General features: G+C 67.6%; 62 protein-coding genes, 1 tRNA gene and 1 other RNA gene (2 of these 64 running past the window's edge). 40 read left to right on the forward strand and 24 right to left on the reverse strand.

Features of this window, described 5'->3' with window-relative positions:
• The 10 genes from AC6CH0_RS11455 to AC6CH0_RS11500 form a co-directional block, all read left to right on the forward strand.
• A protein-coding gene (locus tag AC6CH0_RS11455; protein ID WP_498100796.1) for a TadA family conjugal transfer-associated ATPase crosses the window boundary here: on the forward strand, positions 1–1201 show its 3' portion. Its footprint begins 32 nt before the window's first position; 1201 of the gene's 1233 nt are visible here — the last part of the coding sequence; its start codon lies off the left edge, out of view; it ends in the stop codon at positions 1199–1201.
• Positions 1198–2055, forward strand: coding sequence for a type II secretion system F family protein (locus AC6CH0_RS11460; protein ID WP_498100798.1), 858 nt, complete (start codon positions 1198–1200; stop codon positions 2053–2055). The genes AC6CH0_RS11455 and AC6CH0_RS11460 overlap by 4 nt, the downstream gene beginning before the upstream one ends.
• A 23-nt stretch (positions 2056–2078) precedes the next feature.
• Positions 2079–3206 carry a type II secretion system F family protein gene (locus AC6CH0_RS11465; protein WP_498100800.1) on the forward strand — a complete coding sequence of 376 codons (1128 nt, stop codon included), beginning with the start codon at positions 2079–2081 and terminating at the stop codon, positions 3204–3206.
• A 617-nt stretch (positions 3207–3823) separates the two neighbouring features.
• Positions 3824–4207, forward strand: coding sequence for a hypothetical protein (locus tag AC6CH0_RS11470; protein ID WP_498100802.1), 384 nt, complete (start codon positions 3824–3826; stop codon positions 4205–4207).
• A complete protein-coding gene (locus tag AC6CH0_RS11475) occupies positions 4204–4932 on the forward strand; it encodes a bifunctional DNA primase/polymerase (protein ID WP_498100804.1) in 729 nt (242 codons plus the stop codon). Before AC6CH0_RS11470 ends, AC6CH0_RS11475 begins: the two co-directional genes overlap by 4 nt.
• A complete protein-coding gene (locus AC6CH0_RS11480; RefSeq protein WP_498100805.1) occupies positions 4929–6029 on the forward strand; it encodes an AAA family ATPase in 1101 nt (366 codons plus the stop codon). Before AC6CH0_RS11475 ends, AC6CH0_RS11480 begins: the two co-directional genes overlap by 4 nt.
• A gap of 271 nt (positions 6030–6300) precedes the next feature.
• Positions 6301–6537 (forward strand): WhiB family transcriptional regulator, encoded by a 237-nt coding sequence (locus tag AC6CH0_RS11485; protein WP_498100807.1) that lies wholly within the window; start codon positions 6301–6303, stop codon positions 6535–6537.
• 64 nt (positions 6538–6601) lie between these two features.
• Positions 6602–7174, forward strand: coding sequence for a hypothetical protein (locus AC6CH0_RS11490; RefSeq protein WP_498100809.1), 573 nt, complete (start codon positions 6602–6604; stop codon positions 7172–7174).
• Between the two features lie 277 nt (positions 7175–7451).
• Positions 7452–7724, forward strand: a complete 273-nt coding sequence (locus AC6CH0_RS11495; protein WP_498100811.1) for a hypothetical protein — start codon at positions 7452–7454, stop codon at positions 7722–7724.
• Positions 7725–7797: 73 nt separating this feature from the next.
• Positions 7798–8451 (forward strand): recombinase family protein, encoded by a 654-nt coding sequence (locus tag AC6CH0_RS11500; RefSeq protein WP_498100812.1) that lies wholly within the window; start codon positions 7798–7800, stop codon positions 8449–8451.
• Here AC6CH0_RS11500 and AC6CH0_RS11505 read toward each other — a convergent pair.
• A complete protein-coding gene (locus tag AC6CH0_RS11505) occupies positions 8448–9182 on the reverse strand; it encodes a hypothetical protein (protein WP_498100814.1) in 735 nt (244 codons plus the stop codon). The genes AC6CH0_RS11500 and AC6CH0_RS11505 overlap by 4 nt on opposite strands.
• Positions 9182–10432 carry a DNA cytosine methyltransferase gene (locus AC6CH0_RS11510; protein WP_498100816.1) on the reverse strand — a complete coding sequence of 417 codons (1251 nt, stop codon included), beginning with the start codon at positions 10430–10432 and terminating at the stop codon, positions 9182–9184. The genes AC6CH0_RS11505 and AC6CH0_RS11510 overlap by 1 nt, the downstream gene beginning before the upstream one ends.
• A gap of 89 nt (positions 10433–10521) precedes the next feature.
• On the opposite strand from AC6CH0_RS11510, the gene AC6CH0_RS11515 reads away from it, so the two are divergent.
• From AC6CH0_RS11515 to AC6CH0_RS11525, 3 genes are all read left to right on the forward strand, one after another.
• A complete protein-coding gene (locus AC6CH0_RS11515) occupies positions 10522–10998 on the forward strand; it encodes a very short patch repair endonuclease (RefSeq protein ID WP_498100818.1) in 477 nt (158 codons plus the stop codon).
• Positions 10999–11067: 69 nt separating this feature from the next.
• Entirely contained in the window at positions 11068–11808 is a 741-nt protein-coding gene (locus AC6CH0_RS11520; RefSeq protein ID WP_498100820.1) for an HNH endonuclease, read from the forward strand.
• Positions 11809–11851: 43 nt separating this feature from the next.
• Complete coding sequence (locus AC6CH0_RS11525; protein ID WP_498100822.1) at positions 11852–12991, forward strand: YaaC family protein; 1140 nt, start codon at positions 11852–11854, stop codon at positions 12989–12991.
• Positions 12992–13111: 120 nt separating this feature from the next.
• On the opposite strand, the gene AC6CH0_RS11530 is transcribed toward AC6CH0_RS11525, so the two are convergent.
• Both AC6CH0_RS11530 and AC6CH0_RS11535 read right to left on the reverse strand, forming a co-directional pair.
• Positions 13112–14377, reverse strand: a complete 1266-nt coding sequence (locus tag AC6CH0_RS11530; RefSeq protein WP_498100824.1) for an AlbA family DNA-binding domain-containing protein — start codon at positions 14375–14377, stop codon at positions 13112–13114.
• 50 nt (positions 14378–14427) lie between these two features.
• Positions 14428–15801, reverse strand: coding sequence for a recombinase family protein (locus tag AC6CH0_RS11535; protein ID WP_498100826.1), 1374 nt, complete (start codon positions 15799–15801; stop codon positions 14428–14430).
• A gap of 158 nt (positions 15802–15959) precedes the next feature.
• Between AC6CH0_RS11535 and AC6CH0_RS11540 the strand changes: the two genes are divergently transcribed.
• Genes AC6CH0_RS11540 through AC6CH0_RS11565 form a run of 6 tightly spaced genes read left to right on the forward strand, consistent with a single transcriptional unit; the run spans position 15960 to position 18162 of the window.
• A complete protein-coding gene (locus tag AC6CH0_RS11540; RefSeq protein ID WP_498100828.1) occupies positions 15960–16130 on the forward strand; it encodes a hypothetical protein in 171 nt (56 codons plus the stop codon).
• 35 nt (positions 16131–16165) lie between these two features.
• Positions 16166–16543 carry a TadE/TadG family type IV pilus assembly protein gene (locus AC6CH0_RS11545; protein ID WP_498100830.1) on the forward strand — a complete coding sequence of 126 codons (378 nt, stop codon included), beginning with the start codon at positions 16166–16168 and terminating at the stop codon, positions 16541–16543.
• Complete coding sequence (locus tag AC6CH0_RS11550; RefSeq protein ID WP_498100832.1) at positions 16518–16970, forward strand: hypothetical protein; 453 nt, start codon at positions 16518–16520, stop codon at positions 16968–16970. Before AC6CH0_RS11545 ends, AC6CH0_RS11550 begins: the two co-directional genes overlap by 26 nt.
• 47 nt (positions 16971–17017) lie before the next feature.
• A complete protein-coding gene (locus AC6CH0_RS11555) occupies positions 17018–17416 on the forward strand; it encodes a pilus assembly protein TadG-related protein (RefSeq protein WP_498100834.1) in 399 nt (132 codons plus the stop codon).
• Between the two features lie 53 nt (positions 17417–17469).
• On the forward strand, positions 17470–17868 hold the full coding sequence (locus AC6CH0_RS11560) for a PPOX class F420-dependent oxidoreductase (protein WP_498100836.1): 399 nt from the start codon (positions 17470–17472) through the stop codon (positions 17866–17868).
• 3 nt (positions 17869–17871) lie between these two features.
• On the forward strand, positions 17872–18162 hold the full coding sequence (locus AC6CH0_RS11565; RefSeq protein ID WP_498100838.1) for a hypothetical protein: 291 nt from the start codon (positions 17872–17874) through the stop codon (positions 18160–18162).
• A 51-nt stretch (positions 18163–18213) separates the two neighbouring features.
• Here AC6CH0_RS11565 and AC6CH0_RS11570 read toward each other — a convergent pair whose 3' ends face one another.
• The gene (locus AC6CH0_RS11570) at positions 18214–19518 is read right to left on the reverse strand and encodes an MFS transporter (protein WP_498100840.1); all 1305 of its coding nucleotides are present in this window, start codon (positions 19516–19518) and stop codon (positions 18214–18216) included.
• A gap of 108 nt (positions 19519–19626) precedes the next feature.
• Between AC6CH0_RS11570 and prfB the strand changes: the two genes are divergently transcribed.
• Complete coding sequence (gene prfB, locus AC6CH0_RS11575; protein WP_498100842.1) at positions 19627–20733, forward strand: peptide chain release factor 2; 1107 nt, start codon at positions 19627–19629, stop codon at positions 20731–20733.
• A gap of 21 nt (positions 20734–20754) precedes the next feature.
• Here the strand turns inward: prfB and AC6CH0_RS11580 are convergent, their stop codons facing one another.
• Complete coding sequence (locus tag AC6CH0_RS11580; RefSeq protein WP_498100844.1) at positions 20755–21447, reverse strand: TetR/AcrR family transcriptional regulator; 693 nt, start codon at positions 21445–21447, stop codon at positions 20755–20757.
• Between the two features lie 240 nt (positions 21448–21687).
• Between AC6CH0_RS11580 and ftsE the strand changes: the two genes are divergently transcribed.
• From ftsE to AC6CH0_RS11600, 4 genes are all read left to right on the forward strand, one after another.
• Positions 21688–22722, forward strand: coding sequence for a cell division ATP-binding protein FtsE (gene ftsE / locus AC6CH0_RS11585; RefSeq protein ID WP_498100846.1), 1035 nt, complete (start codon positions 21688–21690; stop codon positions 22720–22722).
• Positions 22719–23630, forward strand: coding sequence for a permease-like cell division protein FtsX (ftsX, locus tag AC6CH0_RS11590; RefSeq protein ID WP_498100848.1), 912 nt, complete (start codon positions 22719–22721; stop codon positions 23628–23630). The genes ftsE and ftsX overlap by 4 nt, the downstream gene beginning before the upstream one ends.
• Before the next feature lie 118 nt (positions 23631–23748).
• Positions 23749–24225: an SsrA-binding protein SmpB gene (gene smpB / locus AC6CH0_RS11595; RefSeq protein WP_498100850.1), complete on the forward strand. Its 477-nt coding sequence runs from the start codon at positions 23749–23751 to the stop codon at positions 24223–24225.
• Positions 24226–24267: 42 nt separating this feature from the next.
• Complete coding sequence (locus tag AC6CH0_RS11600; RefSeq protein WP_498100852.1) at positions 24268–25005, forward strand: tyrosine-protein phosphatase; 738 nt, start codon at positions 24268–24270, stop codon at positions 25003–25005.
• A 33-nt stretch (positions 25006–25038) separates the two neighbouring features.
• Here AC6CH0_RS11600 and AC6CH0_RS11605 read toward each other — a convergent pair whose 3' ends face one another.
• Positions 25039–25710, reverse strand: coding sequence for an SIMPL domain-containing protein (locus AC6CH0_RS11605; RefSeq protein ID WP_498100854.1), 672 nt, complete (start codon positions 25708–25710; stop codon positions 25039–25041).
• 182 nt (positions 25711–25892) lie between these two features.
• Between AC6CH0_RS11605 and ssrA the strand changes: the two genes are divergently transcribed.
• Positions 25893–26264: a transfer-messenger RNA gene (gene ssrA, locus AC6CH0_RS11610) on the forward strand.
• A 72-nt stretch (positions 26265–26336) separates the two neighbouring features.
• On the opposite strand, the gene AC6CH0_RS11615 is transcribed toward ssrA, so the two are convergent.
• Both AC6CH0_RS11615 and AC6CH0_RS11620 read right to left on the reverse strand, forming a co-directional pair.
• Positions 26337–27527 (reverse strand): site-specific integrase, encoded by a 1191-nt coding sequence (locus tag AC6CH0_RS11615; protein ID WP_498100856.1) that lies wholly within the window; start codon positions 27525–27527, stop codon positions 26337–26339.
• The gene (locus AC6CH0_RS11620; protein WP_498100858.1) at positions 27527–28141 is read right to left on the reverse strand and encodes a hypothetical protein; all 615 of its coding nucleotides are present in this window, start codon (positions 28139–28141) and stop codon (positions 27527–27529) included. Before AC6CH0_RS11620 ends, AC6CH0_RS11615 begins: the two co-directional genes overlap by 1 nt.
• A 52-nt stretch (positions 28142–28193) precedes the next feature.
• On the opposite strand from AC6CH0_RS11620, the gene AC6CH0_RS11625 reads away from it, so the two are divergent.
• The 4 genes from AC6CH0_RS11625 (at position 28194) to AC6CH0_RS11640 (ending at position 30299) form a co-directional block, all read left to right on the forward strand.
• A complete protein-coding gene (locus tag AC6CH0_RS11625) occupies positions 28194–28412 on the forward strand; it encodes a helix-turn-helix transcriptional regulator (protein ID WP_498100860.1) in 219 nt (72 codons plus the stop codon).
• A gap of 29 nt (positions 28413–28441) precedes the next feature.
• Entirely contained in the window at positions 28442–28747 is a 306-nt protein-coding gene (locus AC6CH0_RS11630; RefSeq protein WP_498100862.1) for a hypothetical protein, read from the forward strand.
• On the forward strand, positions 28744–29844 hold the full coding sequence (locus tag AC6CH0_RS11635; RefSeq protein ID WP_498100864.1) for an AAA family ATPase: 1101 nt from the start codon (positions 28744–28746) through the stop codon (positions 29842–29844). Before AC6CH0_RS11630 ends, AC6CH0_RS11635 begins: the two co-directional genes overlap by 4 nt.
• A gap of 158 nt (positions 29845–30002) precedes the next feature.
• Positions 30003–30299 (forward strand): hypothetical protein, encoded by a 297-nt coding sequence (locus AC6CH0_RS11640; protein WP_498100866.1) that lies wholly within the window; start codon positions 30003–30005, stop codon positions 30297–30299.
• A gap of 82 nt (positions 30300–30381) precedes the next feature.
• Here the strand turns inward: AC6CH0_RS11640 and AC6CH0_RS11645 are convergent, their stop codons facing one another.
• Both AC6CH0_RS11645 and AC6CH0_RS11650 read right to left on the reverse strand, forming a co-directional pair.
• A complete protein-coding gene (locus AC6CH0_RS11645) occupies positions 30382–30960 on the reverse strand; it encodes a hypothetical protein (RefSeq protein WP_498100868.1) in 579 nt (192 codons plus the stop codon).
• Positions 30957–31142 carry a hypothetical protein gene (locus tag AC6CH0_RS11650; RefSeq protein ID WP_498100870.1) on the reverse strand — a complete coding sequence of 62 codons (186 nt, stop codon included), beginning with the start codon at positions 31140–31142 and terminating at the stop codon, positions 30957–30959. Before AC6CH0_RS11650 ends, AC6CH0_RS11645 begins: the two co-directional genes overlap by 4 nt.
• A gap of 37 nt (positions 31143–31179) precedes the next feature.
• Between AC6CH0_RS11650 and AC6CH0_RS11655 the strand changes: the two genes are divergently transcribed.
• Entirely contained in the window at positions 31180–31467 is a 288-nt protein-coding gene (locus tag AC6CH0_RS11655) for a hypothetical protein (RefSeq protein WP_498100872.1), read from the forward strand.
• 220 nt (positions 31468–31687) lie between these two features.
• On the opposite strand, the gene AC6CH0_RS11660 is transcribed toward AC6CH0_RS11655, so the two are convergent.
• Positions 31688–32149, reverse strand: a complete 462-nt coding sequence (locus AC6CH0_RS11660) for a hypothetical protein (protein ID WP_498100874.1) — start codon at positions 32147–32149, stop codon at positions 31688–31690.
• Positions 32150–32476: 327 nt separating this feature from the next.
• Between AC6CH0_RS11660 and AC6CH0_RS11665 the strand changes: the two genes are divergently transcribed.
• Positions 32477–32668, forward strand: coding sequence for a hypothetical protein (locus tag AC6CH0_RS11665; RefSeq protein WP_498100876.1), 192 nt, complete (start codon positions 32477–32479; stop codon positions 32666–32668).
• 254 nt (positions 32669–32922) lie between these two features.
• Here the strand turns inward: AC6CH0_RS11665 and AC6CH0_RS11670 are convergent, their stop codons facing one another.
• The gene (locus tag AC6CH0_RS11670) at positions 32923–33825 is read right to left on the reverse strand and encodes a hypothetical protein (RefSeq protein WP_498100878.1); all 903 of its coding nucleotides are present in this window, start codon (positions 33823–33825) and stop codon (positions 32923–32925) included.
• A 180-nt stretch (positions 33826–34005) separates the two neighbouring features.
• On the opposite strand from AC6CH0_RS11670, the gene AC6CH0_RS11675 reads away from it, so the two are divergent.
• Complete coding sequence (locus AC6CH0_RS11675; protein WP_498100880.1) at positions 34006–34734, forward strand: hypothetical protein; 729 nt, start codon at positions 34006–34008, stop codon at positions 34732–34734.
• Positions 34735–35124: 390 nt separating this feature from the next.
• On the opposite strand, the gene AC6CH0_RS11680 is transcribed toward AC6CH0_RS11675, so the two are convergent.
• Positions 35125–36075, reverse strand: coding sequence for a LysR family transcriptional regulator (locus AC6CH0_RS11680; protein WP_498100882.1), 951 nt, complete (start codon positions 36073–36075; stop codon positions 35125–35127).
• Between the two features lie 82 nt (positions 36076–36157).
• Between AC6CH0_RS11680 and AC6CH0_RS11685 the strand changes: the two genes are divergently transcribed.
• A complete protein-coding gene (locus AC6CH0_RS11685) occupies positions 36158–37081 on the forward strand; it encodes a DMT family transporter (RefSeq protein ID WP_498100884.1) in 924 nt (307 codons plus the stop codon).
• A 55-nt stretch (positions 37082–37136) separates the two neighbouring features.
• Here AC6CH0_RS11685 and AC6CH0_RS11690 read toward each other — a convergent pair whose 3' ends face one another.
• The 3 genes from AC6CH0_RS11690 to AC6CH0_RS11700 form a co-directional block, all read right to left on the reverse strand.
• Positions 37137–37661: a septum formation family protein gene (locus tag AC6CH0_RS11690; RefSeq protein ID WP_498100886.1), complete on the reverse strand. Its 525-nt coding sequence runs from the start codon at positions 37659–37661 to the stop codon at positions 37137–37139.
• A gap of 123 nt (positions 37662–37784) precedes the next feature.
• Complete coding sequence (locus AC6CH0_RS11695; protein ID WP_498100888.1) at positions 37785–38708, reverse strand: LLM class F420-dependent oxidoreductase; 924 nt, start codon at positions 38706–38708, stop codon at positions 37785–37787.
• A gap of 2 nt (positions 38709–38710) precedes the next feature.
• The gene (locus AC6CH0_RS11700) at positions 38711–39565 is read right to left on the reverse strand and encodes an inositol monophosphatase family protein (protein ID WP_498100890.1); all 855 of its coding nucleotides are present in this window, start codon (positions 39563–39565) and stop codon (positions 38711–38713) included.
• Between the two features lie 150 nt (positions 39566–39715).
• Between AC6CH0_RS11700 and AC6CH0_RS11705 the strand changes: the two genes are divergently transcribed.
• A tRNA-Lys gene (locus AC6CH0_RS11705) sits at positions 39716–39788 on the forward strand.
• A gap of 60 nt (positions 39789–39848) precedes the next feature.
• Here the strand turns inward: AC6CH0_RS11705 and AC6CH0_RS11710 are convergent.
• The 7 genes from AC6CH0_RS11710 to AC6CH0_RS11740 all read right to left on the reverse strand — a co-directional run bounded on the left by AC6CH0_RS11710 (position 39849) and on the right by AC6CH0_RS11740 (position 45140).
• Positions 39849–40442, reverse strand: a complete 594-nt coding sequence (locus AC6CH0_RS11710) for an energy-coupling factor transporter transmembrane component T family protein (protein ID WP_498100892.1) — start codon at positions 40440–40442, stop codon at positions 39849–39851.
• The gene (locus AC6CH0_RS11715) at positions 40439–41128 is read right to left on the reverse strand and encodes an energy-coupling factor ABC transporter ATP-binding protein (protein ID WP_498100894.1); all 690 of its coding nucleotides are present in this window, start codon (positions 41126–41128) and stop codon (positions 40439–40441) included. The genes AC6CH0_RS11710 and AC6CH0_RS11715 overlap by 4 nt, the downstream gene beginning before the upstream one ends.
• Positions 41125–42306: a thiolase family protein gene (locus AC6CH0_RS11720; protein WP_498100896.1), complete on the reverse strand. Its 1182-nt coding sequence runs from the start codon at positions 42304–42306 to the stop codon at positions 41125–41127. Before AC6CH0_RS11720 ends, AC6CH0_RS11715 begins: the two co-directional genes overlap by 4 nt.
• A complete protein-coding gene (locus AC6CH0_RS11725) occupies positions 42303–43529 on the reverse strand; it encodes an AMP-binding enzyme (protein WP_498100898.1) in 1227 nt (408 codons plus the stop codon). The genes AC6CH0_RS11720 and AC6CH0_RS11725 overlap by 4 nt, the downstream gene beginning before the upstream one ends.
• Positions 43526–44230 (reverse strand): biotin transporter BioY, encoded by a 705-nt coding sequence (locus AC6CH0_RS11730; protein WP_498100900.1) that lies wholly within the window; start codon positions 44228–44230, stop codon positions 43526–43528. The genes AC6CH0_RS11725 and AC6CH0_RS11730 overlap by 4 nt, the downstream gene beginning before the upstream one ends.
• A 154-nt stretch (positions 44231–44384) precedes the next feature.
• Positions 44385–44849 (reverse strand): hypothetical protein, encoded by a 465-nt coding sequence (locus tag AC6CH0_RS11735; RefSeq protein ID WP_498100902.1) that lies wholly within the window; start codon positions 44847–44849, stop codon positions 44385–44387.
• 102 nt (positions 44850–44951) lie between these two features.
• Entirely contained in the window at positions 44952–45140 is a 189-nt protein-coding gene (locus tag AC6CH0_RS11740) for a hypothetical protein (RefSeq protein WP_498100904.1), read from the reverse strand.
• A gap of 97 nt (positions 45141–45237) precedes the next feature.
• On the opposite strand from AC6CH0_RS11740, the gene AC6CH0_RS11745 reads away from it, so the two are divergent.
• From AC6CH0_RS11745 to AC6CH0_RS11770, 6 genes are all read left to right on the forward strand, one after another.
• Positions 45238–45834: a TetR/AcrR family transcriptional regulator gene (locus AC6CH0_RS11745; RefSeq protein ID WP_498100906.1), complete on the forward strand. Its 597-nt coding sequence runs from the start codon at positions 45238–45240 to the stop codon at positions 45832–45834.
• 11 nt (positions 45835–45845) lie between these two features.
• Positions 45846–48731 (forward strand): MMPL family transporter, encoded by a 2886-nt coding sequence (locus AC6CH0_RS11750; protein ID WP_498100908.1) that lies wholly within the window; start codon positions 45846–45848, stop codon positions 48729–48731.
• Positions 48728–50695 carry a YhgE/Pip family protein gene (locus AC6CH0_RS11755; RefSeq protein WP_498100910.1) on the forward strand — a complete coding sequence of 656 codons (1968 nt, stop codon included), beginning with the start codon at positions 48728–48730 and terminating at the stop codon, positions 50693–50695. The genes AC6CH0_RS11750 and AC6CH0_RS11755 overlap by 4 nt, the downstream gene beginning before the upstream one ends.
• Before the next feature lie 104 nt (positions 50696–50799).
• The gene (locus AC6CH0_RS11760) at positions 50800–53052 is read left to right on the forward strand and encodes a bifunctional alpha,alpha-trehalose-phosphate synthase (UDP-forming)/trehalose-phosphatase (RefSeq protein WP_498100912.1); all 2253 of its coding nucleotides are present in this window, start codon (positions 50800–50802) and stop codon (positions 53050–53052) included.
• Positions 53053–53061: 9 nt separating this feature from the next.
• Positions 53062–54756, forward strand: a complete 1695-nt coding sequence (gene ilvD, locus AC6CH0_RS11765; protein WP_498100914.1) for a dihydroxy-acid dehydratase — start codon at positions 53062–53064, stop codon at positions 54754–54756.
• A gap of 44 nt (positions 54757–54800) precedes the next feature.
• A protein-coding gene (locus AC6CH0_RS11770) for an acetolactate synthase large subunit (RefSeq protein WP_498100916.1) crosses the window boundary here: on the forward strand, positions 54801–54844 show its start. 1765 nt of this gene lie beyond the right edge of the window; the window shows 44 of its 1809 coding nt (coding positions 1–44); its start codon is at positions 54801–54803; its stop codon lies beyond the right edge, outside the window.

Here is a 54844-nt window from a genome sequence, read left to right on the forward strand (position 1 = left end):
CGTGCGCACCCGAGTGTTGCGCGACGGGGTCGATCTCACACGCGACGAGTCGGCCGCCGCCCGCTATGCGCACGAAGAGGTGCGTCGCTACAGTGAGCGGGCGCTCGGCGGCGCGCATGCAGGACTCGGCGACGAACACGGCACCACTCGCGACGTCGTCGCCTCGATCACCGGCTACGGGCAGCTGCAGCCGTATTTCGACGATCCAGAGGTCGAGGAGATCTGGATCAACGCCCCCACCAAGGTATTCGTCGCCCGGCACGGGGTGTCCGAGCTGACGACGGTCGTGCTCTCCGACCGCGAGGTGCGCGAACTCGTCGAGCGCATGCTGCAGCACTCGGGCCGACGCGTCGACCTCTCGTCTCCCTTCGTCGACGCGTCGCTCCCCGACGGCTCGCGGCTCCATGTGGCGATTCCCGATGTGGCCCGGTCGCACTGGTCGGTCAACATCCGCAAGTTCCAACGACGAATCCGTTCGCTCACGCAGCTCATCGAACTCGGCTCGATCACCCCTCACGCGTCGGAGTTCCTGCGGATGAGCGTGCTCGCGGGGGCGAACATCCTCGTTTCCGGGGCGACGCACACGGGCAAGACCACGATGCTCAACGCGCTCATGTCGGGTGCCCGCACCGGCGATCGGGTCGTGACCGTCGAGGAGACCTTCGAACTCGACCTCGACGCGCGCGACCTCGTGGCGCTGCAGTGCCGCCAGCCGAGCCTCGAGGGCACAGGCGAGATCACACTGCGACGTCTCATCAAAGAGGCTCTCCGCATGCGACCCGACCGCCTCATCGTCGGCGAGGTGCGCGAAGCCGAAAGCCTCGACCTGCTGATCGCGCTGAACTCGGGGCTGCCGGGCATGTGCACGATTCACGCCAACTCGGCGCGCGACGCGCTTGCGAAGCTCTGCACCCTGCCGCTCCTCGCCGGACGCAACATCGACTCGGCGTTCGTCGTGCCGACCGTGGCGAGTTGCATCGATCTCGTCGTGCACCTCGCCATCGATCGCGATGGCACCCGAAGAGTCGCCGAGATCAGCGCGCCGACCGGCGGATGCAGCGGTGCAGCCGTCGACACCGAGGCGATCTTCGTCACTCGCGGCCGAGAGCTCGTCGCCACAGGCTCGATGCCCGCGCGACTCGAGAAGTACCGCGCAGTCGGGCTCGAACCCGATCTCGTGCTCGCGGCGGCGCCCCGATGAGTCTCGCACTCGGCGCACTGCTGGGACTCGGCGTGCTCCTCACCGTCTCGCCGTTCTTGTGGCCGGCGAAACATCCACGCGCTGATGCCCGGGGTAGCAGTCGGCTTCGCGATGAACTCACGCTCGCCGGGCTCGGCGGCGTTCCGACTGCGGTGATCGTGGTCATCGTCGCCGTGCTGAGCCTCGTGACCGGTGCCATCGCGCAGGCGGTGTTCGACGTGCCAGTGCTCACCGTCGTCGCATCGATACTCGGCGCCGCGCTCGTGCCGCTCCTCGTTCGAGCGCGCGCCACTCGCCGCCGGGCGGTCAACCGGGCGGTATGGCCCGATGTCGTCGATCATCTCGTGGCTTCCGTACGCGCCGGGATGTCACTGCCCGACAGCCTCGGTGCACTCGCCGACCTCGGTCCCGCATCGACCCGGGCTGCGTTCGCATCGTTCGGTGACGAGTACCAGCGCACCGGCAACTTCGGGGCATGCCTCGACCGGCTCAAGAGTGCGCTCGCCGACCCAGTGGCAGATCGAATCCTCGAAACGTTGCGCATGGCCCGCGAGGTCGGTGGCAGCGACGTGACGGCGGTGCTCCGCGGGTTGGCGGGGTACCTCCGCGAAGACGCAGCTCTCCGGGCCGAGGTCGTCGCCAGGCAGTCCTGGATTCGCAATGCAGCACGCCTCGGGGTCGCCGCGCCATGGCTGCTGCTGGTGGTGCTCGCTTCGCGACCCGAGACCATCGCCGCCTACGACTCGTCCGCGGGTGCCGCACTGATCATCGCCGGGGTGGCGGTGACCATCGTGGCGTATCAGGCGATGGTCGCCCTCGGCCGGCTGCCCGAGGAGCGACGATGGTTCCAGTGAACGGCGCCGCAGCGCTCTCGCTCGTGCTCGGCGCGGTGCTCGGACTCGGGCTGTGGCTGATCATGTCGAGCGTGCCCCGTGTGGGTCGGGCGCGCCTGATCGACCGCGTGGCGCCGTACGTCGCCGACATCTCGGCCGAGGCGCGCACCCTGCTCGCGCGTCGACCGGCAGATCCGACGCCGGTGCTGGGCTTCCTCGTGGGGCCGGCCGCCCGCAGCCTTCGCACCCTCGCGTCCGAGTGGCTCGGAGGCGCCGACACGATCGCCAGGCGCCTGCGGCAATCCGGTTCCACATCGTCAGTCGAGCGATTCCGCGGTGAGCAACTGGCGTGGGGCGCGGGCGGATTCGTCATCGCGTCAGCACTCGCCCTGACCTCGCCGGCGTTCAGCTCGATGCCGGCGGTCGCACGCCTCGCGATGCCGTTTCTCGCTGCAGCACTCGGTGTTGTGGTGCGCGACTGGTTCCTGCAGCGGGCCGCCAGCCGGCGGCTCGCGCGCATTTCGGCGGAGCTGCCGACCGTACTCGAATTCCTCACCCTGAGCCTCACCGCCGGTGAGGGCATGCTCGACGCAATCCGACGGCTGGCGGGCGTCGGTTCGGCATCAGGGGAGCTCCCACGAGAATTCGCCGGGGTCGTTGGGGCGGTCGGCACAGGAGTTCCGCTGGGACAGGCGCTGGCCCAGCTCCGCGACGATCTCGAGCACCCTGCTCTCTCCCGCGCGCTCGACCAGATTCTCGGTGCACTCGATCGCGGTGCGCCGCTTGCGGCGGTGCTGCGATCGCAGGCCGGCGACGCGCGTGAAGAAGCCAAGCGCACGATCATCGAGCTCGCCGGGCGCAAGGAGATCGCCATGCTCGTGCCCAAGACAATTGCGGAAAGGTACCTTTGTCGCATGGCGGGGCTGGGCGTGCCTGGCGCTCGGGGGTCGGTGCGAGCGGCTCTGAGCGCTAGCTGGGAGGCCCAGCAGCGCCCGCCTAGGCACACGTACTACCCTGGCAGCCCAACGCGGCAGCGGGGCGCTGGGCGTGCTGGCCCGCGTCTGCCAGGCGCAACCCGCCCTCTGACCTGGGGTTTTCCTGCCAGCCTTGGCCTGTGGTGGCGCGGGGGGCATAATAGTGCACATGGCATTCGCTGTCAAGTACGCATGTGAGGGCACCGGGACAGACCGGCACCCGCGGATGACTATGGCCACGTTCGAGCATGGCACGGCTACCGGGTGGCGTCGTGTCGAGCGGTTTGACGACGCAGCCGACGCCCGACACCTTCCGGATGCTCACGAGTGGGCAAGCAACGCACCCGGTGCGAGGTTCAAGGAGCGCTGCGGCAAATGCGGGCGCACGCCCGAACTCACCTGGGACATGCTCATCCCCGAGCTCGAATCCGCTAGGCTCGCCGGCAAGACGCGAGTCGTACACTCGTACTCCCGATCGCACTAACAACTGAACAGCGCCTGTAGGCGGCGCGTAATCAAGGCATACCTACTCGAAACCGGCAATCCGCCGTAACCCCTCAGCGGGGGATCTTTCGCAGCTTTCGGGCTGCATGTGATCCCTGAGGGGTGCCCGTGTCCATGACGCCACACCAGGCGACGGCCCACGTCGCTGTCGCAGTGCGAGTCGGTGATTCCGAGAGGGAAGTCACCGCCCGCCGCAACCTGGCAGAAGCCAAGATCGCTGAGGCCATCGAGCGCGCGCTTGCCGTTGCGCCGCCACTCACCGCTACTCAGGTTAAGCGCCTGACCGGCCTGCTGCGAACAGGGGGCCGGCGATGAGTGCCCCGTTGGTCCAGGTCGACCTCCCCGGCAAGACGTTCCTTTCGCGCTCCGAGGTGATGCGCGAGCTCAGGTCAGGCCCGCTGCTCGAATGGTTCCGGCCCTTCGCCGAGCACGCTCACGTCGCCCCCCGCATTCCGCACCCGTGGGGTTACATCCACGTGCATGGCGACTGGGGTGCTCAGCCCGCGTGGGAGGTCGTTGGGTATTACTCCCCAGAAGAGCTTGCATGGGGTCTTCAGTCCCTCTTCGGACGTGACCACGACTGGTACACCCGCGACGTGGACGGGCACCTGAACGATCACGAGTGCCACGGGGTGTTCTACTGGCTCCCCACCGACCCGCGTCTGCTGCGCCTGCCGCTGGGAGTGACCCGATGAGCCGCATGCTGCGCGCCGCGCTGGAACTCGCCGAAGCCGGGTGGGCGGTGCTCCCGCTCGACGGCAAGAAGCCCATCACCCCTCACGGCCACCTGGACGCCAGCACTGACGCCCGCACCATCCGTCGCTGGTGGGACACCGGCAACTGGAACATCGGCTCCCCGGTGCCTGACAACTTGCTCGTGCTCGATCTGGACCCCCGCAACGGCGGAACACTCGAAGCCCTGGAGCAGCGCGCCGGGGTGGAGCTGCCGCCGACGCTGGAAGTGACCAGCGGTCGGCGTGACGGCGGGCGACACCTGTACTTCCTCCGTCCGTTCAGGCAGCCGTACAGGGGCAACATCCCCGCGGGTATCGACCTGAAGATCAATGGCTACATGGTGATGCCGCCGAGCGTGCATCCGGACACCGGCAAGCCGTACCGATGGGTCTACCGCGAGGCTGTCCGCCTGCCCCGTCAGGTTGCCGCGTTGATGCTGCCTCGCACCCGGATCACCCGCCGCAACCCGAAGGCCACCGACCCGGTCGCACTCGCTACGTGGGTTCGCACCTTGCAGCCGGGTGAGCGTCACGACGGTCTGCACTGGGCGGCGCGGCGTGCTCACGAAGCGGGCGCAAGAGAGCGCGGGTTGGAGCGCCTTATTGACGCCGCCGAGGACATCGGCATCGACCCGAGCGAGGCGCGCCGCGTAGTCGAGTCGGCCGGTAAGGAGCAGCGCGCGTGACCGCCCCGAAGATGCCCACGAAGAAGATCGTGAGGGAGCCGTCGCCCGAGGAGATGCTAGAGGCCGACGTCAGGGATGAGTTCGACCGGCTCTACATCAAGCAGATCGCCAAGGACCGGTTCGAGCAGCAGCGGCAGGCGGAGCAGGATGCCGACCGCCCCCGGCTGAACGTCATCACCCTTAGCGAGCTGCGCAGTCGTCCGAAGCCTGAGTGGTGGATCGAGGGCATGGTGGCGCAGAGCACTCTCGTTGGCGTCGTCGGCCCGACAAATGAGGGCAAGACGTTCGTCGTCACTGACATGCTCGCGAGCATCGCCACGGACACCGACTGGCACGAGCACAAGGTGATCCCGGGGCGGGTGCTGTACCTGCCGGGTGAGGGTGTCGAGTTCTTCGCGGATCGGGTGGATGCGTGGGCGCAGTACCACATGACCGCCGTAGACGATGAGGACTTCCAGGTCATCGAAGAGGGGTTCAACCTCTCGGACCCGGGTGCCGTAGATGAGCTGTGCACCATCGTCGCTGACGAAGAGTTCGACGTGATCTGCATCGACACCCTGAGCCAGCTTGGCGGCATCGAGAACGAGAACGACAACGCTCAGATGGCTGCCGTGGTACGCGCTGCGCTGCGCATTCGGAAGGCCCGTCCCGGCAGCACCGTGATCCTCGTTCACCACACGAACAAGTCCGGCGGCATCCGCGGTGCCAGCGCCTTGGAAGGCAACCTCGACACGCTCATCATGCTCAAGCCTGGCGACGGTGACCGCAAGGGCTACTTCGCGCTCTCCACCAAGAGCCCCGGCAAGCAGAAGAACGCCGAGCGGGTGACGCTGGATCACTTCCGGCTGGTCGAGAGCGGCCCCGCGCTGGTGGTGGCACGGAAGGCGATTGCTGAGGGGCCGTACCGCGACGCGGTCATGAGCGTGCTCAGTGACGGCGAGTGGCACAAGGCAGCCGAGTTCAAGGCCGCGTGGCCGGGGCCGGATGACTGGAAGGACAGCCGGTACAGGACGACCATCGCGCAGCTTCGCGCGGCGGACATTGTCGTGCAGGACGGCGTCAACAAGGCCGCGCGCTATCGCCGGGGGGACAAGTAATGCGCGGCCCGATCTGGTCCGGTTTGGCGCATAAAACCTTCAGCCGGCAGAGAGAGAACCGCGTAATTACGCGGGATTTGGGTTATGCGCTGGGGTTATGCGTACCCCACGCCAATCTCTCTGAGTTGGCAGTGCCGCGCATAAATGCGGGGCGCATAACAGCCAGCAGGGGAAAGGCAAATGTCATCAACCCAAGACGACATCCCGCCAGAGGCATGACTCACCTTCCACGGCTGTACGGCGATTCATGGCAGCGCACAGGAGGACGCTCATGACGCCTGATGCTGCGTGGGTGCCGCTGAACAAAGCGCTGCAGGACTACACCCCGCCGTGCAGCGGCCTGGACCTGTACACCGCCGATTCTCGGACCGACGAGCAACGGGCGGAGTGCTCATCAATCTGTGCGCGCTGTCCCATCGCTGACCTCTGCGGCGCATACGCCACGGCAGCTAAGGCCGACTCCGGCTTCTGGGCAGGTCGCTCCTACTCCCCGAAGAGGAACAAGTGACCCCCATCAACCACCGCACCGGGCGGTTCCACCCGGCAACCAACACACAGAAGGAATCACCATCATGAGCAAGACCACCGCACTGTCCGTCCAGAACTCGCTGAACTCGGCGCTGAACAACTACAAGGAAAGCGCCGCTGCCGTCAAGGAAGCGCACCGCTCCGCCCGCCAGGCGATCAAGGACGACCCGATGTCCTCGGACCTCGCCAAGAGGCAGAACCTGGAAGCGCTCGACCAGGCCACCCGGAGCAAGCTCGCCGGGCTGAAGGATGAGCAGGCGACCTTCATCAAGGGGCTGCGTGACAAGGTCGAGCGGGACCTTCGGGGGAACCAGCCCAGCGACGCCAACAGCGTCATCCTGCGCCGCGATGCCTCCGACCGTGCCCGCAAGATCGCCGACAAGCGTGAAGCGATGGATGTGCTGAACGACGCCATTGCCAACGGCGACGAGTCCATGGCCCACGCAGTCGGCACCCTGGCCCGGAACACCGCGATGCTCGACGTGGCCGAGGCCTACCAGGCTGCATTCCCGGAGACGGCGGAGTCCGCTGAGGCGCTGGCCTACGTCGAGGCGAACACCAGCGGGGCCGCGTTCAACATGAGCAACAGCATCACCTTCGCGGCACCGAACGTCTGATTCTGCCGCAACCACTCAGAGGCTCCCTGGCACGCGCTGGGGGGCCTCTGGCGTGTGTGGGGCCACCCTGCCCCGTTAGGTCCGAGAGCGAGCGCTCAGAGGCCCTCGCGGACGGGTACGCACCACGGCACCCGGCCAGCCCAAGGCCCGCGCAGTCAGCACATTGCGCAGTGTCAAGCGCCAGGAGTGAACAATGCGTTTGCCTGAAGGGTCCCCTTCAGGCATAGTGCATGTTACTCGAACACACGTTCGACCACTTCAACCAAGGAGGCACACCATGTTCACTCGCACCATCCGCGCTACCGGGGAGAAGCTCACCGTCGCCACCGCTGAAGAGTTCGGCGCTGACCCCGAGGGCGGCAAGTGGATCACGTTCTGTGAGGACCACAAGACCATCGTCAACTCCGCGACGCAGTCGGCGGCCTACTACACCCACGGCGCTGACTTCTGCGACGGCTGCCGGAAGGCTGCCACTGCAGCGGCCAAGCCCGCCGCCAAGCCCACCCCGGCGAAGACCAAGGCAGCGCCCGCCCGCAAGGCCACCCGCTGAACGACCTGAGCCCCCTGCTGCCTGTCGACCGCAGCGGCAGGGGGTTCGCCAACTACGAAGGAGGGCGGGCGCTATGACCACCATGATCGGCTACCTGCGGGTGTCCACCGAGGAACAGGCCCACAGCGGACTTGGCCTGGAGGCTCAGCGCGACACCATCCAGCGGTACGCCGATGCGCACGGCTGGGACGTGATCTGGTACGTGGACGAAGGGCTCAGCGCCAAGTCCCTCGACCGCCCGCAGTTGCAGGCCGCGCTCGCCCGACTGCACGTGATTCCGAAGCGCCGTGATGTGGACGGTGTCGTCGTTGCCAAGCTCGACCGCCTGAGCCGCAGTGTGCACGACTTCTCGGGCATCTTGAAGCTCGCCACTGCGCGCAAGTGGGCTGTCGTGGCCATCGACCTTGGTGTGGACACCAGCACGCCGACCGGCAAGCTCGTCGCCAACGTCATGATGTCCGTCGCTGAGTGGGAGCGAGAGGTGATCGGCGAGCGCACGTCTGCCGCCATGCAAGCCGCCAAGCGTCAAGGCAAGCACATGGGCCGGGTGTCTGCACTCCCGCAGAGCACAGGCGACCGCCTGCTGTCTCTTCGAGCCACGTACACCCACGCCGCCACGGCCGACGCGCTCAACGCCGAAGGCCACACAACTGCGACTGGAGCGCCATGGTCCGCGAACACCGTCGCGAAGGTCCACAAGCGCCTGAGTGCCATCGAGCCCGACTAGCGCTCTTGTTGCGCGATGTCTCGAAGCTGGTCCTGGCGCGCTTGCCGTTGCATCTCCCACTGCTCATCGCGGTAGCTATACACCTCGGTGAAAGAGTCAAAGAATCTGTCGTAGCGTTCGAGGAGTTCCGCGTCCGGTTGCTCCATCCGAGACGCGGTCATCGCGAGGTCGGCAGCGATGTCAGAGAGCGAACTCGCCCAGCCCTTGGGGCTCGAACCGTGATACGAGGCGATCTCAGTGTCCGTTACGGCGGACAGCAGGTTGATCAGGCGATTCCTCAGTTCGCCATCCTTTAGGGCGCCGATGGCTCGGCGGAGGTCCACTTCGAATGCGGGCCATCGCTCTGCGAAGTAGTTCTCGAACCGCGTGTCATCTCCCTGCTCCGGATTCTGCGACTCGATGTAGAGGATCACGCCGAAAAACCCTTCGGCGACGGCCTTGGCACGTGACGCCTCCTCTTCAGCCGCCGCCCGTTGCGCCGCAGCCTCTGCATCAGCCCGCTGTTGGCGGGCGGCCGCTTCGGCCCGTTCGATCTCGCTCTGGGATATCGACTTCTCGTGCGCGATCCGAGCATTTTCGCGCTCTTTGTCTGCCTCGATCCTCGCCTGCTCGGTCTTCCGAGTCGACTTCACCGTCAGCCACGCCACGAATATTGAAACGAGACCAGTCGCCAATATGGTCAGCACCGGCAGAAGCGCGTCCACTCCCGCCACGAAGTCCTCAGAGGTCACTAGCTCACCCTGTTTCGGTGTGCTTCGAAGTAAGCGTGGCGACCGTGGTCCTCCTGGCCGGTGAATCCCTTGAACTCGCCTAGGCGATAGGCAGTGCCCTTCGGCGTCGTTCGCACTTCCAACTCGAAGTCCTGAGCGAGAACTGCCAGCCGACGTTCGACAGAAGCTTCGCTGTATTCGTTGAGTGCTTCGATCAGTCGCTCGATGCCGACAAAATCGTTGGTAGACGCGAGAGCGCGGTACACGGGATCGTGCACGTCCGCCTTCAGCTCGGGAATCTCGTGAGGAACGCCCTTGTGTTCGAGGGCGTCACGAATAGCCCGGCCGACTGCCTCAGCCACGGGCGGAGGGAAGGCGTTCCCGATCTGGCGGTACTGCGAGGTCTTGCGGCCCGCGAATTGCCAGTTGTCGTCCTCGCGCCAACCTTGCAGCCGAGCAACCATCTCGACTGTGAGCCGAGGAAGCTTTACGGACGGCGGCGGGGCGTCCGGACCGGGTGCCTCGTCCGCGACGCCCTTGCCGTCGACACCGAGCGCTGCCCATGCGGCCTTGGCGCGGGTCGGCCCGAGGTCAGCGCCGCCGTGCTTCTTGCTCCCACCGACGATGGTGGGGCCGATTCGGTTGGCGAGAGCTACCCACTCGTCGACGTGCTTCCATCCGTTCGCGCCCATCAGGTCGCGCAGGACCTCGCCGACCGTCGCCTGCTTTTTCCCCGGCTCAGGCCACCGGAAATAGACCGCATCCTCAGGCTTCATCGCCACCAGCACGAACCGGGGCCGGAGCTGTGCCAGTCCAAAGTCGGAGGCCTGGAGCAGCCGCCAATCCGCAACGTAGCCAAGCTGGGTCAGCCGGTCGAGGACGCGCTGTCGATAGCCGGAGAAGCGTGCAGCCGCGAGGCCGCGAACATTCTCGAGGAGAAGCGCTCGCGGCTGGATTACGGCAACCTGCTCGATGGCCCACGCGAATAGGTCGCGCTCGTCCGAGGGCCCCAGCTGCTTTCCTGCGAGCGAGAACGGCGGGCAAGGCACCCCACCCGCGAAAAGGTCCACGCCTTCGTAGTCCGCAGGGCTCCAGACATCAGGGTCGGCAACGTCGCCAACCTCTACCCGGCCTCCGCTGTTCAAGCGCAGCGTTTCAGCTGCTGTCGGGTCCAGTTCCACTGCGAGAACAGCCTCGAAGCCCGCTCGGTGCAGCCCGAGCGCCTGACCGCCTGCCCCAGCGCAGATCTCGACCGATGTCAGGTTGCTCATCCTCAGTGCTCCAGAATCAGTTGGCCAGTGGAAGGCTGGGCGTTGGGCATGTCTATTCTTGCCTCTCTCGAAGGGAAACCGGCCGCACGATGACCGATGAGTTTGGGACGCCGCCGAGCGCGGGTCGCTCTCGGAACATGGCCGCAATCCGCCGCTCCGAAACCAAACCGGAACTCGCGTTCCGGTCGGCTCTCCATCGTGCGGGCTACAGATTCCGGAAGGACATGCGGATGCCCGTCACGGGCGGATACGCCCGTCCAGATGTGGTCTTCACGCGCCGACGCATTGCGGTGTTTATCGACGGCTGCTTCTGGCACTCGTGCCCGGTGCACGGCACTGAGCCGGCGGTCAATCAGGGCTACTGGGGTCCTAAGCTCCAGCGAACCCGCGAGCGTGACGCCCGCGATAACGCTGCCCTCACAGCCGACGGCTGGACGGTAGTCCGAATCTGGGCGCACGTCCCTCCTGCGGAGTCCCTTAGAGCTTTCGAACACATTTTCGATTCTACTGGGGTGCCCGACATTGGAAGTTTAGGCGCGCCGGGGCGGGTTCGGCGAGTTGGTTGAACCATGCGGCAGCGTGCGGCGACAGTTCGGCACGTCCGGCGCTTGACACGGCGAAGTTCGGCTGTCAGCATGGCAATGCACGGCGAGGGCCGCGGTGCAGGATGGAGCCGAACAATGACAGACGCACCGCGACAGTCGTCGCTTGTGAAGGTGGCGACGTATGTCGCGAGCGTGGGCGAGGGTGGCAAGTTCACGAAGCTGGCCATGCTCGAGGCAGTGCCAGGTGTGGCTCAGGCCGACCGCCGAATGCGCGACCTTCGCTCGATGGGTTGGGTCATCGACAACTACAAGATCAACCCGAACCTCTCTCCCGATCAGTACCTGCTGCGCACGATCGGAACGCGGGTGGACCTCGGCGAGAAGCCCGATCTCCAGCGCAAGACGGTCACCGGGGCGAAGCGCCGCCGAATCCTCGACCGCGACGGCCACGTCTGCCAGTCGTGCTTCACTGCGGGCGGAGAGGAGTTCGCCGACGCCCCAGGACGCCGCGCAACTCTCACGATCGGGCACATCGTTCCGATCGCGCGCGGCGGCACAGACGACGATTCAAACCTGCGCGCCGAGTGCCAGCGTTGCAATGACGAGGCGCGTGACAACACTGATAACCCGCCCGACGCAGATGAGGTTCTGACTCAGGCCTCGCGGGGCAGCCGCAAGGACAAGCGTCAGCTGTACCTGTGGATGCGGCAGAACCAGCGGTCTATCTCGGACCAGGAGAAGCTCTTCATCAAGTGGCGCCGACTTCCTCATCACGAGCGTGAGCGCGTGATGAACGCACTCGCGGAACAGGTGATCGCGGAAGAGGACTGAAACTCCCGGACGCTTCGGGCGGCGAGTCGGCCATGCTGGACGCATGACGCTACCGCCCGAACGCCCCGGCGAACCGCTCCTCGTTAAGAAGCGCGAGCTGCCGTTCTCGTATTTCCCGATGCTTCGAACGAACAGGCGCTGGGGTCTGCACTCGATGCTGTATGCGGCCGAGCCCTGGGCTGTCATCAGCGGCGCTGTCCGTGACGCTGCCGCGGCGCGCAAGCTCCCAGATACCGAAGCGAAGAGCGCGCTCTCCTTCGTACGTCAAGCGAAGGAGTACTTCACTGCGGCGGAGCGAGCGGGGGCATTGGAAACGCGGCCCTTGCTCTACTACTACGCGTTTTTGAATCTCGGGAAGGCGATCTCCATCTCGCGGGGTCGGCCGAACATGGTCGGCAAGGTAACGCACGGCGTCGCTCCGATTGACCGATTCGGTTACTCACCCACCACGGCCCAGGTCGTGTTCCAAGCGTCGGGCGGCGGAAAACCGAGCGCCGTTGGCGAGCTGTACGAAGCTCTCGAGGGCAGTCGCATGGCAGGGAAGGACGTACCAGTTGCCGATCTCATGCCGCAGTCCGTTGTGGGCCATCGAATGTGGCGTGCGGGAACTGGAACTCTGCGAAAGGAAAGGTTCTTCGCGCTCGACGACATCCGATGGCGCGAGGACACAACGGCACGGGAGATCTGGCTGAAGCTGTATGTGCGGCGTGACACCCTTCAATCCCATGGGCGACCACTGACCGAGACCCTTCGAGAGTCAGCGCTCGCCAGCACCTTTCGCGCGGTGAGCGATCCAGACGCGGTAGCCCGCGGCCTGCACGCACTTGAGCAGATCACTCCCACCCCGTACACCGACCGTGCGTCCGACGTTGTCATGAACAGTGTTCGTACTCTGCGTGGCAGCACGTGGCAGACGATCACCTCCACGTCGCCCTTCAGGCGCTTCTACATCTACCTCTCTCCGCCGACCGAACAACGGATGCCGCAGTGGATGAGCGTGTACGCGCTCTTCTTCTGGCTGGGCACGTTGACGAGGTACCAACCCGTCGACCTACTGGAGATCCTGGCAGGTCCGTACGGACCCTTCTTTGAAGAGTTCATCGAGACGCAGCCCGCACAACTGCTCTACTACCTCGCGTCTGAGGCCAGAGAGCAGGATGTCTCCAGGCCGGAGATTGTCTGAGCGGAGGGGTTTCGGCGGGGATCGCAACGAGCCCTCGCCGCCCCTGGCAGGAGGACGCTCTGTGCCTGAAGGGGACCCTTCGAGCAAACTGACTCGCAATCGAGTTGTTTCGCGTACGGGTCACCAGTCCCATTCTCGAGGACGTGGCGGGAGCATGGTGTCGAGTGTGGTGGGCTTCCTGATTCCCACCTGGTTGAGAGCTGAGGTCGCGAGGTCGATGGCGGCTTGGACGAAGCGGGCGTCATCCGCCGAGGGATCGACGGTGGCTTGAACGGGGCGGAATCGCCCGCTCAGCGATCGGTGTACTCCGTGCGGCGGGGCGGCTTTCGACTCATGAAACTCGGGCGGCGGACCGGCGGGGTCGTCTAGCTCAACGCCGAGGATGATGTCGTAATCGCCCGCCGGGCTGTCAGTGGAGACGGCATGAATCAGTGCCACAAGTGCGGCAGCGAAAGCTTCGACCGCGAGTGTGGGGACCTGATGTGGTTCGTGATGCTTGCCTGACTTGTCGCGCTCATGCCCTCCGGCGCGCCAGGACAGACCCAAGGAGCCGTCATCAAGGACGACTGCGTGAGCTTCCCGGTAGTCGCCGGGACTGGTTGGGGGTATGTACTGACCGCCAAGTGTTGGACGGTGACGATACGGTTCGACGTCTTCGAGCGGGCCGTACTTCTCGATCCCCGAATGCCACCAGCGGGCCAGCAGCGTCGCTCGATCGAGGATGCTCGTCACCGTCTCTCGCTCGCCGTGTCGCGAACCACGAGCACGAGGCCGAGCGGCGCCGACGAGCACGGCGCGTTCACTCGTGCCAGCCGCCGCTGCCATGTCATCGTAGATCTGTTGCAGCGCTTGTTCGCCGCGGCGCGCTCCATCGAAGCGTGATCGGTACGCGGCTTCCAGTTGGCGTTCCTTCATCCACAGGGTGTCTGCGCCGGTACGCAGCGGCGCACCGAACTGGTCGTTTCGATACACCAGGTGTGGACCATCCGGACTCGCTGGGATCACGAGCGCGACTGCCCGAGTCCCGGTCGTCGAGGGGATCGCGATAGCTTGGACGCCGAATACCGGGGGAGTAATGGCCGCCATGCTCAACTGTCGGATGGTGCGTTCGTAGCTTTCGGTGAGCTCGCCCGCGTCGTGTCGCCCGTCTGCGCCCTTGTTTGTTTCCGTCACGCCAAAGACGATGATCCCGCCACCGGCGTTCGCAAACGCCGCAATATCTTTGACGATGCCCGAGTCGCGAAACTCCTTCTCTGGCGGGAGCAGCTTCTTCCAGTCGAGATCGTCGTCTTCACCGATGCCTTGGGCGACCGCGTCGTCGATCATCTGGTCCGTCAGGGGGCCCGGGCGCTCGCCGAGGGCTCGGTGCAGAGGCGTGTGCAGCATGGGCCCAGCTTACGGAGCAGCCTGCGGTTCAGGATGGCCGGTAACAATTGCTACCGCCAGGTAACCACCACCGTGTCCGGGTCGAACGCCATGCCGCTGCCGCGCGGCATGATCGTCACTGTGACGAGGGTGTCCAGCACGGCGCGCTTGACGTCCATGGACAGCCCATCCCACACCTGGCGCGCGTTGGGTCCGATCAGCTCGGCGGGTACGGCAGGGGGCAGCGCGGCGTCAAGGGCAGCAGCAGTCTGGGCACGGTCGGCCCGCAGCCGCTCGGTGATGCGTGTCAACTGCGCCGCGTCAATGTCACCCGTGGCGAACATGTCGGCAGCGTTGGCCAGGCGGGCATCCAGTGCGTCGATCGTGTCACGTGCCTGTTGCAGTGCGGCAGGGTCGCCCTGGCTAAACAACTGCGCGGCGTCAGGCATCTGCAACCGGCCCACCACGATGCCCTCTACCAGCGTGTCCACGAGGTCTTGTTTGCGGCGCACGCGGTAGCACTCGCTGCATACGTAGCTCGGTGGCTGACGCTTCGCGTTGCCGTTGGCCTGGCGTGTCATGCGGCCCACCGCGCGCACCATCACGCCACCGCACCGGCCACACCTGGCGATGCCCCCGAGCAGGTACTTGGGCGCGCGGCCTGCCGGTGCAGTGCGGCGAACAGGGTCAGTCAGCACGGCCTTGATCCGTTCGTGAGTGTCCTCGTCGATGACGCGAGGGGAGTCGGCAGGGGCGCGGCCTACGACCTGGCCCCTGTGGACAGTCAACCCGGCCAAGCTAGGCCGTAGCAGCAACTGCTTCAGCGTGGTCGAGTTCCAGCGCGCGCCCCGCCCTGGGGTCGGTGTCTGCTGAGCGTCCAAGTCCTTGCAGATCGCCCGCAGCGACTCACCATCGAGCACACGCTGCACTGCGCCCCGGATGGTCGCGGCCTCATCGGGGTCCAGCACGACAGCAGCGCCCTCGCGCCGGTAGCCGTAGCCTGCACGACCGCTGTGGACTCCGTTCACTGCCCGCTGCACGTTCGCGGCGACCTGACGTGTGGCCTTCTGCTCGCCCTCGTACTGGCTCCATGCGGCCACGGTGCGCGCCACCGCACGCCCTGCCGGTGTGGTCAGGTCAAGAGTGCCCGCCGTCACGGTGTACACGGGCACATTCAGCGCGATGACCCGTTCCAGGTCTCGGGTCAGGCGCAGCAGGCGATCCTGATGCCACGCGATGATGGCCGTGGGCTGAGCGTCCAGCATGGCCTCAAAGCCGGGGCGCACCTTGCCGCTCGTGGCGCTGATGTCGTTGTCGGAGTAGACCTTCACCACGCGCAGCCCTAGCTTCTTCGCCAGGGCGCGGCATTCCTTCTCCTGGCGCGCAACGGCCAGCGCCTCGCCGGTGCGGTCGAGGCTGACGCGGGTGTAGATGACGCAATCCATGAAGGTACCTTAGCGCCATGCTGGTGCCGCTGATCTTCCTGATTCTGCCGGTGACCATCGCGTTCGCACTGTTCCCCGGCTACCTCGTGCTGCAAGCGGGGTTCTGATGGCCCTCGCCACCGACCGCGCGACTCCGCGCACCGAAGAAGGGAACTCCCATGCGTCATTGGATTCAGGCACGCCTCGGCAACGAGCGCGGCGACGTACCCGGTTGGGTGCTGATCACGCTCATGACCGCGGGACTCGTGATCGTCATCTGGGGGCTCGCGGGCCCGGCGCTGTCGGGCGTCTTCGACCAGGCGATCAGCCGGGTACTGGGCGGCGTCTGAGTCTTCCGACGCTGCTGGCGCGCACCGGTGCGCTCGTGCGGGACGAGCGCGGCTCGACCGTCGCCGAGTTCACCATGGTGGGCATCCTGCTCACGGTGCTCGCACTGGCCGTGGTGCAGCTGGCACTCGCGCTGCACGTGCGCAATACCGTGCTCGACGCAGCCGCAGAAGGTGCGCGGTACGCGTCCCTCGCCGGGTCGAGCGAGATGGCTGGCGTCGCCCGTACCCGGGAGTTGATCGACGCGGCCATCGCCGCAGAGTATGCCGACGATATCGTCGCTGGACTCGGATCCGTCGGCGGTGTCCCGACGGTCTCGGTCACAGTGCGTGCGCCGCTTCCCGTCATCGGCCTCCTTGGCCTCGAACGAACGCTGGAGGTGACGGGGCATGCGGCGCTCGAGATGGTCGATTGAAACGGGATCGGCCTCGCTCGAGTTCTTGACGGTCGGCATCATCCTGTTGGTGCCGCTCGTCTACCTCGTACTCGCGATGTCCTCGATCCAGGGCGGCGCGCTCGCGGTGGAGGGGGCGGCCCGCCAGGCTGCTCGCGTCGCGGTGCTGGCGATCGATGCCGGCGCTGCGGATGCCGCGGTCGAACGGGCCGTGCGAGTGACCCTCGACGACTACGGCCTGGATGCCGACGCGGCATCCGTCGTCGTCTCGTGCACGCCGTCAGGCGATTGCCTCGCTGCTGAAGAGCGCGTGCGGGTCACGGTCGCCGCGAGGGTGTCGCTGCCGCTCGTTCCCGAGTTCCTCTCCCTCGATCGTGCGACGAGCGTGCCGCTCGAGGCGAGCGCAACGCAGACGGTGTCGAGATTCACCGCCGCGAGCAGCCGATGATCGCCCGGTTGCGAGCCCGCCTCGACCGTGAGGAGCAAGGGTCGACGATGCTTCTCACGATCTTCTACTGCGTGCTCGGCATCTCACTCGTACTCGTGGTCGTCTCGGCGACGTCGCTCTACCTGGAGCGCAAGCGGCTCTTCACTCTCGCCGACGGCGCCGCGCTCGCCGCGGCCGAAGCCTGGAGCCTCGACGCCGTGCAACTCGACGGTGATCACCTCTCGCTCGCACTCGACTCGGCCGAAGTCGGCACGGCGGCCGGCACCTACCTCGGAGACGCCGTGCACAGCCTCCGCGACGTCGCGCTCGTTCGCGCGGCATCCGACGACGGCCAGAGCGCGACCGTCACGTTGCGTGCCGTCTGGTACGCGCCGATCCACACCGAGTTCCTGCCGGTGTCGGTGCCGATCGAAGTGACCGCGACCGCGCGATCGGTGTTCCACTGATGCCGCGCACGGCCGGGTTCCGTCGAGCGCGCGGGGTGCGATTGACTGGAGGCATGACCGTCGAGATCTCAGACCACTTCACCCGCATCCTCTCTGCACCGGTGTTCGCCCACCTCGGCACCGTGCGCCCGAACGGCGAGGTGCAGGTGAACCCGATGTGGTTCGAGTTCGACGCCGAGACGCAGACGATCCGGTTCACGCACACCTCGAAGCGCGCGAAGTTCCGCAACCTGCAGGCCGACCCGCGCATGACCCTCGAGATGACCGACCCCGAGAACCCGCTCAAGTACGTCGAGGTGCGCGGCGCGCTCGCCGAGGTGATCCCCGACCCCGAAGGTGCCTTCTACGTGCACCTCGGGCAGCGCTACGGCAACCCGCACGAACAGGCGCCCGCCGACAAGGCCGACCGGGTCATCCTCGTGATGCGCATCGCGAAGGTCAACGGACGCTGAGCCATGAGTGAAGACAGGTCACCTCGAAGTCCGTCGCGGGCCGACGGCCGGCGATACGCGTGGACGGCCATCATCGCCGTCGCGATCGTCGCGGTCGCACTCTTCACGCCGGCGATCGCATCGCTGCCGTTATCGGCACTGGGTGTCGTGCTCGGCCTCCGCGCGCGGCGCGAGACGAAGAACGACCCCACGCTCGTCGCCGGCTGGCTCTGGATCGGTGCCGTCGTGGTCGGCGGCTTCGTGCTCGTCTCGCAGCTCATCCTCGTCGTGCTGTCGCTGACCACCACCGGCTGAGCCGGCCACGCCGCGCGACGGTGTGCACGGAGTGTGCGCGGCGAATCTGCCTCAGCCGTGCCGCCGGTGCGGCACGTATCTCGGGATCCAGCGCCAGAGCACCGCGGCGCCGACGAGGCCGAGCACCCCCACGACGACGTTCGCGGCCATGATCGAGACGACCGACGTCACCGCCGCGATCGCGAGCGGCGCGCCCGCCCCGCCGGCGTCGGCGATCATGCGGAAGGCGCCCAGGAACGGCGCAGGGCCCGACTTCGGCGCGAGGTCGGCGCCGAGGGTCATGATGATGCCGCTCGTGATGCCGTTGGCGAGGCCGAGCCAGACCGCGATCAGCGTGAACCAGAGCACGTTCGACGGCAGGTCGTGCGTGAAGGCGAGGGCGATGTGACCGGCGGCCATGCCGAGCGTGCCGGGAATGGCGCTCCAGAGCCGGCCGAAGCGATCCATGAGCTGCCCGCTCGCGTAGAAGAGCGCGAAATCGAGCGTGCCCGAGATGCCGATCACGAGCGCCGCCTGTTCGGCCGGCATGTCGATCGAGATCGACCAGAGCGGCAACATGACGGTGCGGCTCACGCGGATCGCCGAGAGCAGCCCGACCCCGGTGCCGATGCGGGCGAGCACGCCGCGGTTCTCCCTGATCGCACGGAACACGCTCGCCGACGACCTCGCTGCCGCCTCGCGCTCACCGGCGGTGAGCGGCTCGCCCGAGGCATCCGTCGCCGTCGTCGGCGAGTCCGAAGCAGCGGAGGCCTCCCGCGCGAGCTTCGCCGCACCGAACACTCGCTCGGGGTCGGGCAGCAGCACCAGCACGCAGATGACGGCGAAGCACGCGGCGACGAGCACCCAGAACACGGTCTCGGTCGACGCCGACCACGCGATGATCGCGGCGGCGACGAACGGACCGATCGCCCAACCCGCACGGAACACGCCGCCGAGCGTCGACAGCGCCCTCGCGCGGATGCGCACCGGCACGTAGCTCGTGAGGAACGCGTGTCTGGCGAGTCCGAACACCGCGGTCGCGAGGCCGAGCAGGAAGACGCCGATGCCGAGCGCCGCGACAGTGGGGGAGACGAGGGCGATGAGCACGCCGACGACGGCGAGCAGTGCCGCGCCGATCATCGCGTTGCGCTCGCCGATGCGCGCCACGAGCCAGCCCGCAGGAAGGTCGCCGGCGAGCTCGCCGACCATGAGCATCGCCGCGACGAGCCCGGCGAGCGCGAGCGGTGCGCCGCGCTCGGTCGCCACGAGCGGGATGATCGGAATGATCGCGCCCTCGCCGAGCGAGAAGACGAGCGTCGGCAGGTACACCGGCAGGATGGTCGACCGCCACGAGAAGCGGGGCGCGGAATCGGTCATCGTTTCGACGCTACACCCGCGCCGTCGGCGGCAGCGCTACCGCGGTGCGCCACCGTATGCCGGCGCCGTCGGCGGGAGACGGGGCGACTCGCGTAGTCTGGGGAGGCCATGTTGGATCTTGACCTCACACAGGAGATCGCCGCGCTGCGATCCACGTTCCGCGACATCCGTTCCGTCGTCGATGTCGACGGCCTCCAGGCGGAGATCGAGCGATTGTCAGAGCAGGCCGGCGCGCCCGACCTCTGGGACGACACCGAGAACGCCCAGAAGGTGACGAGCGCGCTCAGCCACCGCCAGACCGAGCTCGCGCGGGTGAAGCGCATCGATGCGCAGCTCGACGACCTCGAGGTGCTCATCGAGCTCGCCAACGAGATGGGCGACGAAGACAGCGCCGAAGAGGCACGCGCCGAACTCGTCTCGTTGCAGAAGGCGATCGGCGACCTCGAGGTGCAGACCCTGCTCGACGGCGAATGGGACGACCGGCCTGCGGTCATCACCATCCGCGCCGGTGCCGGCGGCGTCGACGCAGCCGACTTCGCCGAGATGCTCATGCGCATGTACCTGCGCTGGGCCGAGCAGCACGGCCACAAGGCCACCGTCATGGACACGAGCTACGCCGAAGAAGCGGGCATCAAGTCGGCGACCTTCGAGATCGACGCTCCCTACGCGTTCGGCACGCTGAGCGTCGAGGCGGGCACGCACCGGCTCGTGCGCATGAGCCCGTTCGGTGCGGCAGGCAAGCGGCAGACGTCGTTCGCCGCGGTCGAGGTCATCCCGCTCATGGAAGAGGCGCAGGAGGTCGAGATCCCCGAGAACGACATCCGCGTCGACGTCTTCCGCTCGAGCGGCCCGGGCGGCCAGTCGGTCAACACCACCGACTCCGCGGTGCGCCTCACCCACCTGCCGACCGGCACCGTCGTGTCGATGCAGAACGAGAAGTCGCAGATCCAGAACCGCGCCGCTGCCATGCGCGTGCTGCAGTCGCGACTCCTGCTGCTGCAGAAAGAACAGGAAGCCGCCCAGAAGAAGGAGCTCGCGGGCAACATCACCGCGAGCTGGGGCGATCAGATGCGTTCCTACGTGCTCGCGCCGTACCAGATGGTCAAAGACCTGCGCACCGACTACGAAGAGGGCAACCCCTCGAAGGTCTTCGACGGTGAACTCGACGGCTTCATCGCCGCCGGCATCAAGTGGCGCAAGCGGCCCGCCGAGTAGACGAGCAGGAACTCGGCGCGTTCAGATGCGCTCGGCCTCGACGGCCGCGGCGAGTGCCGCCGGAAGACCGCCGACGAGGGCGGCGAGCCCGAGTTCGAACGAACGATCGGCGGGCTGGATGCCTCGTGCTGCCGCCTTCACGCTGCGCAGCGCCTCGGCGCGACTGAACTCCGGCGCGAGCCGGGCGGCGGTGCCCGGTGACATGATGTCGGCCGGGGCGATCGCGTCGAGCGCCGAGCCGATGATGAACGATTCGAGGGCGACGATCGCGTCGACGGCTCCGCCGACAGGCCAGCCTTCGCGCACGAATCGACGAGTGATCGACTCGTAGTTGGCGACCGCCTGCTCCTGGCCGTCGATCGCCGTGGTCGCGAGCAGCGCGATCGCCGCGGGGTGGGTGGCGAGCGCCGTGCGGTAGGAGTGAGCCCAGCGCAGCACGGCATCGGCGAGCGCGGTCTCGGGTGTGTCGAAGCCCGAGACGTCGAGCAGCCCGGCGACCCGGCCGCGCATCGCGCGCACCACATCGGCCTTGCCTGCGAAGTAGCGGTACAGCGCCGACGGATGCACCGAGAGGGAGCGCGCCAGCGCGGCCATCGTGAATCCGTCGGGTCCCGCCGTGCGCGCCAGCGCGAAGGCCGCATCGACGATCTGCTCGGCGCTCAGCACGGTCGCGCGCGGGCGACCCGCGCTGCGCTTCGCTGGAGAGGGACTCACGTGGCTCCTTCGAGGTGGTCGACGCGGGGATTCGTCGGAGAGCGGAGACGGGACTCGCGTGTGCCCGAATTTCACCACAGTACATTCGGCGAACGCCGGGAGCAGCGCTGAACGGGAACGACCTCCCCATCGCCGGATTCGCCGGCCGGTAGGGCCGCTCGTCCCGAACCTGCGGGCGGCGACACCGAATTCCGGTGTCGCTGCCCACTTTTGCCCGACCCCTGTTTAGGCTCGTTTCCGATGATCCGCTTCGACTCCGTCACCAAGACCTACCCCGGCCAGGCGAGGCCCGCCCTCAACGACATCGGGGTGGAGATCCTCCGCGGCGAGTTCGTGTTCCTCGTCGGGGCCTCGGGCTCCGGCAAGTCGAGCTTCCTCCGGCTCATCCTCAAAGAGGAGAAGCCGTCGAAGGGCGCCATCCACGTGCTCGGACAAGACCTCGGGTCGATCTCGAGCCGCAAGGTGCCCTATTTCCGGCGCGACCTCGGTGTCGTCTTCCAGGACTTCCGGCTCCTGCCGAACAAGTCGGTCTACGAGAACGTCGCGTTCACGCTGCGGGTGATCGGCAAGTCGCGCGGCTACGTGCAGTCGGCGGTTCCCGAGACGCTGAAGCTGGTCGGCCTCGACGGCAAGGGCAAGCGCATGCCGCACGAGCTCTCGGGCGGCGAGCAGCAGCGCGTCGCGATCGCCCGAGCCATCGTCAACAAGCCGCAGATCCTGCTCGCCGACGAGCCGACCGGCAACCTCGACCCGGTGACGAGCGCCGGCATCATGACCCTGCTCGAGCGCATCAACTCGAGCGGCACGACCGTCGTGATGGCCACGCACGAGGCGGGCATCGTCGACCAGATGCGTCGCCGGGTGATCGAGCTCTCGGCCGGCGACATCGTGCGCGACGAGCGCAGCGCCGGGTACGACGGGCAGACGGTTCGCGACGTGGAGTACGTGCCCGAGCAGGAGGGGCAACCGGCTGAGCCCGCTGAGCCGGCCCAGCCCGTCACCTCGGCCGCTCCGAAGGTCACCGCCGAAGTGATGCGCGATGCCGAGCCGCTCTACGTCGAGCCCGAAGCGACCGACGCCGTCACCGATGCTGCCGCCGAGATCACCGCCGCCGCCACCGGCACCATTCAGGTCGACCCCGAGCAGCTGAAGTCGAAGGAACGCGGCGGAGCCGCGGCATCCGATCACCTGACCCTCGCCGAACGGCTCGGACTCAGGGCCCCGGGAGGCCCCCGGGAAGGCGACCACGACCAAGAAGTGGGGCCGACGAAATGAGAATCGGTCTCGTGCTCTCCGAGGCGGCGAACGGCCTGCGCCGCAACGCCTCGATGGTGGTCTCCGTCGTGCTCGTCACCTTCATCTCGCTGACGTTCGTCGGCACCGCCGCGCTGCTGCAGTTGCAGATCGGCCAGATGAAGAACTACTGGTACGACCGCGCCCAGGTCGCCGTCTACCTCTGCACCGGCGTCTCGACGACCGCAGGCTGCACCGACGGCGAGGCGAGCGAAGAGCAGAAGGCCGCCATCGAAGATCAGCTGAGCTCCGACACCCTCGCCAAGTACATCGACGAGTTCTACTTCGAGGATCACGACCAGGCGTTCGCCAACTTCCAGGAGCAGTTCGCGGGCACACCGGCGGCCGACTACGTGACGCCCGAGGTGCTCAACGAGACGTTCTGGGTGAACCTCGTCGACCCGTCGCAGGCCGCGGTGCTCGTCGAGAGTCTCGCGGGCATGGCCGGCGTCGAGGGAGTGGTCGACCAACGGCGGTATCTCGACCAGATCTTCGACGTCTTGAACGCCGCGAGTTACACCGCGATCGCGATCGCGGCGATCATGCTCGTCGCGGCGGCGCTGCTGATCGCCACGACCATTCGGCTCTCGGCGTTCTCGCGGCGGCGCGAGCTCGGCATCATGCGACTCGTCGGCGCATCGAATCGGTTCATCCAGACGCCCTTCGTGCTCGAGGGGGTGTTCGCAGGGCTCATCGGATCGCTGCTCGCGGGCGGTGCGGTGGTGGCCATCGTGCAGGTCTTCGTGCAGGGCTATCTGGCCGACAACCTGTCGTTCACCTTCGTCGACCTCACCGACGCCCTCATCGTCGTGCCGCTCCTGATCATCGTCGGGGTGCTGCTGGCGGCGGCTTCCGCCGGGATTGCGATCACCCGCTACCTCAAGGTCTGAGTTCCGACGAGCCGAGTCTCGAACGTCCGAGTCCGGCGAACGGATGTCGCGGCATCCGCTAGACTGAACGGCTGCCCCGGATGCACCGGGGCTCCGCTATCGAAGCAAGGAGCTGCTCGTGCCCAGGGAGACCGGTCAGAAGGTCGTGGCGACCAACCGCAAGGCGCGCCACGACTACACGATCGAAGACACCTACGAGGCCGGCATCGTCCTGACCGGCACCGAGGTGAAGTCGTTGCGCGAGGGCCGGGCGTCGCTCGTCGATGGGTACGCGTTCCTCGAGGGCGGCGAGATGTGGCTCGATGCCGTGCACATCCCCGAGTACACCGAGGGCACGTGGAACAACCACGCTCCGCGGCGCAAGCGCAAGTTGCTGCTGCACAAGCAGGAGATCGTGAAGATCAGCCACCGCACGAGCCAGGGCGGGTACACCCTCGTGCCGTTGCAGATCTACTTCTCGAACGGTCGCGCCAAGGTCGAGATCGCGGTCGCCAAGGGCAAGCGCGAATTCGACAAGCGTCAGGCGCTGCGCGAACGCCAAGACAAGCGCGAGGCCGATCGGGCGATCGCGAGTCGGCGGAACCTGGGCGACTGATGCTCGGGGTCGTGCGTCGACGACGGGGGTAGGCTCGTCGCGATGGAGACCTCGACACGCATCCCGGTTCCCGGCACGTACAACTTCCGCGATGTCGGCGGCTTGCCCGCGCAGAACGGAACGGTACGCGACGGCGTGCTCTACCGCTCGGACGGGCTGCACCGTTTGGGTGAATCCGGCCGCGCTGCGCTGCGCGGCCTCGACATCGGCATCGTGATCGACCTGCGCGACGAGAACGAGGCGGCGATGATGCCCGACGACCTCGGGGATCTCGATCTCGAGGTGCTGCGCCTGCCGGTCTTCGAGGGTTCCGGCGCATCTCAAGGTGCCGCGGGCATCTCCCTCGAGGCGCTCTACGAGCGCATCGTCACCCAGCACGCCGCAGTCGTCGTGTCGGCGTTGCGCGAGATCTCGAGTGCCGGCGATCGCGCCGTCGTGGTGCACTGCACCGCGGGCAAGGATCGCACGGGAATCGTGGTCGCCCTCGCGCTGCTCGCCGTCGGCGCCGACCGCGAATCGGTCGTCGTCGACTACGCCTCCACCGAGGCCAACCTCGCGGGGGAGTGGCTCGAAGAGATGGTGGGCCTCGTCATGCGCTACGGCGTGCCCGACAGTCCGGGGCTGCGCACGCTCATGGGAGGCAGCCCCCGCGATGCGATCGAGGGCGTCATCGAGATCGTCGAGCGCGATCACGGCTCGGTGCGCGACTACCTGCTCGCGTCGGGACTCAGCCTCGCTGAACTCGCCGCACTCGAGACCCTGCTCGTCGATCCGAGCTGATTCCGCACGGCGGTCTCGTGCTGATCGAGCTGCTCACGCGGCTTCGGCGGTGAACCTCGCCTCGACCGATGCAGCGATCACGAGTTGCGCCGGCGTGAACTGCGCCGGGCCGCCGCCGGCCAGGTCGGCTGAGGCGCGCATGGCGTACATCCGTTCGCCGGAGCCCCCCTGCGGTACCGGCTGCGCGGTGAGCAGGCCGGTGTCGGCGAGTTCCGCGGGGGCCGGGGCGCCGAGTCCGAGCGCCGCGGCGTACACGGCCGCCTTGGCGACCGCGTCGGCGACGGCGGCGCGCTGGGCGAGCTCCTGCGTGCGCTTGCGCGTGGCATCCGTCAATCGCCAGTCGATGCCGCCGACCCCGATGAACTCGCCGAGCGAGACGGTGCTGACCCACTCGCCGAGGCGCTCGAGGTCGGTGAAGACGACCTCGACGTCGGCGTTGGCCTGGTGCACGACGGGCAGTTGCCTGCCTTCGTTGTTCCAGGGGCGGTGCGATGAAACGCGGAGCTGGCCGGCAGACCACACGTCGAGTACGCCGGATGCCTCGAGCCCGCGGATTCCCTCGACGAGACGCTCGTGCGCCTCCGCTGTGCGGGCAAGGGTCGCGTCGCGCTCGGCGCCCGATGCGCCGACGGTCAGCGACACAGCCCCGAGCTCGGGCGCGATGCGCTCTTCGGCGGTGCCGCGTACGGCGATGACGGTTGTCACATGGACCTCCAGATCGACCCGCTCGGGAATGGCGGAGCGGCCGCGCCTGTTCTAGACTGTAAGGCCGGGTACAGGTCGTGACAACGACAGGTGCCCGGGAATTGAGAACTCCACAGTGTGCGACAACGGCCCGCCAGGCTCATGGCTCAGTTTCGACTGAGCGAACAGCCACGGCGCGACATGGGGATGATCGGTTTCGACATCGTCTGCGAACCCACGAGAAGCGGGCCGAGGATCCAGGGTTATCTCGTAAACGATCTCTGGAAAACAATAAGTGCCAATTCAAAGCGCACTGACTTCGCCCTCGCTGCTTAAGCGAGCTCGATAGTCCGTCAGCCCGCGGGTCTGTTCCTGCCCCGGTAGCTGGCGTCATTTAGGGAACTTGCTGCGTGTCGTCGCCTGAGCGACGCGCGGGACTTTCTTCAGGCTGGGCTCGTCGACCTAGGCGCCTGTGGCAAAGGTCGGGGCCGAGCAGAACGCTTTCACAGGCTGCGCCCGGAGAAGGCGTGGAATTACAGCGATGGACGGGGGTTCAATTCCCCCCATCTCCACCATCGGCCGTTGTTGCACAGTGTGGCCTGAAGGCCCGGAATCATGCGGAAGTTCTCGTGTGAACCGGGCCTTCTTCAATTGGCAACCGCGGCGTTTGCCCACACTTTGCCCACATTCGCTGCGAGAGCACCGGTTTCGAGGCGTTCAGCGACCGCATCGAGATCGTCCTCGAAGAGGTCGGCGTACGTGTCGAGCGTCATCGCCGCTGACTTGTGACCGAGCATCCTCTGCACCGCCTTGACGTGTGCGCCTGAACTGATCGCGAGGCTCGCCGCCGTGTGTCGGAGGTCGTGCGGTGTGAGCCGTTCGATGCCCGCCTCCGTGAGTGCCGACAGGAACCATGAGGAGGTGCCCGCGCTGGTCTTCGGACGCCGGAGGAACGCGCCTGCCGCGTCGGAGAATACGAGGTCATCCGGTGCCTTCTCTTCGCACAGGCGCGCGAGGGGTTCGGCGAGGAACGGCGGGAACGGCACGGCACGCTTCTCCCAGTTCTTCGGTGGGCCGACTCGGATCACCCCGTCTACCTCGACCGCGGCCTGATTCACGTGTAGACGACGACGGAGCATGTTGAGATCGCGAACTCGGAGCCCGATGGCCTCACCCCACCTCAGGCCGCTGTATGCCAGCAACACCACGAGCGTCGCGTGGAGTGGGTTCGCCGTCGATTCCGCGAACCGGACGACCTCCGCGTGCGTGAGGTAGCGGCGCTGCTTCTTTGTCTCCTTCCGTGGCAGGTTGTCCGCACCCCGTGCGACGTTCTTCGGTATTCGCCCGTCCCTGACGGCCATGTCGAGGACACCGGCGAGAACACCGAGTGCCCGCAGTACGACGGTCGCCGAACGTGGCTTCGCTTCTTTGACCGGCACGGTCTTCCCGTAACTCTTGCTCGTTACGGACATGCCAGCGCCGAGCTCTCGAACCCACTGTTCGACGGCGCTTGGGACGATCGCGCCGACAGGGGTTGAAGCCCATCGCGGCTCGACGTGCACTCTCCATGCAACCTCGATCGAATGGTACGACGACGGCTTCAGCGCTTGCTGCTTGTTCGCGAGCCAGCCCGTGGCGAGGTCACCCACTGTTACACGGCCAGCAGTGGGGTCTACGAATTCGCCACGTGACTTCGCGACCTCTACGCCCGCGAGAAAGAGTTCTGCATCGCGCTTGGTGCGGAAGCCTCGCTTGTCGGTTTGGGCCTTGTCGGGTTTGCGGTAGCGCACCCGCCATCGTTTCCCGCTAGCCGTTGTGTACGGCGTGATTGATCCCATCAGGTCTCCTTCGTGTTGGGCTTCGTAGTCTTGGGCGGTCGCCCGCGGTTGCCGACCGGCTGGGGGAGTAGCCCGGCGTCTCGTGCTTCCCGGAGCCAGCGATCGGCGGTAGGGAGCGACACGTGAACTACATCTCTGATGTGCTGACGAGCGGGTTTCGGGATGCGTTCCGCATCGGTCGCGAGCTGGACGATGCGCTCCATGGACGGACGAATGCGTGACGGTCGCGTGTGAGTCTTTGGCTCAAACTGGGTGATTCCGGCGAAGTCTGTAGGGTCTACGTCTTCGAGAAAGGCAACGGCGAGCGCGGCGAGGTCGTCGTCGCCGAATTGTGACGCGTCTGAGATCGTGTCGGCTCCGTACGAGAAGACGGTTTTTCGAAGGAGTACGGGCCGACCGTTGCGACGTTCGGCGATGAGTTCGTATCCGACGCCGTGCTCCTTGTCCATGAGGTGCACGCCTGATAGCTCGATGCGCGGGTGAGCGCGCTCGCGGTAGGCGGGAAACAGCGGGGGTGTGCTGTCAGGGTTCTCGTTCTCACCGTCGTCTAGGTTTCGGAGCCAGTCCGGGTAGTGCGCGACGAGCACCGTCGCAGGGAAGATTTGGAAACTCACGCTGATAATCATACGGCTTGTTTAATTAACAACCAAGCGATGTGCTCGATACATGACCAACAAGATCAGACAGGCGGTAGAGGCCAAGCTTTACGCGCCACCTGAACTCGCCGCCCGACTCGGCGTGACAGTCAACAGCCTCGCGCAGATGCGTTTCAAAGGCACCGGCCCGCGTTACGTGAAGGTGGGAGCGAAGACGATCCGCTACCGCGAGAGCGATGTTGAGGAATGGCTATTGAGCCGTACCCGCACTGAAACGGCGGGGCGGTAGAACCCGTGCAAACGACAGAAACCCCGCTGATGGACACAGCGGGGTTCCCAGACACCTCGACCCTAGACGACCAGCCAGCTGAACTCGACGGGTTCGTCTACCCGGCGGAAGACGAAATGCACGAGCGCTGCATCGATTGCTTCTCCACTGGGTGGGACGCCCGCCAGCCGGAAATCGACACCCTTCGGGGCGAAGTCGACCGTGCCAACCGAACAGCCGACTACTGGTACCTCCGCGCGAACAACACCCCCGAGGAGGTAGCGGAGATCATGCGACGCCGCCTCGACCGGCACTTCATCGAGGAGGAGGAACGCTTCTTCGGGGAGGCGACATGAGCGCGGTCTACGACATCGGCCCGAACCCCTTCGATAGCAGCGGCAGCGACCCGCACGCATGGGGCCCGAACTACAAGATCGTTGACGCGGCCGACTGGTTCGCGAACGACGAGGCCGAAGAGGCACCGCTCTGGGGTCGTGGGCGCGATGTTGTTTGGTCGCCGGGGGAGTCCCTCATGATCGTTGCCCCTACCGGTGTCGGGAAGACAACGCTCGCCGGAGTGATCGTTGAAGCACTGCTTGGGCTGCGTGGCGACGTACTCAGCTACCCGGTGCGCCCGGCGTCGGGGCCGGTGTTGTACCTCGCGATGGACCGGCCTCGGCAGGTGCGCCGCGGGCTCGCCCGAAGGTTCGGTGGTATCGATCCGGCGAAGCTCCGGGGGCGGCTCATGGTGCAGTGCGGCCCGATGATGGATGACCTGCTCGCCAACCCATCGATGCTGCTGGAGATCGCGCAGGCCGTCGGTGCGTCCGTCATCGTCGTCGACAGCGTGAAGGACGTTGCCCTGCGACTTTCGGAGGATGGGACCGGCGGCTCGTACAACCGAGCGCGCCAGTTGGTGCTCGCAGCGGGTATCGAGATGATCGAGCTACACCACCAGAAGAAGACCGGCTCGGCGGGTGGCGCTCCCGACAGCATCAACGACGTGTACGGCTCCACCTGGCTCGCATCAGGCGCAGGGTCAATCGTGTTGCTGTGGGGCGCGCCCGGAGACGCCGTGGTCGAGTTCCGGCACCTGAAGTCGCCCAGCGGCGAGATACCCAAGTTCCGTGTTCTGATCGACAACGACTCCGGCGATGTCACCGTGTACGAGCGCGCCGACCCACTAGGCGAACTGGTCAGGACTGGTGGGCTAACGGCAACGGCGCTCGCGATGCTCGCCTGCGAATGCGACCGCCCCCAGCCGAACGAGATCGAGAAGGCTCGCCGCGAACTCCGTCGGCTCGTGGAATCCGGCTTGGCCGTGGTCGACGAGGTGGCGGGCGACACTCCGAGAGGCCGTGCTCAGCAAGTGTTTCGTCCCAGCGAGAGCGCCGGTGTGGCTATCCCACGCGTAAACCACGCGACTTCGACGGAGGGTGAGCCCACGCGATGAACCACGCTGCCCACGAACCCGCCAGTTTCCGGCCCACAAGTATCCACACGCGGCCCACGAGCGGCCCTCGCTACCCACAGCCCACGCTCGCCCCCCTCTTTAAGGAGGGGGAGCGTGACGTGGGAACGGTGGAAGAGCACCTCCGAAAGGGAGTTGAGATGACGAACGAAGCAATCTCCGCATGGTCAGACAACCTCGACCTCACCCCCCAGGCTCGTGCGCTGCTCGACTACGCGCTCACCGAGGAACTCGAAGGGCGGGCAATCATCGGGCACCCAGAGGTGGTCGCGATCCTCGGCGATCGGGTCGAGGAGGTACTTGCAGAACTCGAGGGCCACGGGGTGTTCGTCCGACACGGTGATCCGCCTTACGAGAGAAACCTCGTCGTCGGGCTCATCGGCTACTGGTTCCCGGAGTCGGGCGGTTCCCGGCATGAAGGAGGTACTACAACGTGAGCAACAGCACAACGGCCGTGATGCGATGCCGCATCTGCGGTCAAGAAGTCGAGGTGTCGCGGGCTGCGCTCGCGGCTCGCGGTCACGCCGCGTGTGTGTTTCGGCGCTCGCTCGTCGCGTCTGGGTCCGGTGACTTCGACACGGTGGCGGTGAGGGTTTGGGCCATGCGCACCCGCATCGCCCAGGCGTTCCGTCGGCGTGGAGGCGCATGATGAGCCCGCGGACCGAGGCGCTCGCCGAGATGCGCGAGCGGATTGCGAAGCGCGTCGAATTGCCCGAGGCTCTCTGCAGGGTATGCGGTGGCCGTGTCGCAGCAGGCACCGGTGTTCGTGTTGCTGAAGGCTGGATCGACGCGCGAAGCGTGGGGATCGAAAGGCAGAGCGACGAGCGACGAGCGGCGGCGGGCGAGCCTGTCGTGGACATGTGGCGGCGGGCACACGCGGATTGCGGCGTCGAACGCCACCAGGTGATCGCTCGTCTGACCGGCGTCGCCGACATCACCCCACGGGAGGGCGAGATGATCTCCGAACTCGATCGTCAGCGACTCTTCGCCGTGATGAACTACGGGTTCGGAGTCGAGCGCGAGGTGTCGCGACAGACGCTGCCGAAGCGCCCGTTCGAATGGGTGGACGTGGACGGCCTGAAGCGTGCCGTCGATCAAGTGCTCGCCAGCACGAGGCCGAGCCGGTGCCTCGACGGCGCATGCGGCGTCTGTGGCGTCGGCGTCAGCGTTGGCTGGACCCGCAGCCCACTCACCTGGCCGAACGGTTCACCCGCCGCGATGTGCTCGAAGTGCACGGCGACGTGGGAATCGATGGGCGAGCCGAGCGAGATCGAGCGCATGCGACTCGTCGGGCTTCGACGGTGGATTGGGCTGAACGTGCTGCCCGAGTTCGCCGAGACTTTCGGCTACCGACTCTTCGCCGAAGTCGCTACAGAAGCTGAGCGCCGGGAAGGGCACGGGAACCCTTTCGAGTACCGGCCCGACCGTCTCGCCGAGGTTCGACGGCGACACCTGCGACGACGCCCGCACCTCGCCGCGACACCGGAAGAGGAGGCGGCTGTCCGTGCCGAAGTCGACGCAGAGCGACGTGCGCTGGCCGAAAAGGCGGCGCAGGAAGCCGAGGCCGGGTTGCCGGAGTGGGAGCGGCTCGACTGGTCGAGTTGATCTACGGCACTGTAAGCCGTCTGGAACCGGCGAAGGTGAGTGATCGGACGGGTCGCCATACCCGTCGCGGATCGCAGAAAGGGGTCGAGGGCTCTTCTACCTCGGCCCCTTTCGTCTACCTGGAATCCCTGACCAGACAGGATTAATCGCAGAGCGGGCACCAGCGCTCGACTCGGACGCTTACAGGGTCCGTTGGCCCAACTACACCGGCATGTGATTCTCAGGCCCGGAGATCGGCGGCAGCGGTCGTGTCTTCCTCGATCACCTCGGCGTCGATGGTGTCGTCGAAGGGACTGGCCTCGACAGTTGGCTGAACTCCCGCGGCGATGGCTAGGCGCTGCACATACTCGGACAATTCGTCCTGGCCGGGGGTGTAGATGTCGAGCTTGGTAGGCCGATCGAGACCGTCGAGAGCGGAAGCGCGAGCGGCGACGGCGACACCGGCACGGACAGCACCGGGTTTGCCCTCGACGACATCCTTATAGCTCCGCGCCCAGAGCAGTTCCATCCGGGAGCGCCACATCGTGCGGAGCTCGTCCGACCTCGGCTCGGGCAGGGTACCCACGAACCGACGAACGGCTCGAATGCAGTTCGCGTCGTTCGCATAGCCGACCTCACGGGCGATCTGACTCCAGGTCAACCCAAGCACCCGCAGGTGCCACGCCTTCGCGGCACGCTGCATGGCGTCACCGTGAGTCTGTCTTGCTGTCCGCTTCCTGTCATTCATGCCGTCAGCTTAACCGCAGATCAGGCCAATATTCGATAGGATGGTGATGTCCTGAAACTACGGCAGGACACGCGGCGACGTTTACCGTTCGTGGATGGGCGTGGTGCATCCCTGCACTAGCCCTGGGCACTGCGCGCGGCCCCCGCTCTCACATGCTCGGGAGCGGGGAAGCGTCGCCGTCACGAGGTACGCTTGTTGCACTTTCGGCACGACGTGGCATGGTCACACTCCTCCCGGAGCCGAACCGGGTAGGGCCTCACCTTCTATATAGAGGAGACCATGATGAATCTTCGCGATGCGCTCTCATTGAACCGAGACGACGAGAACTGGGTACGGGAAACGTTCCGGGTCGTGTACGCACCGGAGCCGCCGAAGCTACCGACCGCGCCAGTCAGCGATGCTGAGCGGGATCAGGAGCGGGCTGCCCTCCGCGAGATCATCCGCCGCGAACAACCCTGGCGTACCGATCTCTAGCGACAGGGGTTCGGCGTAGCGTTTGACCGTGAGTGAACCGGAACTGCGGCCCTTGCCGCGAACACGGCGGAGCGCGCCGCCGTCATGGGCCGTGTACTTCGATGGTGCTCGCATCGGTGAGATACACGAGAAGCACCTGGGCGGCGCGAGGTTGCCGTTCTATGAGGCATTCGCGCCGCATCCGCGAACGGGTCGGATGATCTCACTCGAACTCAGCACCGACCGCGAGGAACGCATCGCGGTCGTGGTCGAATTCAGTCGGAATCCTGAGCGATATCACCAGCACTGGTAGCCGAGTCTCTTCGCGGGACCATTGCTGCGAGGCGGCTTCGCGCGGCGTCGAGGACCGCAGGCAGTTCATCGACCCGACCAATGAAATCCGCGTAGCGAAGCACGCCGTACGAGACAACGGAGTCGGCGAGGTCGAGCGCCTTGGTGATCGCAGCCGGGTCGGGCGTCACAAACTCGCCGTCCGGCGTCAGGATCGTCTGTTCGACGGAGGGCCAGCGCTTCCCGTGTGCCGACCCAGCCGACGCCCGCCATGTGCGCACCACTTCTTCCGGGTCAGCGAGGACATCATCATTCGAGCCATTCGTTGCAACTTCCTTCGCAGCGGCTGTCACAATCGCGAGGTATCCCGGGAACCGGAGTTCGGTTGCCGTGAAGCGGTCACCGAGCTGGGTGACGAGAAGGTCACGGCGCTCACGGATACCCGTCTTGCCTGCCGCGTGGTTGGCGGCCTTCCGCTGTTCGTCGAGGTCGTCAATGATGAGGCTGGCGTGACGGCGGAGGCATTCGACCGGTGTTGGCGCGCTCATGACCCAGACCGCCTGCGACGCAGCCTCCAACGCGCCGCGAGCAAGGGTTTGAGCTGGGCGAAGTGAGTGTTCGATGATCGCTTCATCACTGAACTTCAAAGGCGCCGTGTAGTTCGCCCACATCAACATATGTTCGAGGGCAGCCGCGAGGAACTGGCGGCACCACATCGACACGGGCTCCTCTGGCAACTCCACGACCACTTGCCACGCCCGCGACGGATTGACTGGGCCGCCGAGGTTGTAGAGCACATCGCTGAAGAGTCGGGCCGAGTGAGCAACCTTGACCCACGCCAGCTTGTGCTCCTCGCCGACCTCCATCAGATCGCGTTCGTCATCCATTACGCGAACCGTACTAGCAAATCGAGGCGGTCACGGTGGGAGGAAAGGGATTCTCGCTAGGGTCGCCACATGACGACATCTGCCACCGCAACTGATTGAAGCCCGTGGCATGGCTGAGCTCATCGCCGAAGCGTTCGACGAGCTGAACGAGTAGTGCCCGCAGGAAAGGGGGAGGACTGCATGGCTCTGACCAAGCAACAAGAGATGGCGCTCATTTATGAGATGGGTTCCGCGCGCTACCTTCTACGCCACGGCACGAATGTGATTCGTGAGACGACCTACGTCGAACGCACGATCGATCCGATCCTCACGTCGCTCTCTATTGGTGTCGAGAAGCTCTTGAAACTCGCGCTCGGGCTTTGGGATCTGGCGGAGAGTGGCTCGTGGCCCTCGGTTACGACGATGCAGAAGTCGTACGGACACGGTGTCGACGCGATGGACGCGCTTCTCCGTGATCGAATGCATGCCACTATCGAGACCAACGGAGCATCACAGTATGTTCGCGATCTCCTCGCGGCCGTTGAGAGTGACCCTGTGTGGCCTGTGGTCCGGCGCGCACTAGATGCATATGGCCAGTCGGGACGCTTCTACTATCTCGACATACTCGGCGAGAAGCCCCAGAGGTGGGAGAGCCCCCGCAGCCTGTGGCAAGAAGCTGAGACGGTGGCAGTCCAGAGCGACGAGGCCATCCGAAGTCTTCGCGCTCGGGCCGTCGCCGAGACCAGTCAAGCCCATTTCGACGAAGTCGTCGACCGGCTACACCATGTGATCGCCGATTCGATCGAGCGTTGGTGGGAGATGGTTGCCGTGCTAGGCAGAAATGGCGTGCTCGGGACAATGGGGAAGAATTTCGGATTCGAGGCACATCCGAATGTCGCCGGTCCACAGGTGCCGAACAGGTTCAACTAACGGTCCTCTTGAATCGCATTCCGTTAGACGAAACGATTCTCGGAATTCAGATGAGGCCGTGAAGACGATGAGCGTCTCCTCAAGCTTCGTGCAGACAAGTCGGCAGGGGTACCCCCCTCGCCCCCAGGACGCTGGTTGGCACGGTCTTAAGCCGTGCCCACGTTCTGCCCACACTCCTTTCTGATGCGAGGTGATCCGACGTGATGTGAGGACATCCATCGGGCCGCGTGATTCCGGGCTTCCTAGGCTCGTGCCCAACAACCGTGCGGAACAGGATTAGATTTCAATTCCCCCCATCTCCACCATCGGCCGTTGTCGCACACTGCAGAGCTACGAAGGCCGCCCGAGGGCGGCCTTCGTCGTTTCCCCGTCGGCTCAGCTCAGCTCAGCTCAGCTCTGCGCGACAGCGCGAAGCGCCGCGTGTTCGACGCGGAGACCGGCGGCCTCGCGAAGCAGCGCGGAGATGCGTACGACCGCTGGATGCGTGCGCATCGAGCGTTTCACTCGCAGCATGATGCGTCGCCGCACGTCATGGTCGTCGATCGGCAGCACGACGACTCCCTCGGGCAGGTCGATCACGCCGAGGGTCGGCAGCACGCTGATGCCGACGTCGTGGGCGACGAAGTCGAAGGCGGTGGCGTAGTCGGGCGCTTCGATACGGAACTGCGGCGCAAACCCGCGAGTGGCGCACGCCGAGAGCGTGATCTCCCGGCACGGACCGTGGGCATGGTCATTGTCGATCCAGGCCTCATCGGCGAGCTCGGCGAGCCTCACCGAGCGTCGGGTCGCGAGTGGGTGGGCGAGCGGCACGACGGCGACATAGCCTTCGGTGAGGAGGAGGTCGATGTCGTAGCCGTCGATGCTGCCGGCGGCCACGGCGGGGTCTCGGTCGCCGCGAACCGATTCGGCGACGTAGAGCTCGAGATCGGGCTCGCCGACCTGTCGCCCGGGCAGTTCGAGGAGCCCGAGCTCGAGTCGGAGGTCGGGGAACTCCCGAACGAGCGCAGCCGCGATGGCCGGCATCCAGGCGCGATTGGCCGACGTGAAGCAGTTGATGCGCAGGGTGCCGCTGCGTCCCGACCGGAGGTCGTCGGCCAGCGAGTCGAAGTCGGCGAGTTGATCGAGCACCCGGTCGGCCCGTTCGGCGACCGCGATGCCGGCGGAGGTCGGCACGATGCCGCGACCGCGCTTCTCGATGAGCGTCAGTCCCGTCTCACGCTGCAGCGTGCTGACGTGCTGACTGACCGCTGAGGGCGTATAGCCGAGCCGAGCTGCCGCTCGATTGATCGAACCGGTCTGCACGACGGCACGGAACACACGGAGTCGATGCGGATCCACCATTCGACCGATCATACAGCGCAACTGAATGATGCGGTAGAAATGTTCACTTGTACTGAGGTGAATGTGGCGTCAGGCTGAACCAATGAACCTCCCTGCAACCGCCCCGTCGAGCGCCGTGCCGTCGACCGCGCCCCCCGCAGCCATCGGCTGGAAGGTGCTCACCGCGATGGTCATCGTGCTGGTGCTCTGGGCGTCGGCGTTCATCGCGATCCGAGCGGTCGGCGACGCCATCTCGCCGGGCCCGCTCGCGCTCGGCCGGCAGCTCGTCGGCGCCACCGTGCTCGTGGCCATCGCCGTCTGGCGCCGCCCGCCGCTGCCCCGGCCGCGTGCGCTCGCGCTCATCGCGATCTACGGCGTGCTCTGGTTCGCCGGCTACACGCTCGTGCTCAACATCGCCGAACGCCACCTCGATGCGGGCACGGTCGCAATGCTCGTGAACATCGCGCCGCTCCTGGTGGCGCTCGCTGCCGGTGCGCTGCTGAAGGAGGGATTTCCGAGGCCACTCATGGTGGGCATGGGCATCGCCTTCACCGGCGTGGTGATCATCGCGACCGGCGGCATCGGCGCGCACAGCGAACCGATCGGCATCGTGCTCGGCATCCTCGCCGCTGCGCTCTACGCCTCCGGGGTGCTCGTGCAGAAGGTCGCGCTGCGCGAAGCCGACGCACTGAGTGCGACGTGGATCGGCTGCGTCGTCGGCGCCGTGGCACTGCTGCCGTTCCTTCCGCAGACGGTCGTCGAGCTCAGCGCTGCGCCGATGCCGGCCGTGCTGGGGGTGGTGTATCTCGGCGTGTTCCCGACGGCGGTCGCCTTCCTGCTCTGGGCGTACGTGCTGAAGCGCAGCCCCGCAGGTGCCACTGCTTCGGCGACGCTCGCCGTTCCGGCGATCGTGGTCGTGTTGTCGTGGCTGCTGCTCGGCGAGCTGCCCACCGTGCTCGGCATGATCGGCGGTGCACTCTGCCTCGCCGGGGTGGCCTGGAGTCGCCGACGGCCGCAGCGGGCATGAGAAATGCCGCGTGGTGCGCCCGAGGCGCGCCACGCGGCATCCGCTGCTCAGTCGATCAGCGCGCGACGCCCGCGAGGGTGCCCGTGACCTGGCCGGCCGGGTCGTAGATCACGCACGAGACCACACGGTCGTCGAGGCTCTCCCAGCTCTCCTGCGAGGGCCGGTACGCGTAGAAGTCGAGGGTCGACGAGTCGTATGCGAGGCCGACGAAGGCGTCGAACTGGGCGAGGCACCCCTCGTCGGACTGCGTCTGGATGACGTCGTCACCGGGGTACTCCTCGCCCTCGATGGTGAAGTCGAAGAACACCTCTTCGTCGTGCGGCTGGTCGCAGGGAACGACGGGCACCTCGGAGACGAGCTCTTCGGACACCTCGTTCATGCAGTCGCCGACCATGAGGGCGAAGACGTCGGCGTCACCCTCCTCGACGATCTCCTGCGTCGTGTCGTCACGCTCGGGCTGGGGGGCCGGGCCGCCCACGATGTCGCGGATCATGCTGCATCCGGAAAGCGGAATCGCCACCGCGACAGCGGCGAGGGCGACGAGTGCGCGCGTCAGCGTGCGGCGCGTGGCAGAGTTCACGGGGGGAGCCTCTCGGTTCGGGGATCGATGTTCACGAGAGGGCCACAGCAGACCGGCGCCCCCGCCTCATCCGGATGATTCGGTGTCAGCATAGCGGGAGTGGGTGACTCGCCGCGCGTGCTTTCAGCGCAGGTGAGGCAGCACTTCCGCGGCGACGAGTTCGAGGTGCTCGAGGTCGCGCAGATCGACGAGCTGCAGGTAGACACGATCCGCGCCGAGTTCCCGCAGTCGGAGGAGCTTGTCGACCGCTTCGGCGGGAGAGCCCGCGATGTTGACCGCCGCGAACCCGTCGGGATCGGCGCCGATCGCGTCGAGGCGTCGCCGGTACGCGGCATCGGTGTTCGCGACGACGGTCGGCAGCGCCACACTGGTGCGCATCGTCGCCGGGTCGCGACCGATCTGCTCGCAGGCGCTGCGCACGCCGGCGAACGTGTCGGCGATCACCTGCTCGTTGCGGAACCCGATGTTGAACTCGGTCGCGAAACGGGCGGCGATGGCCGGGGTGCGCCGTGGTCCCGCGCCGCCGACGATGACGGGCACGGGCGACTGCGCCGGCTTAGGCAGCGCCGGTGACTGCGCCAGACGGTAGTGCTCGCCGTCGAAGTCGAAGTGTTCGCCGATCGGCGTCGACCACAGGCCGGTGATGATCTCGAGCTGCTCCTCGAGCAGTCCGAAGCGCTTCGCCGGGAACGGGATGCCGTACGCCTCGTGTTCTTCGGCGAACCAGCCGGTGCCGAGGCCGAGCTCGATGCGCCCGCCCGACATGGCGTCGACCTGGGCGACCTGGATCGCCAGCAGCGACGGGTGCCGGAACGTCGCAGAGGAGACGAGCGTGCCGAGCCGGATGCGCCGGGTCTCGCGCGCGAGTCCGGCGAGCGTGACCCAGGCATCCGTCGGCCCGGGGAGCGGGTCGCCGGCGCCCATCGCCAGGAAGTGGTCGGAGCGGAACCATCCGTCGAAGCCGAGCCGCTCCGTGGCGATCGCCTGCGCGAGCTGGTCGTCGTAGCTCGCGCCCTGCTGCGGCTCGGTGAAGATGCAGAGTTCCACGGTCAGGCCTGCTCGCCGAGCGCAGCGAGCACCTGGTCGTGCAGGAGCCCGTTCGTCGCGAGGGCGCTGCCGTGCGACTGGCCGGGCTCACCCGAGATCGAGGTGAAGCGGCCGCCCGCCTCTTCGACGATCGGGATGAGGGCCGCGAGGTCATAGGGCTTCACGTCGAACTCGCCGGTGATGTCGATGAGCCCCTCGGCGAGCAGCATGTACGACCAGAGGTCGCCGTAGGCGCGATCGCGCCAGACGCGCTCGGAAAGCGCCAGAAGGCGATCGAGTGCACCGGCATCGCGCCACTGGGCGAGGCTCTGGAAGCTGAGCGACGCGTCGGCGAGCGACTCGACGCCCGAGACGTGCAGGCGGCGAGCGCCCGGGACGGATCCCGCTGAGACCTCGGTGATCGCCTCGCTCGCGCCGGCTTCGGCGGCCGACGTCGTGGTCCAGGCCCCGAGACCCGTCGCGGCCCACCAGCGGCGGCCCAGTGCGGGAGAGGATGCCACGCCGACCACCGGCACGCCGTCGACGGTCAGGGCGATGAGCGTGCCCCAGACGGGAACTCCGCGCAGGAAGTTCGCCGTGCCGTCGATCGGGTCGATGACCCATTGGCGGGCGGAATCGCCGTCGACGCCGAACTCCTCGCCCAGGATGCCGTCGTCGGGGCGAGCGGCCGTGATGTGCTCGCGGATCGCGCGTTCGACGGCGAGATCGGCCTCGGTCACGGGGGATCGATCGGGCTTGGTCTGCACGTCGAGATCGATCGCGCGGAACCGAGCGATCGAAACGGCATCGGCCAGGTCGGCCAGCTCGAGGGCGAGTGCGAGGTCGGCGTCGAGGGTCTGCTGGGGGTCGGCGGTCACGTCGTTCAGGCTATCGCGGGCGCCGTGGCGCGTGACGACGATGGACGACGCGCCGAATCGCGCCTCGATTGGTGCAACGGTGGGTTCTCCTGATAACGTGGTTCCTCGGTTCGGGTTGTCGAAAACCCAAGCCGAAACATGCGAAAGCACGCACCTCTAGCTCAATCGGCAGAGCAACTGACTCTTAATCAGTGGGTTCTGGGTTCAAGTCCCAGGGGGTGCACGATCAAGCCTCGAACCTCTCGCCGGGTTCGGGGCTTTTTCATGTCGGGCTCGGCGTCGGTCAGTCGTCGAAGCCGCGTGCGGTCAACGCATCCCCGAGGTGCTCGGCGGTCTGCAGCGCTCGAACGATCACGGGCACGGCGAGCGCCACGATCGATCCCTCGACGCCGCGGGCCTTCCTGGCTTCGAGCACCTCGCGGACGATCTCCGCGAGCAATGGCACGCAGCGGATCGTGAGGGCGAGCATGAGCCCGACACGGTCGGCGTCGATCCACCGACGGAACGGTCGGAGGAGCGTCTGCATCGCGTCGAGGGTGGCCGAGACCGGCGTCGTCAGCGTGTAGAGCGCGGCGAGGGCGACGGCGAGCACGAGTCGTACCGCCATGGTCGCCGCGGCTTCCCAGCCGCCGAACACGACCTGTATCGGCACGGCGAAGGCGAGCAGCCAGAGGATCGGAACGATCTGGTGCCAGACGAGCGGGAATGGTATCCACGCGACGAGGAACAGCACGACGACGAATCCCGCCGGCAGGGCGAGCGATGCGAGCGAACCCTGCACCGCGATGACCGTGACGAGCACGGCGAGAACGCCGAGTTTCACGAGTGCCGGCGTTCGATGCAGGAGCGACCTGCCGGGATGGAAGACTCCGATCATCGGGGAATCCCGATGAGCGTGCGATACGCGTCGAGGGCCGGGCCGGGCCGGTCATCGGCGATGATCCGTCCGGCTTCCATCACGACGACCCGATCGAACTCCTCGAGCAGCTCGAGGTGATGGCTGACGACGATGAGCTGCTGGGGGAGCTCGGCGAAATGCTCGCTCACGAGCCTGGCATTGCGCGCGTCGAGCAGCGTCGTCGGTTCGTCGGCCACGATGACCGATGGTTCCGCGACCAGCACGGCGGCGAGGGCGAGCAATTGCTTCTGGCCGCCGGAGAGTCGATGTGCGGGGCGGTCGGCGAGCTCGGTCAGCCCGAAACGCTCGAGCGCGGCGTCGACGCGCGCCGCGGCATCCGCTCGGTCGAGCTTGTGCCTGCGCAGAGTGAACGCGACGTCTTCGCGCACCGTCGGCATGACGATCTGATTGTCGGCGTTGGTGAACACGAAGCCGACCGTGCGGCGCACCTCGCGGGCGTGGCGGGCGAGGTCGAGACCGCCGACCGAGACCCGACCCGAGGTCGGCGTGACGAGGCCGTTGACCATGCGGGCGATCGTCGACTTGCCCGAACCGTTCGCGCCGACGATGCCGATGCGATGTTCGCGCAAGACGAGCGAGACGTCGTCGACGACGCGTTCCGACCCGAAGTCGTGGCTGACATGGTCGAACACGATCTCGGTCATGCTGCCCGCTCCACGATCATGGCGATGCCCTGTCCGCCACCGATCGAGCACGCGGCGAGGCCGGGCCGTGCGTCATCGGACGCGAGCATGCGGGCGGCGAGCCGTACGAGCAGCACCGCTCCCGAGGCGCCCCAGGGATGCCCGAGCGCGATGGCGCCGCCGTCGGAGGAGATCACTGCCTCGTCGAGGCCCAGCTCGTCGCTCACCGCGAGGAGCTGGGCGGCGAACGCCTCGGTGATCTCGATGAAGCCGAGTGCGGCGGGGGCGATGCCGGCTCGGGCGAGTGCGAGACGAGCTGCCGGCGCTGCACCGAGACCGGGCAGCCCGGGATCGCCGCCGGCGACAGCTGCTGCACGCACCCTGAGCGATGGCAGTCCGAGTTCGCGCGCCACGCGCTCCGTCGTCACTGCCATGGCTGCCGCGCCGTCGGAGAAGCCGCACGAGTTTCCGGCCGTGACGGTGCCGAATTCACCCGCCGCCCCTTCGGGCAGTACGTCATCCGGCGTCGAGAAAGCGGGGGCGAACCTCGTGAGACGGGTCGCACTCATCGAAGCGCGGGGTCGATCGTCGAGCGTCACGCCGTCGATTTCGACGATCTCGCCATCGAAGACGCCGTTCGCTTGCGCTGCAGCGGCGAGCGCGTGCGATCGGGCCGCCCAGGCATCCTGCCGGTCGCGGGAGATGCCGCGGATCGCGGCGAGACGGTCGGCAGCCGGGCCCATGTCGGGATCGGGGAAGCCGGCCGGTGCGAAGGGGGCACGCGAGTACCGCTCGCCGGAGTGCGCCCAGAGCCGGTGCGGCGCCGTCGAGGCGGATTCCGCGCCGCCAGCGATGACGAGCTCAGCGTCGCCCGCCCTGATTCGGGATGCAGCCTGCACAACGGCGTCGAGCCCCGAGCCGCACTGCCGATCGACGGTGACTCCGGGCACCGAGGCGCCGAGGCCCGCTCGCAGAGCGGAGACGCGCGCGACGTCGCCGCCGGGGCCCATGCAGTTGCCGAGTACGACATCGTCGATCGCGAGTCCGCTCGCAGCCACCGCACGCGCGACTTCAGCGATCACCGGGGCGGCGAGCGCGTCGACGGTGTGGGTCGCGAAACCGCGTCCGGCGGTGCCGATCGCGCTCCGACGGGCGGCGACGATGACGGGGGCGGAACGGGAGTTCGATTCGGTCGTCATGCAACGCCCCGGTCAGTGGCGGCAGGAGACTCCACGCCGAGGGTGCCGGCCGCGAGTTCGGCACCGAGCATCCCGCGAGCGGGCTTGCCCGCCGCCGTGGTGGGAATGGGGCGCACGAACCAGCGACGGGGCAGCTCGGCGGCGGACAGGGTTGCGCGGGCGGCCGCGACGACTGCGGCGACATCCGTCGAGCCGTCGAGCTCGACGACCGCGACGACGCGTTCGCCGAGCAGTTCGTGCGGCTCGCCGACCACCGCGGCTGCCGCGACGCCCGGCAGCTCGACGAGACGGGCTTCGATGTGCTCTGCCAGCACTGTCGCGCCGGCGGTCGTGATGGCGGCGTCGCCGCGTCCGACGACGCGGAAGGTGTCGCCCTCGCGGGGTTCGGCGAGGTCGCCCACGGAGGCGAAGCCACGGTCGTCGCGACGGAGCATTCCGCCGCCCACGACCCCGAGGGCGAGATAAGGGGAGCGGGCCCACACTTCCTGGCCCATGGCGGTCGGGCGAAGCTCGACCTCGACCCCGGGGAACGGCGTGAGCGACCCGCCGGGCCCGGCAGCGACGAAGGAGAGTTCGGCGGCGCCGTAGTACTCGGTCACTCGGATGCCGCGGTGCATCGCCTGGGTGCGAAGGCGGTCGCTCATCACCCCTCCGGCGACGATCGCCGCGGGCGGGAGCACCGGGCCCTCGATCATGCGGGCGAGTCGCGTGGGTGTCGCGTGGACGACGCTCGCCCCGCGCAGCTCGTCACCGACTGCGGCGCCGAGCCGGAGTGCGTGCAGCGCCGCGTACAGGTGCATCGAGACGTGCAGCGGGCCGGTGACCGCGACTCGATCATCGGCCCGAAGCCCGGCGAGCTCGGCCAGCGGCTCTGCCGAGTCGAGCCAGGAGGCGTTCGTTCGGGCGACCGCCCGAGGCGTGCCGGCAGGGTCCGATGAGCCGGAGGTGAGCACCGCGAGTTCGGTGCCGACGGGGAGCGCCGCCGAGATGCGCTCGGCATCGCGGGCGTCACCGCCGACGAGCACGGGCACGCCGCGTTCGAGGCAGGCGAGCACGCGCGTGATGAGCGTGACGGGGGCGGTGCCGACCGGACAGGCGACGAGCGTGTCGCCAGCGGGAAGGGGGGCCGAGGCGACCGCGTCTGCGAGCTCGCCGAACCGCACGGCGTCGCCGCCGAACGTGAGCGCGAGTGCGTTGCGCGGTCCCCGCAGCCAGTCGCTCACGCGGTCGTGCTCGATTGGGCGGCGTCGCGGGTCACTGCGCTGGAAGACCCGGCGGCTGACCGGCTCGCCCACGGCCACCGACGCGGCTCGATCAGGCCAGGCCAGGCCCGGTGCACGCCCTTCGCGACGAGCACCGTCGCGACGACCTTGACGATGTCGCCCGGGAGGAAGACGGTCGACGCGATCAGCGCGGCGCCGAACGGCGTGCCGGTGATCACGGCGAACAGGGGGACGCCGATGAGGTAGATCGCGACGATGCCGCCGAGTGCGGTCCAGGCGAGCGCGGGCGCGATCGGGTAGCGCGGAAGCAGGCGAGCGGTCGCCCAGCCGATCACGGCGGCGCCGAGCAGCCAACCGAGCAGATAGCCGACCGAAGGGCCGACGAAGACGCTGAGGCCGCCCCTGCCGCCCGAGAGCAGCGGCAGTCCGACGGCGACGAGTGCAAGGAGCAGGAGGACGGCGAGGAAGCCCTTGCGCGCGCCGAGGATGGCGCCCGCGAGCATCACGCCGAGGGTCTGGAAGGTGATGGGCACTGCTGCGCCGCCGATGGAGAGAGCACCCGGAAGGCCGAGGGCGGCGATCAGCGCCGCGAAGACGGCGATCTGCGCGAGATCGCGTGCAGTGCTGCGAGGCCGCTGCGAAGACGGCGCCGTCGAGTTCGGCTGGGCGCTGCTCGGCGTGGTGCTGTGGGCGGAGCTCATCGGGTTCCCCTCGTCGTGGCGTGCGGGCGGTAGCCCGGGAATCACGCTACGAGCAGCAGCAGAGCGGCTTCTCGATGCGGCCGTACAAGAATCACCGTGCGATTTTGGATCGCCGTGCACGAACCCGCCGTTCAAGGCGCCTCGAAGAGCGGGATCAGGCGGCGCGTGCGGCCTCGAGCGCGGTGGCTGCACCGATGGTCGGCAACTCCGAGGCCTCGACGTCGACGGCGGTCTCGGCCGGCGGCTGTTCGACGGCAGCGGTCATCTCGACGGGTTCGGCCCAGACGATGAGGGGAGCGGGCTCCCAGCCGAGGGCGAGTGTTTCTTCGCCCGCCGGCACGACCACGGCGACGGAATCGCGTTCGTCGAGGATTGCGCGCGTGAGCTCGGCGGCGATCTGGTGCGTGAGCATCGCGTGGAAGATTCGGTCGGTGTCGCCGTCGGACTTGCGCACGAGCGACCAGCCGCCCCCGGGGCCGATGAACTCGGACAGCCTCGTGTTCAGCAGATCGAAGATGTGCTCGCCCCTGAGGTCGGCCGCAGACGGACGAGGAGTCGGGGCGGCAGCATGAGCGGAGGCCTGGGCGGCAAGCCGTGCACGGCGCCAGCGGCGGAACATCGGTGGCCCCTCTCGTGAGGTCGTTTCGGGTCGTTCGTCCCAGTTTCGGGCACGGCGGCGAGGATCGCGCGTGACACGCCGCGCAAGGCTCGCGCGGCCGGGTTATTCGCCGAGCTCGGCGTGCTTCGTCTCCTCGGAGACGGTGCCGATCGCGATCGCGAGGCTTGCGGCCCACGACACCCACATGAGCGCCAGTCTCCAGTCGCGCGGGCCGGTCGCCGTCGCCTTCGCGACGGCGATGCCGCTGATGACGGCACTGATCACGGCTCCGCTGAAGAGGTACTTGCGCATGCCGCAACGCTACCGTCTGGTTTCGTCGTGCTGTGAGACATCCGTGAATCTGACCGATCGTGCAGAAGCTGACCGATCGGTCAACTAGCGTGGAGTCATGCCCACCGATGCTTCCCTGCCGGCCCGCGTGCGCGCCAGTGACGAGCTGCGCGAGGTCGCACTCGAGCAGTTCGCGACCGTCGGCTTCGCCGCGACCTCGCTGCAGCACATCGCCGACCACGCCGGCTATTCGAAGTCGAGCGTGCTCTACCACTACGCCTCGAAGGAGGCACTGCTCGAGGCGGCGATCGGCCCCGGCATCGACCTGCTCGAGAACCTGTTGAGCGACTTCGTCGCCGGCGGGCGCAGTCGGGCCGCACGCGCGGTCTTCATCGAGCGCTTCGTCGACTTCCTGCTCGGCAACCGGCTGGCGGTGCACACCTTCGTCAACCAGGGCCAATCGTTGCGGGGCCTGCCGGTGATCGAACGCGCGAACACGGCCATCCGCGGCCTCGCCGACTCGATCTGCGAGGAACACGCCACGATCGCCGAGCAGATGCGGTTCGGCGTCGCCCTCGCCGGCGCGACGTACACGCTCGTGGCCGGCGCGACATTCCTCGACGGCGACCAGCAGGTCGCTGACGAAGACGTGCGCGACGCACTCATCACCGTGCTCTCCGAACTGCTCCTGACGGCCGACGGCCTCCCGAACTGAGAGGCCCGACCATGGCACTCCTCCTCCACCGCATCGGCCGTTTCGCCTTCCGTCGCGCCTGGTACGTGATCGTCGCCTGGGTGCTCGCGCTCGGAGCGCTGCTCGGCGCCGGACTCGGCCTCGGCGGCCAACTCCAGGACTCGTTCGCGATCCCCGGTACCGAATCGCAGACCGCGATCGACCAGCTCGCCGCGGTGTTCCCCCAGACCGCAGGCGCATCGGCGAAGGCCGTCGTCGAGGCGCCCGACGGCTCCTCCGTCGAATCCCAGTCGTCCCGCGACGCGATCGCGGCCATGGAGACCGACCTCGAACAGGTCGACGGCATTGCGAGCGTGCTGGGGCCGTTCGACGAGTACGCGGGCGACCAGGTCTCGGCCGACGGCCGCACCGCGTACATCCAGCTGCAGTTCGACGGCACCGTCACGGACGTCGATCCGGACTCCCTCGAGGCCGTCATCGCGACCGGCGAGGCGGGCCGTGATGCCGGACTGACGGTCGCCTTCGGCGGCGACGTCTTCCAGGAGACGAGCTTCGGGCTGACGGTCACCGAGGTGTTCGGCGTGCTCTTCGCAGCCGTGGTGCTCATCATCACCTTCGGCTCGCTGCTCTCGGCGGGAATGCCGTTGCTCACGGCGCTCGTCGGTGTCGGCGCGGCGTTCGGTGGCATCTCGATCGTGGCGGCGTTCACGACGGTGTCGTCGACCGCGCCGATGCTCGCGGTGATGATCGGGCTCGCGGTCGGCATCGACTACGCACTCTTCATCCTCTCCCGTCATCGAACCCAGCTGGCCCGCGGCCAGGACCCGGAGGAATCGGCTGCCGAAGCCGTCGCCACCGCGGGCGGCGCCGTCGTCTTCGCCGGCCTCACCGTGATCATCGCGCTGCTCGGCCTGCTCGTCGTCGGCATCCCGTTCCTCAGCGTCATGGGCGTCGGCGCGGCCTTCGCGGTGCTGATCGCCGTGGCCGGTGCCGTCACGCTCCTGCCGGCCCTGCTCGGCGTCTTCGGCCGCCGTCTGATCCCGAAACCCGGCAGCCGTGCGCATCGCCGGGCGAACGCCGACGACGACAGCGGCAGGCACACCATGGGCCGTCGCTGGGTCGACCTCGTGCTGAAGGCCCCGGTCGTGTTCGTGGCGCTCGTGATCGGGCTGCTCGGCACGGCCGCGGTGCCGGCCGCGAGCCTCGACCTGAACCTGCCGAACGGGTCGGGCACCGAAGGGTCCAGCCAACGCGAGGCGTACGAGATGATCGAGAACGGCTTCGGCCCGGGCTACAACGGCCCGCTCATCATCACGGTCGACATCACGCAGACCACCGACATCTTCGACGACCTCGACGCGATCGGCGATCGCATCGGGCAACTCGACGACGTCGCGTTCGTCGGCGCGGGCCTGCCGAACGAGACCGCCGACACGGCGATCATCCAGGTGATTCCCGAGAGCGCACCGGATGCACTTGAGACCAAGGTGCTCGTCGAGAGCATCCGTGAGCTCGAGCCCTCGATCACCGCCGACCTCGGCACGCCGATCGCGGTGACCGGGTACACGGCCGTGGCGATCGACATCTCGAACCGGCTCGCCGACGCCCTCATCCCGTTCGCCCTGATCGTCGTCGGCCTGTCGATCGTGCTCCTGCTCATGGTGTTCCGCTCGGTGTTCGTTCCGGTCAAGGCCGCACTCGGGTTCCTGCTGTCGGCGTTCGGCGCGATCGGCGTGACCGTCGCGATCTTCCAGTGGGGCTGGTTCGCCGACCTCCTGCACGTCGAGCCCGGTCCGATCCTGAGCTTCCTGCCGATTCTGCTCATGGCGGTGCTGTTCGGCCTCGCGATGGACTACGAGGTGTTCCTCGTCTCCGGCATGCGCGAGGAGTTCGTGAAGACCGGCGAGCCGCGGAAGGCCGTCGTGCACGGTTTCCAGCACGCCGCCCGCGTCGTCACCGCGGCCGCGCTCATCATGTTCTTCGTCTTCTTCGCCTTCGTACCCGAGGGTTCGGGCGTGATCAAGGGCATCGCCTTCGCGCTCGCGGTGGGCGTCGCCTTCGACGCGTTCCTCGTGCGCATGACGCTCGTGCCCGCTGCGATGGCGCTCGCAGGCAAAGCCGCGTGGTGGCTGCCGAAGTGGCTCGCCAAGCTGTTGCCGAACGTCGACATCGAGGGCGAGGGGCTGCGCGCCCACCTCGATCAGGAGGCGTGGGCGGCCTCGAGGCCCGCCGCGGTGAACGCCGATGCAGCGGTGTTCGGTCTGCCCGAGCGGCCCATCGGTCCGCTCACGGTCGAGGTGCCGGTCGGCGGCGTGCTCGCTGTGCGGGGCGAGACGGTCGACCGCCGCGTCGTCGCCGCAACCCTGGCCGGTCGTCTCGACCCGGTCGACGGGCGACTCGCCGTGCTCGGTTCGCCGCTTCCATCCGGCGCCGGCCGGGTCATGCGGGGCGTGGCGATCGCCGAGGTCGCAACGGATGCCGCGCCGGGCGGCACGGTCGGCGAGCTCATCGCCGGACGGCTCGACGCCACACGCCCGTGGTACCGGCTCGCCCCGTCGAGCTCGCTCGTGCACAGCTGGGCCGCCCGCGCGGCCGACGCGACCGGACACGGCCCCGACGGCCCCCGCTTCACCAGCGAGACGCCGCTCGCCGGGCTCGGCGTCGAGGCACGCACGCTCGTGGCGGTCGCCGCTGCACTCGCCGAACGTCCGAAGGCCGTCGTCATCGACCTCGACGACGACCCCGGTTCGGCCAGTGGTGACCTCTGGCGTGCGCTCGCGGTGCTCGTGCCCGCTCAAGTGACGGTCATCGTCGGGTGCGGCCGTTCGGCCGTGCCGCCCGAGACGTCGCCCGAACTCGCCGCACGCGGCATCCGTACCCTCGAACCCGTCTCGCACACCCAGGAGGCCCTGCGATGAGCACCCGACTCTCCCGACTCTTCGGCTCGACCCCGGCGCAACGCCGGGTGCGATACGGAGTGCTGGTGGCGGCGGTGATCGCCGTGCCGCTCGCCGTCTCCGGGCTCGTCTCCGGCGCACTCGGCGGCGCCGGCGACAACCTCGAGCAGATCCCGGCGGTCGTCGTGAACAACGACGAGATGGTCACGATGACCCTGCCCGACGGCACCGATCAGCCCGTGCTCGCCGGGCGCCAGCTCGTCACCGAATTGACCGACCCCGCCATGGCGGGCTTCCAGTGGAAGATCTCCAACGACGAGGAGGCCACGGAACTGCTCGCCTCGGGCGACGCCTATGCGGTCCTGACGATTCCCGCCGACTTCTCGGAGTCGGTGACCTCGCTCTCGGGCGAGACGCCGACCAAGGCGAACCTCGACATCCGCACCGATGACGCGCACGGGTATCTCGCGGGGTCGATCGCGCAGTCGGTCGGCGATGCGATGTCGGCGACCTTCGGTCGTGAACTGACCGCGCAGTACCTCGAGGGCTTCTATACGAGTCTCGCGACGATGGGCGATTCGCTCGGCGAGGCAGCCGAGGGTGCGACGCAGCTCTCGACCGGTGCCGGCTCGCTCGCGGGCGGCCTCGGCACGCTCTCGAACGGCGTCGCCTCGGCGGCGTCAGGTGCGACGGAAGCGGCGAGCGGTGCGTCGCAGTACGCGGACGGCGTGCACCAGTACACGACCGGTGTCGACGGGCTCGCCGGTGGGCTGGGTCAGCTGAACGCCGGCGCGGCCGGCCTGGGTGAGCTGTCGACCGGCATCACCCGATACACCGGGGGAGTCGCCGAATTGAACAGCAACTACGCGGCGCTGCAGCCCGGATTGATCGCGCTGATCGATTCGAATCTCGGCGGAGCGAGCTGCGACCCGGAGCCCGCGGATGAACAGCTCGCTGCACTCTGCGCGATGCGTGCGGGAGTCGTGGGCATCGGCGGCGGTCTCACCGAGCTCGGGTCGCAGGGCTCTGCGCTCGCCGGTTCGGCCTCGACGGCACTCGCCGGAGTCCAGGGCGGCATTGCGCAGTCGGCGGCCGGTGCGGCCCAGCTCTCGGGCGGGTCGGCCGCACTGCGCGACGGCGCGAGCGGCCTCGCCACCGGCGTCGACGAGCTCGCCATCGGCCTCGGCCAGCTGGCCAGCGGTGCCACGGATGCCGCGACCGGCGCGACCGAACTCGCCGGCGGTGCCGGCTCGCTCGCGAGCGGGCTCACCTCGGGCGCGGAGAGCGCGAAGGCCTTCAGCGATATCGATGGGGCGGCGACCGCCGACGTGGTCGCCGAGCCGGTCACGGTCGACGCCAGCCGCGATCACGAGATCGGCGGAGTCGGTGAAGTGATCGGCATGCTGTTCGTGCCGGTCGGGCTGTGGCTCGGTGCGCTGGCGCTCTTCCTCGTCTTCCGCCCGTTCGGGCGGGAGGCCCTGCGCAGCACGGCATCGACGGGCGGACTCGTCTCGCGCACGCTCGCTCGTGCCGGCCTGCTCGCGCTCGCCCAGGCGGTCGCCGTGGTGTTGCTCCTGCACGGCGCGATGGGCGTCGCCTGGACTCTGCTGCCGCAGACCCTCGCATTCGCCGCGCTCCTCGCCCTCGTGTTCACCGCGCTGCACGCCTTCCTCACCGTGTGGCTCGGCCGAGCCGGCCTGCTCGTCTCGCTCGTGCTCGTCGCCCTGCAACTGACAGCCACGGGCGGGTTGTACCCGATCGAAGTACTGAGCGGTCCGTTCCAGGCGATCAGCCCCCTGCTGCCGCTGACGTGGGCGGTGCAGGGCATGCAGCTCATCGTCGCCGGCGCCTCGGGTGGCGCTGTGGCGATGGCGGCCGGCGTGCTCGTGGTCTTCGGCCTCGTGGGCGTCTTCGGCACCGGCATCGTGATCGGTAGACGCCGAGGCATCCGCTCGATCGGGTTCGCGGCGGCAGCGCTCGGCTGAGCGCGAACGGGCGTGCCGTCGGTGCGCGCGCCCGTGCCCGTCGGCAGGGCGCGCCGCCGTCGGCTGTTAGCCTGAGGAAAGCGCCAGGAGGGACTTCCGCCGATATGCACGCCCCTGAACCGAAACGCGACGAGCTCTTCGTCGATGCCGCCTACGACATGATCGTCGTCTCGAACCGATTGCCGGTCGACTACGAGCGCGGCCCCGACGGCGAGACCCGGTGGAAGAGCTCGCCAGGCGGTCTCGTCACCGCGCTGGAACCCGTGATGCGTGCCGCCGACGGCGCCTGGATCGGCTGGGCGGGCGTGGCCGACCGCGAGTTCGACCCGTTCGAGCACGACGGCATCAACATCGTGCCGGTGCCGCTGTCGGAATCAGAGCTCGAGGACTACTACGAGGGTTTCTCGAACGACACCCTCTGGCCGCTCTACCACGACGTCATCGCTCCGCCGTCGTTCCACCGCGAGTGGTGGGACGCCTACGTGCGGGTCAATCGGCGGTTCGCCGAGGCGGCTGCGCGCGCGGCATCCGACGGCGCCGTCGTCTGGGTGCAGGACTACCAGTTGCAGCTGGTGCCGCGGATGCTCCGTGAGAGCCGCCCCGACCTCGTGATCGGGTTCTTCAACCACATCCCGTTCCCGGCCTACGGCATCTATTCGCAACTGCCATGGCGACGCCAGGTCATCGACGGATTGCTCGGCGCCGATGTCATCGGTTTCCAGCGCACCGCCGACGCCGGCAACTTCACGCGAGCCGTGCGACGCCTCTTCGGCTACTCCACGCGCGGCAGCGTCATCGACGTGCCCGGACCCGACGGCGACGGCGGCGTGCGCCACGTCGTCGCCCGGGCCTTCCCCATCTCGATCGACGCGGCCGGCTTCGAGGAGCTGGCGCGCCGGCCCGAGGTGCAGGCTCGCGCGCACGAGATCCGCGAGAGCCTCGGCAATCCCGAGACGATCATGCTCGGCGTCGACCGACTCGACTACACGAAGGGCATCCGGCACCGGCTGAAGGCGTACGGGGAGCTGTTGCACGACGGCCGGCTCTCGGTCGAAGACGTGACGCTCGTGCAGGTCGCGAGTCCGTCGCGAGAACGCGTCGAGACGTACCGCCAGTTGCGCGACGAGATCGAGCTGATGGTCGGCCGCTTGAACGGCGACAACTCGACGCTCGGTCACCAGGCGATCGCCTACCTGCACCACGGGTATCCACGTGAAGAGATGGTCGCCCTGTACCTCGCGGCCGACGTCATGCTCGTCACGGCGCTCCGCGACGGAATGAACCTCGTCGCGAAGGAGTTCGTCGCCTGCAGCTTCGATGACGACGGCGTGCTCGTGCTGAGCGAGTTCACCGGGGCATCCGACGAGCTCAGGCAGGCGATCCTCGTGAATCCGCACGACATCGAGGGGCTGAAAGACGCGATGGTCGAGGCGGCACGGATGCCGCGCAAGGAGCGCGCCCGCCGCATGCGCGCCCTGCGCAAGCGCGTGCGCGAGAACGACGTGGCGAAGTGGTCGGCGACGTTCCTGAAGACTTTGACCGGCGCCGGCATCATCGCGTCGGGTGTCCCCGAGGGGCTCGATGCCGCAATCGGGCGCATCGCGAACACCGACCGTCTGCTCGTGGCGCTCGACTTCGACGGCACCCTCGCGCCGCTCGTCGACCGGCCCGAAGACGCACGCGCGACCAACCGTGCCCGCACGGCCATCGAACGGCTGGGCGCGCTCGACGACACCCGGGTCGCGATCGTCTCCGGCCGTGCTCTGGCAAGCCTTCGCGAGGTCGCCGATCCGCCGCAAGGCGCATTGCTCAGCGGTTCGCACGGCGTCGAGCTGCAGCTCGACACCGGGGGAGTGACGATCGACCTGCGGGACGCCGAGCTCGCGGCGCTCGAACACCTCACCCGCATCCTCGACGAGGTCGCCTCCGGCGCTGAAGGGGCGTGGGTGGAGTGGAAGCCCGCGGGGCTCGCCCTGCACACCCGCAAGGTGGCCTCCGCCACCGCGGTCGAACTGCAGCGCGCCGCGCGCGCGCGTGTGGACGCCGAGATCCCCGAGCTCACCGTGCGCAGCGGCAAGGGCGTGCTCGAATTCTCGGTTCGGCCGAGTGACAAGGGCGAGGCGCTCACGAGGCTCAGGCAGCATTCGGGCGCGAGCGCCGTCGTGTACGTCGGCGACGACGTCACCGATGAAGACGCCTTCGCCTCCCTCGAGAGCGACGACATGGGGGTGAAGGTCGGCCAGGGCCGATCGCTCGCGACGCACCGTGTGCGCAGCCCCGACGACGTCGCCGACCTGCTCGAGCGGCTCGCCGATGCGCGTGATGCGACGCGCGGAGGCCCTGCGCGCTGGCCATAGACTCGATGCATGTCGGAGTTCGATCCCAAACCGCGTAGCCGTACCGTCACCGACGGCATCGAAGCCATGACCAGCCGGGGCATGCTCCGCGCCGTGGGCATGGGCGATGCGGATTGGGACAAGCCGCAGATCGGCATCGCCTCGTCCTGGAACGAGATCACCCCCTGCAACCTGTCGCTCGCCCGCCTCGCGCAGGCCGCGAAAGAGGGCGTGCACGGCGGCGGCGGGTATCCGTTGCAGTTCGGCACCGTCTCGGTCTCCGACGGCATCTCGATGGGACACGAGGGCATGCACTTCTCCCTCGTGTCGCGCGAGGTCATCGCCGACTCGGTCGAGGTCGTCATGCAGGCCGAGCGACTCGACGGTTCGGTGCTGCTCGCCGGCTGCGACAAGTCGATCCCCGGCATGCTCATGGCCGCGGCGCGACTCGACCTCGCCTCGGTCTTCCTCTATGCCGGCTCCATCGCGCCGGGCTGGGTGCGCCTCTCCGACGGCACCGAGAAAGACATCACCATCATCGATTCGTTCGAAGCGGTCGGCGCGGTCAAGGCCGGCACGATGAGCGAGGCCGATGCGAAACGCATCGAATGCGCGTTCGCCCCGGGCGAGGGTGCCTGCGGCGGCATGTACACCGCGAACACGATGGCCTCGGTCGCCGAGGCGCTCGGGCTCTCGCTGCCGGGCTCGGCCTCACCGGCATCCGCCGACCGCCGTCGCGACTACTACGCACACCGCTCTGGCGAAGCCGTCGTGAACCTGTTGAAGCACGGCATCACTGCGCGCCAGATCCTCACGAAGAAGGCGTTCGAGAACGCCATCGCCGTGGGCATGGCCCTCGGTGGCTCGACGAACATCGTGCTGCACCTGCTCGCGATCGCGCACGAGGCCGAAGTCGACCTCACGCTCGACGACTTCAATCGCATCGGCTCGAAGGTGCCGCACGTCGGCGACCTGAAGCCGTTCGGCAAGTACGTCATGAACGATGTCGACCGCCGCGGCGGTCTTCCCGTGCTCATGAAGGCCCTGCTCGACGCGGGCCTCATGCACGGCGACGCACTCACGGTCACCGGCAAGACCCTCGCTGAGAACCTCGCCGAGATGGACATCGCCCCGCTCGACGGCGAGGTGCTGCGCACCCTCGACAACCCGATCCACGAGACCGGGGGGCTCACGATCCTGCACGGATCGCTCGCCCCCGAGGGTGCTGTGGTGAAGACCGCGGGCTTCGACGCCGCGACATTCGAGGGCCCTGCCCGCGTCTTCGAGCGCGAGCGGGCGGCCATGGACGCCCTCACCGCCGGAGAGATCAAGCACGGCGACGTCGTCGTCATCCGATATGAAGGGCCCAAGGGCGGTCCCGGCATGCGCGAGATGCTCGCCATCACGGCGGCCATCAAGGGCGCCGGCCTCGGAAAAGATGTACTACTCTTGACGGACGGTCGATTCTCAGGCGGCACAACCGGCCTCTGCATCGGCCATCTGGCACCCGAAGCGGTGGACGCAGGTCCCATCGCCTTCGTGCGCGATGGTGATCTCATACGGGTCGATATCGCAGCTCGTTCCATCGACCTACTGGTCGACGATGCCGAGCTGGCTGCCCGCCGTGAAGGCTGGGCTCCGCTTCCTCCGCGCTATACCCGTGGCGTCCTCGCGAAATACTCGAAGCTCGTGCGTTCCGCCGCTGAAGGCGCCACGACGGGCTGAGTGCTGCGCTTCCCGCACACACCGTCCACCAGAACAGGAACCGAATGTCCACGGAATCCAGTCCCGTGCCATCGCCCGCCCCAGTGCC

This window comes from Agromyces sp. GQ35 (assembly GCF_059758475.1).

Coding starts and splice junctions, on each gene's coding strand:
- AC6CH0_RS11460 (WP_498100798.1), top strand. CDS start 1,198: ATGAGTCTCGCACTCGGCGCACTGCTGGGACTCGGCGTGCTCCTCACC.
- AC6CH0_RS11470 (WP_498100802.1), top strand. CDS start 3,824: ATGAGTGCCCCGTTGGTCCAGGTCGACCTCCCCGGCAAGACGTTCCTT.
- AC6CH0_RS11475 (WP_498100804.1), top strand. CDS start 4,204: ATGAGCCGCATGCTGCGCGCCGCGCTGGAACTCGCCGAAGCCGGGTGG.
- AC6CH0_RS11485 (WP_498100807.1), top strand. CDS start 6,301: ATGACGCCTGATGCTGCGTGGGTGCCGCTGAACAAAGCGCTGCAGGAC.
- AC6CH0_RS11490 (WP_498100809.1), top strand. CDS start 6,602: ATGAGCAAGACCACCGCACTGTCCGTCCAGAACTCGCTGAACTCGGCG.
- AC6CH0_RS11495 (WP_498100811.1), top strand. CDS start 7,452: ATGTTCACTCGCACCATCCGCGCTACCGGGGAGAAGCTCACCGTCGCC.
- AC6CH0_RS11500 (WP_498100812.1), top strand. CDS start 7,798: ATGACCACCATGATCGGCTACCTGCGGGTGTCCACCGAGGAACAGGCC.
- AC6CH0_RS11510 (WP_498100816.1), bottom strand. CDS start 10,432: ATGAGCAACCTGACATCGGTCGAGATCTGCGCTGGGGCAGGCGGTCAG.
- AC6CH0_RS11515 (WP_498100818.1), top strand. CDS start 10,522: ATGACCGATGAGTTTGGGACGCCGCCGAGCGCGGGTCGCTCTCGGAAC.
- AC6CH0_RS11520 (WP_498100820.1), top strand. CDS start 11,068: ATGGCAATGCACGGCGAGGGCCGCGGTGCAGGATGGAGCCGAACAATG.
- AC6CH0_RS11525 (WP_498100822.1), top strand. CDS start 11,852: ATGACGCTACCGCCCGAACGCCCCGGCGAACCGCTCCTCGTTAAGAAG.
- AC6CH0_RS11530 (WP_498100824.1), bottom strand. CDS start 14,377: ATGCTGCACACGCCTCTGCACCGAGCCCTCGGCGAGCGCCCGGGCCCC.
- AC6CH0_RS11535 (WP_498100826.1), bottom strand. CDS start 15,801: ATGGATTGCGTCATCTACACCCGCGTCAGCCTCGACCGCACCGGCGAG.
- AC6CH0_RS11540 (WP_498100828.1), top strand. CDS start 15,960: ATGCGTCATTGGATTCAGGCACGCCTCGGCAACGAGCGCGGCGACGTA.
- AC6CH0_RS11550 (WP_498100832.1), top strand. CDS start 16,518: ATGCGGCGCTCGAGATGGTCGATTGAAACGGGATCGGCCTCGCTCGAG.
- AC6CH0_RS11555 (WP_498100834.1), top strand. CDS start 17,018: ATGCTTCTCACGATCTTCTACTGCGTGCTCGGCATCTCACTCGTACTC.
- AC6CH0_RS11560 (WP_498100836.1), top strand. CDS start 17,470: ATGACCGTCGAGATCTCAGACCACTTCACCCGCATCCTCTCTGCACCG.
- AC6CH0_RS11565 (WP_498100838.1), top strand. CDS start 17,872: ATGAGTGAAGACAGGTCACCTCGAAGTCCGTCGCGGGCCGACGGCCGG.
- AC6CH0_RS11570 (WP_498100840.1), bottom strand. CDS start 19,518: ATGACCGATTCCGCGCCCCGCTTCTCGTGGCGGTCGACCATCCTGCCG.
- prfB (WP_498100842.1), top strand. CDS start 19,627: ATGTTGGATCTTGACCTCACACAGGAGATCGCCGCGCTGCGATCCACG.
- ftsE (WP_498100846.1), top strand. CDS start 21,688: ATGATCCGCTTCGACTCCGTCACCAAGACCTACCCCGGCCAGGCGAGG.
- ftsX (WP_498100848.1), top strand. CDS start 22,719: ATGAGAATCGGTCTCGTGCTCTCCGAGGCGGCGAACGGCCTGCGCCGC.
- AC6CH0_RS11600 (WP_498100852.1), top strand. CDS start 24,268: ATGGAGACCTCGACACGCATCCCGGTTCCCGGCACGTACAACTTCCGC.
- AC6CH0_RS11615 (WP_498100856.1), bottom strand. CDS start 27,527: ATGGGATCAATCACGCCGTACACAACGGCTAGCGGGAAACGATGGCGG.
- AC6CH0_RS11625 (WP_498100860.1), top strand. CDS start 28,194: ATGACCAACAAGATCAGACAGGCGGTAGAGGCCAAGCTTTACGCGCCA.
- AC6CH0_RS11630 (WP_498100862.1), top strand. CDS start 28,442: ATGGACACAGCGGGGTTCCCAGACACCTCGACCCTAGACGACCAGCCA.
- AC6CH0_RS11635 (WP_498100864.1), top strand. CDS start 28,744: ATGAGCGCGGTCTACGACATCGGCCCGAACCCCTTCGATAGCAGCGGC.
- AC6CH0_RS11640 (WP_498100866.1), top strand. CDS start 30,003: ATGACGAACGAAGCAATCTCCGCATGGTCAGACAACCTCGACCTCACC.
- AC6CH0_RS11650 (WP_498100870.1), bottom strand. CDS start 31,142: ATGCGCTCGATCTCGCTCGGCTCGCCCATCGATTCCCACGTCGCCGTG.
- AC6CH0_RS11660 (WP_498100874.1), bottom strand. CDS start 32,149: ATGCAGCGTGCCGCGAAGGCGTGGCACCTGCGGGTGCTTGGGTTGACC.
- AC6CH0_RS11665 (WP_498100876.1), top strand. CDS start 32,477: ATGAATCTTCGCGATGCGCTCTCATTGAACCGAGACGACGAGAACTGG.
- AC6CH0_RS11670 (WP_498100878.1), bottom strand. CDS start 33,825: ATGGATGACGAACGCGATCTGATGGAGGTCGGCGAGGAGCACAAGCTG.
- AC6CH0_RS11675 (WP_498100880.1), top strand. CDS start 34,006: ATGGCTCTGACCAAGCAACAAGAGATGGCGCTCATTTATGAGATGGGT.
- AC6CH0_RS11680 (WP_498100882.1), bottom strand. CDS start 36,075: ATGGTGGATCCGCATCGACTCCGTGTGTTCCGTGCCGTCGTGCAGACC.
- AC6CH0_RS11685 (WP_498100884.1), top strand. CDS start 36,158: ATGAACCTCCCTGCAACCGCCCCGTCGAGCGCCGTGCCGTCGACCGCG.
- AC6CH0_RS11710 (WP_498100892.1), bottom strand. CDS start 40,442: ATGATCGGAGTCTTCCATCCCGGCAGGTCGCTCCTGCATCGAACGCCG.
- AC6CH0_RS11715 (WP_498100894.1), bottom strand. CDS start 41,128: ATGACCGAGATCGTGTTCGACCATGTCAGCCACGACTTCGGGTCGGAA.
- AC6CH0_RS11720 (WP_498100896.1), bottom strand. CDS start 42,306: ATGACGACCGAATCGAACTCCCGTTCCGCCCCCGTCATCGTCGCCGCC.
- AC6CH0_RS11730 (WP_498100900.1), bottom strand. CDS start 44,230: ATGAGCTCCGCCCACAGCACCACGCCGAGCAGCGCCCAGCCGAACTCG.
- AC6CH0_RS11735 (WP_498100902.1), bottom strand. CDS start 44,849: ATGTTCCGCCGCTGGCGCCGTGCACGGCTTGCCGCCCAGGCCTCCGCT.
- AC6CH0_RS11740 (WP_498100904.1), bottom strand. CDS start 45,140: ATGCGCAAGTACCTCTTCAGCGGAGCCGTGATCAGTGCCGTCATCAGC.
- AC6CH0_RS11745 (WP_498100906.1), top strand. CDS start 45,238: ATGCCCACCGATGCTTCCCTGCCGGCCCGCGTGCGCGCCAGTGACGAG.
- AC6CH0_RS11750 (WP_498100908.1), top strand. CDS start 45,846: ATGGCACTCCTCCTCCACCGCATCGGCCGTTTCGCCTTCCGTCGCGCC.
- AC6CH0_RS11755 (WP_498100910.1), top strand. CDS start 48,728: ATGAGCACCCGACTCTCCCGACTCTTCGGCTCGACCCCGGCGCAACGC.
- AC6CH0_RS11760 (WP_498100912.1), top strand. CDS start 50,800: ATGCACGCCCCTGAACCGAAACGCGACGAGCTCTTCGTCGATGCCGCC.
- ilvD (WP_498100914.1), top strand. CDS start 53,062: ATGTCGGAGTTCGATCCCAAACCGCGTAGCCGTACCGTCACCGACGGC.